The sequence below is a fragment of the Paenibacillus artemisiicola genome (assembly GCF_017652985.1).
GTDB lineage: Bacteria > Bacillota > Bacilli > Paenibacillales > Paenibacillaceae > Paenibacillus_Z > Paenibacillus_Z artemisiicola.
On the sequence record NZ_JAGGDJ010000008.1, the window covers coordinates 55490 to 113160 of the forward strand.

48 protein-coding genes and 1 riboswitch (2 of these 49 running past the window's edge) are annotated in these 57671 nt (G+C 60.7%); of the genes, 33 read left to right on the forward strand and 15 right to left on the reverse strand.

The window, feature by feature from the left end; all coding sequences use genetic code 11:
* Positions 1 to 865, forward strand: the 3' portion of a protein-coding gene (dnaI, locus tag I8J29_RS13450) for a primosomal protein DnaI (RefSeq protein ID WP_208848181.1). Its footprint begins 89 nt before the window's first position; 865 of the gene's 954 nt are visible here — the last part of the coding sequence; its start codon lies off the left edge, out of view; the stop codon is at positions 863 to 865.
* Positions 866 to 1016: 151 nt separating this feature from the next.
* Here the strand turns inward: dnaI and I8J29_RS13455 are convergent, their stop codons facing one another.
* The 3 genes from I8J29_RS13455 to I8J29_RS13465 all read right to left on the reverse strand — a co-directional run bounded on the left by I8J29_RS13455 (position 1017) and on the right by I8J29_RS13465 (position 7739).
* Entirely contained in the window at positions 1017 to 2534 is a 1518-nt protein-coding gene (locus I8J29_RS13455; protein ID WP_208848102.1) for an S-layer homology domain-containing protein, read from the reverse strand.
* Between the two features lie 74 nt (positions 2535 to 2608).
* On the reverse strand, positions 2609 to 6529 hold the full coding sequence (locus I8J29_RS13460) for a bifunctional 2',3'-cyclic-nucleotide 2'-phosphodiesterase/3'-nucleotidase (protein WP_240546160.1): 3921 nt from the start codon (positions 6527 to 6529) through the stop codon (positions 2609 to 2611).
* A gap of 190 nt (positions 6530 to 6719) precedes the next feature.
* Positions 6720 to 7739 (reverse strand): sulfate ABC transporter substrate-binding protein, encoded by a 1020-nt coding sequence (locus I8J29_RS13465; protein ID WP_208848103.1) that lies wholly within the window; start codon positions 7737 to 7739, stop codon positions 6720 to 6722.
* A gap of 506 nt (positions 7740 to 8245) precedes the next feature.
* Here I8J29_RS13465 and I8J29_RS13470 point away from each other — a divergent pair.
* The 5 genes from I8J29_RS13470 to I8J29_RS13490 all read left to right on the forward strand — a co-directional run bounded on the left by I8J29_RS13470 (position 8246) and on the right by I8J29_RS13490 (position 12524).
* Entirely contained in the window at positions 8246 to 9403 is a 1158-nt protein-coding gene (locus I8J29_RS13470; RefSeq protein ID WP_240546177.1) for a sulfate ABC transporter substrate-binding protein, read from the forward strand.
* A gap of 26 nt (positions 9404 to 9429) precedes the next feature.
* Positions 9430 to 10278, forward strand: a complete 849-nt coding sequence (gene cysT / locus I8J29_RS13475) for a sulfate ABC transporter permease subunit CysT (protein ID WP_208848104.1) — start codon at positions 9430 to 9432, stop codon at positions 10276 to 10278.
* Positions 10279 to 10290: 12 nt separating this feature from the next.
* Positions 10291 to 11169, forward strand: a complete 879-nt coding sequence (gene cysW / locus I8J29_RS13480) for a sulfate ABC transporter permease subunit CysW (RefSeq protein WP_208848105.1) — start codon at positions 10291 to 10293, stop codon at positions 11167 to 11169.
* A gap of 1 nt (position 11170) precedes the next feature.
* Positions 11171 to 12235, forward strand: a complete 1065-nt coding sequence (locus I8J29_RS13485) for an ABC transporter ATP-binding protein (protein WP_208848106.1) — start codon at positions 11171 to 11173, stop codon at positions 12233 to 12235.
* A gap of 70 nt (positions 12236 to 12305) precedes the next feature.
* Positions 12306 to 12524 carry a YezD family protein gene (locus I8J29_RS13490; protein WP_208848184.1) on the forward strand — a complete coding sequence of 73 codons (219 nt, stop codon included), beginning with the start codon at positions 12306 to 12308 and terminating at the stop codon, positions 12522 to 12524.
* A gap of 122 nt (positions 12525 to 12646) precedes the next feature.
* Here the strand turns inward: I8J29_RS13490 and I8J29_RS13495 are convergent, their stop codons facing one another.
* From I8J29_RS13495 to I8J29_RS13510, 4 genes are all read right to left on the reverse strand, one after another.
* Complete coding sequence (locus I8J29_RS13495) at positions 12647 to 14881, reverse strand: MMPL family transporter (protein WP_208848107.1); 2235 nt, start codon at positions 14879 to 14881, stop codon at positions 12647 to 12649.
* A gap of 85 nt (positions 14882 to 14966) precedes the next feature.
* Entirely contained in the window at positions 14967 to 15629 is a 663-nt protein-coding gene (locus I8J29_RS13500; protein WP_208848108.1) for a TetR/AcrR family transcriptional regulator, read from the reverse strand.
* Between the two features lie 59 nt (positions 15630 to 15688).
* A complete protein-coding gene (gene rsgA, locus I8J29_RS13505; RefSeq protein WP_240546161.1) occupies positions 15689 to 16939 on the reverse strand; it encodes a ribosome small subunit-dependent GTPase A in 1251 nt (416 codons plus the stop codon).
* A 461-nt stretch (positions 16940 to 17400) separates the two neighbouring features.
* Positions 17401 to 17547 (reverse strand): YqzM family protein, encoded by a 147-nt coding sequence (locus I8J29_RS13510; RefSeq protein WP_090640758.1) that lies wholly within the window; start codon positions 17545 to 17547, stop codon positions 17401 to 17403.
* A gap of 198 nt (positions 17548 to 17745) precedes the next feature.
* On the opposite strand from I8J29_RS13510, the gene uvrC reads away from it, so the two are divergent.
* Positions 17746 to 19830 (forward strand): excinuclease ABC subunit UvrC, encoded by a 2085-nt coding sequence (gene uvrC, locus I8J29_RS13515; RefSeq protein WP_208848109.1) that lies wholly within the window; start codon positions 17746 to 17748, stop codon positions 19828 to 19830.
* An 86-nt stretch (positions 19831 to 19916) separates the two neighbouring features.
* On the opposite strand, the gene I8J29_RS13520 is transcribed toward uvrC, so the two are convergent.
* Positions 19917 to 21551, reverse strand: coding sequence for a CPBP family glutamic-type intramembrane protease (locus I8J29_RS13520; protein ID WP_208848110.1), 1635 nt, complete (start codon positions 21549 to 21551; stop codon positions 19917 to 19919).
* Between the two features lie 286 nt (positions 21552 to 21837).
* A complete protein-coding gene (locus tag I8J29_RS13525; protein WP_208848111.1) occupies positions 21838 to 22731 on the reverse strand; it encodes a LysR family transcriptional regulator in 894 nt (297 codons plus the stop codon).
* 238 nt (positions 22732 to 22969) lie between these two features.
* Here I8J29_RS13525 and I8J29_RS13530 point away from each other — a divergent pair, with 238 nt between their 5' ends.
* From I8J29_RS13530 to sdhB, 3 genes are read left to right on the forward strand one after another with little or no spacing between them, the layout of a single operon-like run.
* Positions 22970 to 23641, forward strand: coding sequence for a succinate dehydrogenase cytochrome b558 subunit (locus I8J29_RS13530; protein ID WP_208848112.1), 672 nt, complete (start codon positions 22970 to 22972; stop codon positions 23639 to 23641).
* A 24-nt stretch (positions 23642 to 23665) separates the two neighbouring features.
* Complete coding sequence (gene sdhA, locus I8J29_RS13535) at positions 23666 to 25414, forward strand: succinate dehydrogenase flavoprotein subunit (protein ID WP_090640765.1); 1749 nt, start codon at positions 23666 to 23668, stop codon at positions 25412 to 25414.
* An 18-nt stretch (positions 25415 to 25432) separates the two neighbouring features.
* On the forward strand, positions 25433 to 26197 hold the full coding sequence (gene sdhB, locus I8J29_RS13540; protein ID WP_208848113.1) for a succinate dehydrogenase iron-sulfur subunit: 765 nt from the start codon (positions 25433 to 25435) through the stop codon (positions 26195 to 26197).
* 461 nt (positions 26198 to 26658) lie between these two features.
* Here the strand turns inward: sdhB and I8J29_RS13545 are convergent, their stop codons facing one another.
* Entirely contained in the window at positions 26659 to 26967 is a 309-nt protein-coding gene (locus I8J29_RS13545; protein ID WP_338113150.1) for a winged helix-turn-helix transcriptional regulator, read from the reverse strand.
* A 302-nt stretch (positions 26968 to 27269) separates the two neighbouring features.
* On the opposite strand from I8J29_RS13545, the gene I8J29_RS13550 reads away from it, so the two are divergent.
* On the forward strand, positions 27270 to 28136 hold the full coding sequence (locus I8J29_RS13550; RefSeq protein WP_208848114.1) for a DUF695 domain-containing protein: 867 nt from the start codon (positions 27270 to 27272) through the stop codon (positions 28134 to 28136).
* Here the strand turns inward: I8J29_RS13550 and I8J29_RS13555 are convergent.
* From I8J29_RS13555 to I8J29_RS13565, 3 genes are all read right to left on the reverse strand, one after another.
* Complete coding sequence (locus I8J29_RS13555; protein WP_208848115.1) at positions 28101 to 29003, reverse strand: EamA family transporter; 903 nt, start codon at positions 29001 to 29003, stop codon at positions 28101 to 28103. The genes I8J29_RS13550 and I8J29_RS13555 overlap by 36 nt on opposite strands.
* Before the next feature lie 167 nt (positions 29004 to 29170).
* The gene (locus I8J29_RS13560; protein WP_208848116.1) at positions 29171 to 29980 is read right to left on the reverse strand and encodes a histidinol-phosphatase; all 810 of its coding nucleotides are present in this window, start codon (positions 29978 to 29980) and stop codon (positions 29171 to 29173) included.
* A gap of 11 nt (positions 29981 to 29991) precedes the next feature.
* Positions 29992 to 30894, reverse strand: a complete 903-nt coding sequence (locus tag I8J29_RS13565) for a LysR family transcriptional regulator (RefSeq protein WP_090640774.1) — start codon at positions 30892 to 30894, stop codon at positions 29992 to 29994.
* Positions 30895 to 31087: 193 nt separating this feature from the next.
* Between I8J29_RS13565 and I8J29_RS13570 the strand changes: the two genes are divergently transcribed.
* Together I8J29_RS13570 and I8J29_RS13575 are read left to right on the forward strand one after the other, a co-directional pair.
* Positions 31088 to 32362: an MFS transporter gene (locus tag I8J29_RS13570; RefSeq protein ID WP_208848117.1), complete on the forward strand. Its 1275-nt coding sequence runs from the start codon at positions 31088 to 31090 to the stop codon at positions 32360 to 32362.
* Between the two features lie 51 nt (positions 32363 to 32413).
* Entirely contained in the window at positions 32414 to 33067 is a 654-nt protein-coding gene (locus I8J29_RS13575; protein WP_208848118.1) for a metal-dependent hydrolase, read from the forward strand.
* A 111-nt stretch (positions 33068 to 33178) separates the two neighbouring features.
* On the opposite strand, the gene corA is transcribed toward I8J29_RS13575, so the two are convergent.
* Positions 33179 to 34114 (reverse strand): magnesium/cobalt transporter CorA, encoded by a 936-nt coding sequence (gene corA / locus I8J29_RS13580; RefSeq protein WP_208848119.1) that lies wholly within the window; start codon positions 34112 to 34114, stop codon positions 33179 to 33181.
* Between the two features lie 505 nt (positions 34115 to 34619).
* Positions 34620 to 34727: riboswitch (SAM riboswitch) on the forward strand.
* A 93-nt stretch (positions 34728 to 34820) separates the two neighbouring features.
* Between corA and metA the strand changes: the two genes are divergently transcribed.
* From metA to I8J29_RS13630, 11 genes are all read left to right on the forward strand, one after another.
* Positions 34821 to 35738 (forward strand): homoserine O-acetyltransferase MetA, encoded by a 918-nt coding sequence (gene metA / locus I8J29_RS13585; protein WP_208848120.1) that lies wholly within the window; start codon positions 34821 to 34823, stop codon positions 35736 to 35738.
* Positions 35739 to 35778: 40 nt separating this feature from the next.
* The gene (locus I8J29_RS13590; RefSeq protein ID WP_208848121.1) at positions 35779 to 36939 is read left to right on the forward strand and encodes a PLP-dependent transferase; all 1161 of its coding nucleotides are present in this window, start codon (positions 35779 to 35781) and stop codon (positions 36937 to 36939) included.
* 3 nt (positions 36940 to 36942) lie between these two features.
* Entirely contained in the window at positions 36943 to 38121 is a 1179-nt protein-coding gene (locus I8J29_RS13595) for an aminotransferase class I/II-fold pyridoxal phosphate-dependent enzyme (RefSeq protein ID WP_208848122.1), read from the forward strand.
* A 169-nt stretch (positions 38122 to 38290) separates the two neighbouring features.
* Positions 38291 to 39424, forward strand: coding sequence for a cyclic dehypoxanthinyl futalosine synthase (gene mqnC / locus I8J29_RS13600; protein WP_208848123.1), 1134 nt, complete (start codon positions 38291 to 38293; stop codon positions 39422 to 39424).
* 633 nt (positions 39425 to 40057) lie between these two features.
* Positions 40058 to 41035 carry a putative sporulation protein YtxC gene (locus I8J29_RS13605; protein ID WP_208848124.1) on the forward strand — a complete coding sequence of 326 codons (978 nt, stop codon included), beginning with the start codon at positions 40058 to 40060 and terminating at the stop codon, positions 41033 to 41035.
* A 384-nt stretch (positions 41036 to 41419) separates the two neighbouring features.
* Positions 41420 to 43357, forward strand: coding sequence for a threonine--tRNA ligase (thrS, locus tag I8J29_RS13610; RefSeq protein WP_208848125.1), 1938 nt, complete (start codon positions 41420 to 41422; stop codon positions 43355 to 43357).
* An 89-nt stretch (positions 43358 to 43446) separates the two neighbouring features.
* The gene (locus I8J29_RS13615; RefSeq protein ID WP_208848126.1) at positions 43447 to 44031 is read left to right on the forward strand and encodes a 3D domain-containing protein; all 585 of its coding nucleotides are present in this window, start codon (positions 43447 to 43449) and stop codon (positions 44029 to 44031) included.
* 112 nt (positions 44032 to 44143) lie between these two features.
* The gene (locus tag I8J29_RS13620) at positions 44144 to 44668 is read left to right on the forward strand and encodes an RNA polymerase sigma factor (RefSeq protein WP_240546162.1); all 525 of its coding nucleotides are present in this window, start codon (positions 44144 to 44146) and stop codon (positions 44666 to 44668) included.
* A gap of 128 nt (positions 44669 to 44796) precedes the next feature.
* A complete protein-coding gene (locus tag I8J29_RS34195; RefSeq protein ID WP_256252717.1) occupies positions 44797 to 44925 on the forward strand; it encodes a hypothetical protein in 129 nt (42 codons plus the stop codon).
* A gap of 154 nt (positions 44926 to 45079) precedes the next feature.
* On the forward strand, positions 45080 to 46432 hold the full coding sequence (locus I8J29_RS13625; RefSeq protein ID WP_240546163.1) for a methyl-accepting chemotaxis protein: 1353 nt from the start codon (positions 45080 to 45082) through the stop codon (positions 46430 to 46432).
* 100 nt (positions 46433 to 46532) lie between these two features.
* Positions 46533 to 46910 (forward strand): hypothetical protein, encoded by a 378-nt coding sequence (locus I8J29_RS13630; RefSeq protein ID WP_240546164.1) that lies wholly within the window; start codon positions 46533 to 46535, stop codon positions 46908 to 46910.
* Between the two features lie 242 nt (positions 46911 to 47152).
* Here I8J29_RS13630 and I8J29_RS13635 read toward each other — a convergent pair whose 3' ends face one another.
* Positions 47153 to 48451 carry an ammonium transporter gene (locus I8J29_RS13635; RefSeq protein WP_208848128.1) on the reverse strand — a complete coding sequence of 433 codons (1299 nt, stop codon included), beginning with the start codon at positions 48449 to 48451 and terminating at the stop codon, positions 47153 to 47155.
* Positions 48452 to 48713: 262 nt separating this feature from the next.
* Here I8J29_RS13635 and liaF point away from each other — a divergent pair, with 262 nt between their 5' ends.
* From liaF to I8J29_RS13680, 9 genes are all read left to right on the forward strand, one after another.
* The gene (gene liaF, locus I8J29_RS13640; protein WP_240546165.1) at positions 48714 to 49940 is read left to right on the forward strand and encodes a cell wall-active antibiotics response protein LiaF; all 1227 of its coding nucleotides are present in this window, start codon (positions 48714 to 48716) and stop codon (positions 49938 to 49940) included.
* A 7-nt stretch (positions 49941 to 49947) separates the two neighbouring features.
* A complete protein-coding gene (locus I8J29_RS13645; RefSeq protein ID WP_090640794.1) occupies positions 49948 to 50994 on the forward strand; it encodes a sensor histidine kinase in 1047 nt (348 codons plus the stop codon).
* Positions 50981 to 51646 carry a response regulator transcription factor gene (locus I8J29_RS13650; protein WP_090640796.1) on the forward strand — a complete coding sequence of 222 codons (666 nt, stop codon included), beginning with the start codon at positions 50981 to 50983 and terminating at the stop codon, positions 51644 to 51646. The genes I8J29_RS13645 and I8J29_RS13650 overlap by 14 nt, the downstream gene beginning before the upstream one ends.
* Before the next feature lie 58 nt (positions 51647 to 51704).
* On the forward strand, positions 51705 to 52118 hold the full coding sequence (locus tag I8J29_RS13655; protein WP_208848129.1) for a YugN-like family protein: 414 nt from the start codon (positions 51705 to 51707) through the stop codon (positions 52116 to 52118).
* A gap of 184 nt (positions 52119 to 52302) precedes the next feature.
* Complete coding sequence (locus I8J29_RS13660) at positions 52303 to 53928, forward strand: S1C family serine protease (RefSeq protein ID WP_208848130.1); 1626 nt, start codon at positions 52303 to 52305, stop codon at positions 53926 to 53928.
* Positions 53929 to 54100: 172 nt separating this feature from the next.
* A complete protein-coding gene (locus I8J29_RS13665; RefSeq protein ID WP_090640800.1) occupies positions 54101 to 54793 on the forward strand; it encodes a response regulator transcription factor in 693 nt (230 codons plus the stop codon).
* 6 nt (positions 54794 to 54799) lie between these two features.
* Positions 54800 to 56266, forward strand: a complete 1467-nt coding sequence (locus I8J29_RS13670; protein WP_208848131.1) for a sensor histidine kinase — start codon at positions 54800 to 54802, stop codon at positions 56264 to 56266.
* A gap of 68 nt (positions 56267 to 56334) precedes the next feature.
* Positions 56335 to 57285 (forward strand): 4-hydroxy-3-methylbut-2-enyl diphosphate reductase, encoded by a 951-nt coding sequence (locus I8J29_RS13675; RefSeq protein ID WP_208848132.1) that lies wholly within the window; start codon positions 56335 to 56337, stop codon positions 57283 to 57285.
* Positions 57286 to 57304: 19 nt separating this feature from the next.
* Positions 57305 to 57671: the 5' portion of a DUF2062 domain-containing protein gene (locus I8J29_RS13680; protein WP_090640805.1), read on the forward strand. Its footprint extends 143 nt past the window's final position; only the first 367 of its 510 coding nucleotides appear in the window; it begins with the start codon at positions 57305 to 57307; the stop codon falls past the right edge of the window.

Here is a 57671-nt window from a genome sequence, read left to right on the forward strand (position 1 = left end):
GGACCCGCTGGTCGGAAGGCTTCGCGGCAAATATCCGGAGCTTGACGACGCGACGATCCGGCTGAATTTGAACCGCGTCTATCAGTGCGCGAAGGAATATCGGAACTGCTCGAATTGTCCGGGGCTCGATCAATGTCCCAATGATTTCGAAGGGCATTACACCGAGCTGACGGTCGAGACGCTCGGCGAGCTGGTGCAGCTGAACGACCGCAAGGTGCCTTGCAAGAAGCTGACGGCCAGACAGTCGGAAACCCGGATTCGCAGCCGCATTCGCAGCTTCTATATCGACGAACGGGCGCTGTCCCAGGGGTATTCCGCGGACGAGATCGTCAAGAAAGACCTGGAGCGCGTGAAGGCCGTCGGACAGATCGTCAATTACATCGACCGCACGAAGGAAAAGGGATTGCAGGCGGAAGGATTGTATTTGACCGGGTCGTTCGGGACAGGCAAGACGTTTCTGATGTGCTATATGCTGCATGAGCTCGCGAAGACGGGTCATACGGGCGCGATCGTGTACATGCCGGAATTCGTGGAAGACATGAAGGCGCTCATGTTCGAGCAGGGCAAGCTGAAGGAAACGATGGATATTCTGAAAGACACGGATCTGCTCGTGTTCGACGACATCGGCGCGGAGAATTTGAATCCGTGGGTGCGGGACCACGTGCTCGGCTCCATCCTGAATTACCGGATGAACCGCAAGCCGACCTTCTATACGTCCAATTATGGCCTCGACGAGATCGAGCAGCATTTCAGCTTCACGAACAAGGACGGGGACGACCTGCATAAAGGCCAGCGGCTGATGGACCGTATCCGGCCGTACGTGCAGCCGGTTCACGTGACGGGGCAGAATAAACGCGGCCGATAACGGGGGCTATAGGCCGTCCCGAAGCCGTGGGTACGCGATAATAATTGAAGCAACCTGCACGTATCAACTTCATTCGCGATACCAACAAAAAAGAGCCTGCCGTTCAGTCGAACGGCAGGCTCTTTCGTATCTTCTCCGGTTGATCGCGGAATCAAGCGAACAGCAGGTTGTACAGCACTTTCGCCGCTTCCGCGCGAATGGCGCTGCTGCGCGGCGTGAAGCGATTGTCGCTGCCGGTCATCAGGCCGGCGTGAACGGCGTCTTGGACGGCTTCCTTCGCCCAGCCGCTTACCGCAGCCGCGTCCTTGAAGCCCGCGAGGTCGGAGGCGGTACCGCCCGCGGCCGAGCCGCTGCGCTTCTCGTAGACGTTGACGATCATGATGGCCATTTCTTGGCGCGTGATCGCCTTCGACGGCTCGAACTTGCCGCCGCCCGTTCCGGTGACGATGCCGTTCTCGTACGCCGCGGCGACGGTGTCGGCATACCAGCTGCCGGCCGGCACGTCGCCGAACGGCGCGGCATTGGACGCCTGGAGGCCCAGCGCGCGGACGAGCATCGTCGCGAATTCGGCGCGGGTAACGTTCGTCTTCGGTTCGAAGGCATCGGACGAGACGCCTTCCACGACATGCTTCGCGGTCAGCTCTTGAATGACGTCCGCCGCCCAATAAGAGGCCGGCACGTCCTTAAATGTCTTCAGATAGGAGAAGACGCCGTATTTGCTGAAATGGCTGACGTCCGCCGTGATGACGCCGTCCTTCACGGTGCCGCCGACGTATTCGATGGCGCCCGCGTCGGTAAGGTAGTAGATGCCGGCAAGACGCGCATTGGCGTCGGCCGTCAGGCGCAGCTGCAGCTGGACCGGCTTGGCGAAGCTCTCCAGCTTCTTCGACGTGCCGTCCTTCAGGACGACGCTCAGCGACAGCTCGTACGCCTGGCCTTGCGGCGAGAGCCCCGCGCCGGCTGCGCCGGCGACGGCCGAAGCCGCTTCAGCGGCGCTCAGCGCGCGAACGTTCAGCGCGAAGCTGGCGTCGCTGTCCGTGCCGGTCAGCTCCGCAAGCGCGGCGAGCACTTCTTTGGGCAGCGTGACGCTGCCGCCGGCGAGCGCGATGCGCAGGCTGTTGTCGCCGACCGTCTGACGGACGGCGGGCGGGAACAGAAGCTGCAGGTTCGCGGCCGTCGATTTGCTCGCATCCAGCGTCGCGATGCCGTTGGCCGGCGCGGAGACGTCGGACGTCGTGAATCTCACCTGCTGGGCGGCAGGGTCGACGGGAGGCGTAACGGGCGGGATATAGACCGTACCGTTGTTGCTCGTGACGCTGAACGTCGCGGTGGAGACGTCGCTTCCTTGGCCCGCTACGACCTGATAATGACCGACTGCCGCGCTCGACGAGAGCGCGAACGAGTCCCGGTACTTGCCTTCGCTCGCCTTAACGGCGTCGAAGAACAGGATGGTCCCGTCGGGATTCAAGACCTTGATGATGACTTCTTGGGCGTTCGTCGTGCCGCTGATCGTAACGGTGCCGCCTTGCGCAAGGCTGGCGATGGCGTCGATGGTCGTGCCGGCCGTCGCGTTGATCGAAGCTTCGGCGGCGAAAGCGGCGGACGGAATCGCCGCGGGAACCGCAAGCGACAAGGCGAGTGCCGCCAGAAGGGCTGCTTTTCTCTTCAACGATGATTCTCCTTTCTGATGAGGCGGCCCGGAACGATCGCAGAGACCGGCTCCGGGCGCGCCTTCGGCATGGATTAAGGGGTTGTCGTGTTGGTGTTCGTAATGCGGCCCTTCAAGTCGGCCGTAATCGTGCCGTGATTGAACGTTTTCAGCACGTATTGGTAGAACGCTTCGATGTCCGTGCTGCCGGCCGTCGGGTTTTTACCCTGCGTCAGCACCGTATAATTGTCGCCGCCCGCGGCCATGAAGTTGTTGACGACCGCCGTGTACTCGGCAGCGTCATCGATCGGCGTGCCGTCTTCCTTGGTCAGGGACGTGACGCGCTCCGCGATCGGCTTGCTGAAATCGGCCGTGTATTTCAAACCGGAGATTTGCAGCGTCTTCGTGTCGGACGGCGAAGCGCCCCATTGCTGCTGGAGCAGCGTCTTGATTTGCGCGCCCGTCAGCGTCATCTTCACGAGCTGATTGCCGAACGGTTGAATACGGAACAGGTCGGAGTATACGATCGAGCCTTTCGGCAGATCCGCGCGAATGCCGCCCGGGTTCATGAACGAGAAGTCGGATTGCATGGCATCCTTCATCGCGTCGGCGATCAGGTTGCCGAGGGCGTTTTCCTGCGTATAGGCATTGGCTTTGGAAATGATGGCCGTCGTCGTGCCCACGGGCTCCAGCAGCTCGGGGTGCCGTTCCAAGGAATCCGACACGATCTTGGCTACTTCCGGATCCGGCGTGATGCCGGCCTGGTTCACGTCGACGATCGTCGCTTCCTTCTTCACGATATCGTGCGTCTCCGGATCGATCTCGAGATCGACGTCCGCGAACGCCGTGCCGTACGAGTAGGCTTGGAAGACCAGCTTGTTGTCGACCGTGCCGTTGACCTTGGCGTGATTGTCGCCGGCGAAGATCACGTCGACTTCATCGTCGACGGCGTTCGCCAGATCGGCGGCTTCGCCGGTAATCGTCGTGCCGCTTTGCGAAGCGGGATCATGCGCCAGGACGACGATCGCTTTCACGCCTTGATTCTTCAGCTCCGCGACGGCCTTATTGACTTCCGGCGCTTGATCCACGATGTTCACCGGTTCAAGGGCCGCCGGCGATACCTTGCTCGGCGTCAGCATCGTAACGAGGCCGATGAAGCCGATTTTCTCGCCGCCGATTTCTTCGACGACGTAAGGCGAGAAGATCGGCTTCTTCGTCGCTTTGTCGATGACGTTCGCATTCACGTAGTCCATCGTCGTTTTATTGAACGTGATGTTACCGTTGATCGGATCCTTGCCGCCGTTCAGCTGCGCCAAGAGCGCCGGCACGCCTTGGTCGAACTCGTGGTTGCCGAGCGTGGCGACGTCGAAGCCGAGCAGGTCGAGCATGTCGAGCGTCGGCTTGTCGCGGTCGAGCGCCGACACCGGCGAGCTGGCGCCGACGGCGTCGCCGTTATGCACGAGCAGCGTGTTCGGGTTCGTGGCTTCGTACTGCTTGAGATAGGTGGCCAAGTAAGCGGCGCCGCCCAGGACATTGCCGCCGGCCGTCGTGGAATAGTCCAATTGGCCGTGGAAGTCGTTGATGCCGAGCAGCTGCACCTTGACGTTTTCGGTCGGCTGCGTGCCGCCGCCGTTCAGGTTCAGCTTGAAGATGCCGAAGCCTTTGTCGTCCTGCTTGTCCAGCGACGTGATGTCCGGGTTGTCCGCCAAGTAGTCTTTCGCCGAAGGAGACGTCGTGAACGTGACGTTGACGTTCCCGTTGATCGGCGCGATCGACCAGTTGCCGTCGGCGGACGGGTTGATCGTCTTCTGCTCCGTAATGTAATCCATCAGGATTTGACGGTTCTCGTCGGCGGAATCGACGACGAGCGGAGAGCCCTTCACGCCCGGGAAGTTGCCGCCGCCGTTCGCGCGGTAGTTGTTGCTGACGACGACGAACTCTTGATCCGGGTCGATCGGCTGTCCGTCGTACCGCAGATTGACGATCCGGCTCGACGAAGCGTCGTTGACCGTGCCGTCCGCTTTGTACTTCGCGGGCTTCGTCACGTCGACTTGGTACGTCACGCCGTCGATGACGTCGAAGTTGAATACCGGGAAGGACGGGTTAAGCAGCGATTGCTCGCCGGTCTTGCTCGGATCGATCTGATTGAACATGCCCGCGGACATGTCCAGCCAGTCTTTCACGACCGAGCCCTTCACTTTGATCGCCTTCAGGGTGTTGTCGTATAGGTACAGGTCGCTCGCGCTCTTGATCGCGAGGTCGCCGGCTTTGATGTCGGTATACTCCGTCGGGCCGTTGCGTCCGGCCTTGAACGGCGCGCCGACGGACAGGATCGGAAGGTCTTTGTCAGGCGAATTGTCGGCTTCCAGCTTCTTCTGGACATACCATTTCTGCGCCTGCGTCACGATTTGGACGGAAGGATCGTCCTGGACGAGCGCGAAGTAGCTGTAGATCGGGGCCGTCGTTTGGCCGATCGCTTGATTGACGTAGGCGATGGTCGCTTCGTGCTCGTCCTTGATCGCGTTGACGATCGCCGGATCCGCGTCGACCAGCGGCTTCTTGTTGACCGAGTCGTAAATGTACTTATTCGAAGATTGCGAATCGACGACCTGCCATTCGCCGTTGACCTGCTTCAAATTCAGATCGATGATGCCGAGGTTCGCGCCGCCGAAGCCGGCTTGGACGGCCGCGACGCCGTTGATCGTGCCTTTGTCGTTGTCGACGCCCGGATACGGCTGGCCTTGCGCGTTCTTGAAGATCGGATCGAGCGCGCTCACGCTGGCGGCCGGGAACACCTTGTGCGTATGGGAGAACGTGATCGCGTCGATGCCCGCCACCTTGCTGAGCGGATAGACGGCGTCTTCGAAGCCTTGGCCGGCGACGGCCGAGCCGTTGAAGCCGGAGTGCGTCAGGGCGATGACGACGTCCGCGCCTTCGGCCTTCATTTCGGGGACGAATTTCTCGGCGGTCGCGACGATGTCCTTGGTGATGACTTTGCCGCTCAGATTGTCCTTGTCCCAATCCATGATTTGCGGCGGAACGAAACCGATGAAGCCGACCTTGACGGTCTGCGAGTTGCCGTTCTCGTCCTTGAACGTTTTGTCCATGATGACGTAAGGCTTATATTTATTGACGTCGTTGTCGGGATTGTCGTCGTGATCGTCCACGTAAACGTTTGCGTTCACGTACGGGAAAGAGGCGTCGTCGGTCGCTTCGTCCAAATAATCGAGACCGTAATTGAATTCATGATTGCCGTAAGTCGCGATATCGTAGTCCATCAGATTCATCGCTTTGTAGGCCGGGTGAACATCCCCGTCCTTGAGCGGGTTGATTTTCGCCATGTAAGTGCCGAGCGGCGTGCCCTGCAGCAGGTCGCCGTTGTCGACAAGCAGCGAGTTCGCGGCTTCCGCGCGCGCTTGCTTCACGAGGGAGGCGGTTTTCACGAGGCCGACCGTATCGGCTGGCGCGTCCTTGAAATAATCGTAGTTCATGAAGTTGGTGTGCACGTCCGTCGTCTCCATGATGCGGAGCTTCAGGCTCGTGCCCCCGATCGTGAGCGGGTCGGCCAGATTGGTGCCGACTTCGGTGAGCTTGCCGGAGTAGGTATCGACGACGAACACTTTGAGCGACAGGCTGCTTCCGGTCGCGTTAAAGTGAGCCGTCAGCTGTTCGCTGCCGGTAATGTCATGCGTAACCGCGGCGATGCCGACGGGCGTCGTGCCGTTGAACAATTCAAAAATGACGGTTTCATCGCCTGCATGTCCGACCGACGTAGGCGTGACGGTGACGGATGCTTTGACCCCGCCGTCGGTTGTCAACGACGGATCCGCGATGACGAACGGGCGATCGGCATTCGGTTCTGCCGTCGTCGCGGCGGACGACTGCGTCGTGACGCTGCCGACTTCCATTGCGGCTTGGGCATGTACCGGAATGGCGATGTATGACGAGGTCAGAAAACCGGCGAGAAGGGAAGCGGCGACTGCGGTCCGCATCATCTTCTTTTGAAGAGATACCATTTTTTAGCAATTCCACCTTTCATTTGGTATAGATGTATTATAACAACGAGAGTGTCATGGCAGATTTAAAAAGATGTTAAAATTTCGAAAAATTTGTCAATTTCAATCTTTAACGAAACGACGCCTTTATCCGAATAACGGCAAAAAACCGCACGCTTCTCGCGTGCGGTCTTTCGTGTGTTCCTGCGCGTTACGGCTTATAAATGTTGTCAAAAACGCCGCCGTCGTTAAAGAATTTCGCCTGCGCCTTGTCCCAGCCCCCGAAGTTGCGGATGTTCGTCAGCTCGAGGCTCTTGAACTGCTTCGAATACTGCGCCGCGACGGTCAGGTTCGTCGGACGGTAGAAGTTTTGGGCGATGATCTTCTGGCCTTCGGCCGTGTAGAGGTAGTCCAGGTACGCTTTGGCCACGTCGCGCGTGCCGTGCTTGTCGGCGTTCTTGTTGACGACGGCGACCGGCGGCTCGGCCAGGATGCTGTACGAAGGCGTCACGATTTCGAAGTCCTTCGGATGCTCCTTGAGCGCCAGGTACGCTTCGTTCTCCCAGGCGAGCAGCACGTCGCCGATGCCGCGCTCGACGAACGTCGTCGTGGAGCCGCGGGCGCCGGAATCGAGCACGGGCACGTTTTTGTACAGCTGCGTCACGAAGCCGGTCGCTTTGGCCTCGCTGTGGCCGTTGTGCTTCAAGGCGTAGGCCCAGGCGGCGAGGAAGTTCCAGCGGGCGCCGCCGCTCGTCTTCGGATTGGGCGTGATGACGGAGACCTTCGGCTTGACGAGATCGCTCCAATCCTTGATTTTCTTCGGATTGCCCTTGCGGACGAGGAAGACGATCGTCGACGTGTACGGCGAGCTGTTCTTCGCGAAGCGGCTCTGCCAGCCGTCGTTAAGGAGACCGGCCCGCTGGATTTCGTTGATGTCGTAGGCGAGCGCCAGCGTGACCACGTCCGCTTCCAAACCGTCGATGACGGAACGGGCTTGCGCGCCGGAACCGCCGTGGGACTGCTTGACCGTGACGTTTTGGCCGGTTTTCTTCTTCCAATAAGAAGAGAACGCCTGATTGAACTGCACGTACAGCTCGCGCGTCGGGTCGTAAGACACGTTCAGCAGCGTGACGTCTTTCTTGGCGGGCTTCGCCGATGCGGCAAATCCGGTCGTGGACAACGACAGGATCAGCGCGAAAGCGGCGAAGACGGAGAACAGCTTTTTCTTCATAACGAACAACTCCCCTGGCATAGATAAGTTCCCGCCGGCTTCAAGGCTGTCTATAACAGAAGAGGCCCCGAATCTCCGCCGGCAAAGCATGCCCGAAGCATGATTGACGGCGAGAGATTCGGGGCCTCCGGCTTACCGGTCGGCTCGATGGACTCATCGTAAACCAACAATTCCCACCTATAAACTATGAATTTAACGATTGCCGAGAGAGCGACTCGTTGCCGGACAGAGGCGGCATCAATACCGTATCAATGTTGAATCGATACCGGATTATCCCGAAGACCAAGCCGAAGCGCGTAGATATAGAAGCTTTATAAGTGATATTGATAACCCCTATCAGGTTTCTTAAAAAATGAATTGACAAGAAAGCTAGTCCATTGCTATTATGGCTCCATAAACCAACTAAACAGGTAGGATTAATTTTGTTTTTACTACCGGACAACGCGGCGTAGAAACACGTTAGTCATCCCTAAAACGAGTACGAGGGGTGCTTTGACATGTCCAACATGAAAAAGAGGAACGTTTTGCCGTTGAAAACCTTGATGATCGCGATTGCGTTCGCGTTCGCCCTGTCGGGCTGCGGATGGAATTCGGGCCCGAACAACGCGGCGAATTCCTCGAACGGCGCCGATCAGTCCGGCGGCAACGCCACGAACGATGCGGCAAGCGGCGCGAACGGCGGCGCGGCCGACGAACCGGCGTCATCCAACGACGGCGGATCGAAGAAGCCCGTTGAACTGCTCAACGTCTCTTACGATCCGACGCGCGAACTATACGAAGCGTACAATAAACTCTTCGCCGATTACTGGAAACAAGAGAAGGGGCAGGACGTGACGATCAAGCAGTCGCACGGCGGTTCCGGCGCGCAAGCCCGCTCCGTCATCGACGGGCTGAAGGCGGACGTCGTCACGCTGGCGCTCGGCTACGACATCGATTCGATCGCGCAGAAGGGCTTGATCAACGCGGATTGGCAGCAAAAGTTCGATAACAACAGCTCCCCGTACACGTCGACGATCGTCTTCCTCGTCCGTAAAGGCAATCCGAAGGGCATCAAGGACTGGAACGACCTGATCAAGCCGGGCGTCCAGGTCATTACGCCGAATCCGAAGACGAGCGGCGGCGCGCGCTGGAATTACCTGGCGGCCTGGGGCTACGCGCTGAAGCAGAACAACGGCGACGAAGCGAAGGCGCAAGAATTCGTCAAGGCGCTGTTCAAAAACGTGCCGGTCCTGGACACGGGAGCACGCGGATCGACGACGACGTTCGTCGAGAAGGGCATCGGCGACGTGCTGCTCGCCTGGGAGAACGAAGCGCTGCTGTCGGTGAAGCAGCTGGGCGCCGACAAGTTCGAGATCGTGTATCCGTCCCTCAGCATTTTGGCCGAACCGCCGGTCGCCGTCGTCGACAAGAACGTCGACAAGAACGGCACGCGGGAAGTCGCCGAGGCTTACCTCGATTATTTGTACACGGAACCGGCCCAGCAGGTCATCGCGAAAAACTTCTACCGCCCGCAGCTCGCTTCCGTGGCGGAGCAGTACAAGGACCAATTCCCGGACATCCCGATGCTGAACATCGACGACGATTTCGGCGGCTGGGCGGAAGCGCAGAAGAAGCATTTCAGTGACGGCGGCGTATTCGATCAAATCTATGCGCCGGGTTCATAAGCGATAACGAGGAGCTGACTCTACACATGACGAGTTCCGCAACGAAGAAGGCGAAGGCGCGCAGCGTGCTGCCGGGCTTCGGCCTCTCGCTCGGCTTCACCGTGTTTTACCTGAGCATCATCGTCCTCATTCCGCTTATCGGCGTCTTCGTCAAAACGTCCGGCCTGACGCCGGAACGGTTTTGGGAAACCGTCACGAACGCCCGCGTGCTGGCGTCCTACAAGATCAGCTTCCTGACGTCCTTCTACGCGGCGCTCGTCAATCTCGTGTTCGGCCTGATCATCGCGTGGGTGCTAGTCCGCTATAAGTTTCCGGGCAAGAAGCTGATCGACAGCCTGATCGACATGCCGTTCGCGCTGCCGACGGCCGTGGCGGGCATCTCGCTCACCGCGATCTACGCGCCGAACGGCTGGGTCGGCAAGCTGCTCGAGCCGCTCGGCGTCAAGGTCGCCTTCACGCCGCTCGGCATCACGCTCGCGCTGATTTTCATCGGCCTGCCGTTCGTCGTGCGGACGGTGCAGCCGGTGCTGCAGGATCTCGACCACGAGGTCGAGGAGGCCGCGGTCATGCTCGGCGCCTTCCGGTGGCGGACGTTCCGGCGAATCATTCTGCCCGAGCTGACCCCGGCGCTCCTGACCGGCTTCGCCCTCGCCTTCGCGCGGGGCATCGGCGAGTACGGCTCCGTCGTCTTCATCTCCGGCAACATGCCGATGAAGACGGAGATCGCGCCGCTGCTCATCATGACCAAGCTGGAGCAGTTCGATTACCGGGGCGCGACGGCCATCGCGCTCGTCATGCTCGGCGCGTCGTTCCTGCTGCTCTTGCTCATCAATTACCTGCAATGGCGGAGCAATCGCCGCGTTGCGGCGGCATAAGGAGGAAACGTCATGGCTGGTGCGGTTACCGTGCATTTGGCCGAGAAGGCGGCGCGACCGAAGCATATCAACGAATCGCTCGTCGTGCGCATCGTGCTCATCGGCATTTCACTGTTATTCTTGGGGTTCGTCGTGCTGCTTCCGCTGATTTCGGTCTTCGTCGAAGCGTTCAAGAAGGGCGCGGACGTCTACTTCGCGGCGCTGCGGGATCCGGACGCGCTGTCGGCGCTGAAGCTGACGCTGCTCACGGCGGTCATCGCGGTTCCGCTGAACACCGTGTTCGGCGTCGCGGCGGCTTGGGCGATCAGCAAGTTCCGGTTCCGGGGCAAAAACGTGCTCATCACGTTGATCGATCTGCCGTTCGCGGTATCGCCGGTCATTTCCGGCCTCGTGTTCATCCTGCTGTTTGGCGCGCAGGGCTTCCTGGGACCGTGGCTGTCGGATCATAACATCCAGATCATGTTCGCGCTGCCGGGCATCGTGCTCGCGACGACGTTCGTCACGTTCCCGTTCGTCGCCCGGGAGCTGATCCCGCTCATGCAGGCGCAGGGCGTCCAAGAGGAAGAAGCCGCCGCGAGCCTCGGGGCGAAGGGCTGGCAGATCTTCTGGCGCGTCACGCTGCCGAACATCAAGTGGGGGCTGCTCTACGGCGTGATCCTGTGCAACGCGCGGGCCATGGGAGAGTTCGGCGCCGTATCGGTCGTCTCCGGGCACATCCGCGGCGAGACGAACACGCTGCCGCTGCATATCGAAATTTTGTACAACGAATATCAATTTTCCGCTTCGTTCGCCGTCGCGTCGCTGCTCGTCATGCTGGCCGTCGTCACGCTCGTCGTCAAGAGCTTCATCGAATGGCGAACGGCCAAGCAAGCTCCGAGGGAGGAAGGCTGATATGCATATCGAGGTTCGCAACGTCAACAAAGCGTTCGGCGCCCATCAAGCCGTCCGGGACGTGAGCTTCACGATCGAACGCGGCAAGCTGATCGGCTTGCTCGGCCCGAGCGGAGGCGGCAAATCGACGCTGCTCCGCATCTTGGCCGGGCTCGAAACGCCGGATTCCGGCGACATCTTCATCGACGGCAAGCGCGTCAACGACGTCAAGCCGCAGCTGCGCGGCATCGGCTTCGTCTTCCAGAATTACGCGCTGTTCAAGCACATGACCGTCTTCGATAACATCGCGTTCGGGCTGACGATTCGCAAGGCAAGCAAAGCGGAGATCCGGAGCCGCGTGAACGAGCTGCTCGACCTGACCGGACTGCGCGGCTTCGAGCACCGCTATCCGCATCAGCTCTCCGGCGGACAGCGGCAGCGGGTCGCCTTCGCCCGGGCGCTGGCGCCCAAGCCGGAGCTGCTGCTGCTCGACGAGCCGTTCGCGGCGATCGACGCCAAGGTCCGCAAGGAGCTGCGCACGTGGCTGAAGAGCTTGATCGCGGAGCTCGGCATCACCTCGATCTTCGTGACCCATGACCAGGACGAAGCGGTCGAGGTCGCGGACGAGATGCTGATCGTGCAGCAGGGCCGTCTGGAGCAGCAGGACTCGCCGATCCGCATCTATACCGATCCGCAAACGGCGTTCGTGGCCGGGTTCATCGGCCATTCCAGCGTCGTCGAGGAGCCGGGCAGCCTGCGCGGCTTCGAGAAGGCCGTTCAGGCGGCGGGCGCGCGGGCGATCGTGCGGCCCGAATTCGTCGAAGTCGGGCGTACGTACGAAATCCCGTTCCCGTCCGCGGCGGTCACGGGCAAGATCCGCCACGTCTTTTTCCGCGGGGCGCATCTGGAGCTGGACGTGGAGGTCGGGCCCAACCGGCTGTCCGCCCACCGTTCGCTGGACCAGGAGCCGCTGCAGCCGGGCGACGAGGTGGCGGTGCTCATCCACCGCTTGTACGTCATCTCGGAAGAATCCGCGACCATGGTGGAAAATCCGTTGAAAGCCGATCCGCTTCCGGTTCATATTTGAACCGGAGAACGAAGGCGCAAGCCGTTATGCAGCCGCCTGCCACGCTCACCACTATTAGGAGGGATTTATGATGGCGAAGCCAATCGTATTGGATCAAGAATGGTTAGACCGCATTGCGACGCAGGTAAACGGATTGGAATACGGCTCGGTGCTTATTACCGTTCACGACGGCCGCGTCGTCCAAATCGACCGTACCGAGCGCAAGCGCTTCGACGCCAATGCCGCGAAGCAGGGACAGCAGGCGCCGGCGCAGATCGCCGCGGAGAAACTGAAGGCGGCGAATGGCTAACGCCCCGGATGGCTGTAGGCGCGCGAAAAACGCCCGATGACTCGTTGATCGTCAACGAGCATCGGGCGTTTTTTACGGAAGCGGCCGACGCCGGAGGACCGAGCCGCCGCTTCCGATCGAAGCTAGCTTCGGTCCGCCGACGCCGTTTGCGCCTGATTCGCGTTGGCCGGCCAGAAGGCGCGTCGGCCGCACAGTACGGTAAGCGCGGGCACGAGGAACGGCCGTACGAGGAACGTGTCGAGCAGGACGCCGATGGCGGTGATGGTGCCGAATTGGACCAGGACTTGAATCGGCAGCGTGGCGAGCACGGCGAAAGTACCGGCCAGGATCAGGCCGGCCGACGTAATGACGCCGCCGGTCCGGGACACGCCTTCCTTCACCGCTTGACCGAGCGGCATGCGCCGCGCGTTGGACCAAATGCTCGATACCATGAAGATGTTGTAGTCCTCGCCGAGCGCGACGATGAAGACGAACGCGTAAAGCGGGATGAGGCCTTGAATCGCGTCCGCTCCGAAACCGTAATGAAGCACGAGCCAGCCGAGACCGAGCGCGCTGAAGTAGGAGAGCAGCACCGTTGCCACGAGATAGAGCATCGCCACGACCGAGCGGAGATAGCCGACGAGCAGCAGGGCGATCAATGCGACGATGACGGGGATAATCCTGCCGGCGTCGCGATTCGTCGCGACCCGCGTATCGTACTGTTCGGCGGTCGGGCCGCCGATCCAGACCCGGTCCCGGGCATCCGGGATGCCGGCATCGGCGAGCGCTTGTTCCGCGGCTTGGCGAACGTCCGGGAGGAAGCTCACGGCTTCGCTGGCGTACGGACTCGCCGCGAGCTCGACGTCGTAGCTGCGAATGCCGGCGTCGCGCGCGCCCTGACGGGCGTCCGACACGGAGGCGACAAGCGGCAGGGCCGACAGGGCTTCTTTCACGCCGGCCGCTTTTTCTCCCGATCGCACGATGACCTGCACGGGTCCGAGTACGCCCGGTCCGAAATGCTCGCCGATCAAGGCGAAGCCTTCGCGCGAGCCCGTATCTTCCGGGAACGAAGAGAGGGTATCGAACGTGTATTTGATTCCCGCGGAACAGAGCACGAACACGAGCAGCAGGGCGGTCGTCAGCGCCGCGATCAGCTTCGGCTTCCGAACGACGAGCTCTCCGATCCGGTCGCCCCAGGTGACCCGCGCCGGTTTGGCGATTGCCGGATTGCCTTTCTTGCGCGCAAGGGCAAGGCGCTGCTCCATCTCGGGCGTTCGCGGGATGAACGGGAAAAACGAGCCTCTGCCAAGCAGGCCGAGGAACGCCGGCACGAGCGTCAGGCTCGCGATCATCATGACGAAGATCGCAAGGCTGAACGGAACGGCGAAGCGCCGGAAGCTGCCGAACTCCGCGAGCAGCAGGGCGAGGAGCGACAGAACGACGGTGAGGCCGCTCATCGCGATCGCGCCGGAGGCACCGCCGAACGCTCGCTTCAGCGCGGCGAGCGGACCGGCTTCTTCCTTCAGCTCGCTGCGGAAGCGCGCGATCAGGAACAAGCAGTAGTCCGTGCCGGCCCCGAACAGCAGCACCGTCATGATGGACAGCGACTGCGAGTCGTAAGCGATCCAGCCCGCTTTCGCCATCCACCCCAGCAGCGGCGTCACGGCGCCGTAGGCGAACCCGACGGCGATCAGCGGAATGAGCGCGAGCACCGGGGAACGGTAGATAAGCAGGAGCAGAACCAGAACGAGCGCGACCGTGGCGAGGAGCAGGGAGACGTCCGCGTCCTTGAACAAACCGGTCGCGTCGACGGAGATGCCGACCGGTCCCGTCGCGCGGACGGCGATGGCGCCCGCGTCGTCGAGCGCCGTCCGGAAGGGCTGCTGCCCGGCGAAGACGGCATCGGTCCGCTTCCGCAGCTCGTCGAGTCCCGCTTGATGCTCGTCGCTGCCGGCGTTTCGATCGAAGAAGACCGGCTGTACGAGCGTCGTGCCATCCGCGGATACCTGCCGCTTGAGCGATTCAAGCGGCAGGGCGTGCAGCGGCGCGGAGCCGTCTTGGTACGGCAGCGGGCGGGCGGCGATATCCTGCGACAACGACTGAATGCGCCGCAAGTCCGCGTCCGTCAGGCCGGATGCGCGATGCCACGTCAACAGGGCGGGGAGGCCTTCTTCCGCCGGGAATTCCTTCTCGATCACTTGCTGGGCTTGGACGGACGGCTGCTTCGTGCCGAAATTGCCCAGCGTGTCGTCTTTCAGATCGTTCGCGCTCGGCAGCCATACGTTTAACGCCGCCACCGCGGCGATCCAGACGGCGAGCGTGAACCAACGCCCTCTCCGGCCGCCGACGGCCTCCGCAATTCGAATCAGCATGTGCATGGCATGTTCTCCTTTGCTGTGATTTCTTCTTGCCGTTAACTTATCGACCGATAAGCTAACGGTTGAAAAAAAGGCTGCCGGGCAGCTAAACCGAAGGCGGTTCAACTGCCGACAAACCGTAAAGCAGCACGTTGACGAGAACGGCGGCCTGCTTCTCCCAATCCCTGACGCTGCCTGCTCCGATATCGGGGCGGGCCGCCGAACCCGTCGCCGGGCCGCTAACCGGCGCGGCGACGGACTGGTTGATGAGTCCCATCAGCAGCCTTGCGGCCGTCTCGGGTCCGACGCCGAATGCTTGGGCATCGCGCAGTCCGCCGTCCCGCTGGCCGTTCTCGAAGATCGATACGATCGGTTCGAAGTAGGCTTCCTTCCATAAGGCGTAAATCGTCATCTGCGATGCCGGAGAAAGCTCGTGCCGGATATCGTGGAACATTTGGCTCAGATCCTCCGGGTGATTCGCCATCATATAGTAGGTGACATGATAGAGACGGTCTCGAACCGCGGTATCGCGGCGAAGGATCCGTTCGAGCGCCGCTCGCGTACCTTCGCATACGTGGCGCATCACCTCCACGTACAGCGACTCCTTATCCGTGAAATGATGATACAGCGCCGGCTGCGTCAGGCCGCACCTCTTGGCGATCAGCCGGGTCGATACGGCACGGTAGCCGAGCTCCATGAACAGCTCTTTGGCGGTTCGGACAATCATGGCGCGGGTTTCGAGCGATGAATTCGATTTCGGTCTGGGCATGCCTGGAAGTCCTTTCGCTTATCGCTTGATCAAAATCATAGCTGAAACCGCATCCGCCGTCAATCGAAGTCGGTCGCCTGCCGGCGGGGCGGGTTGGCGCGGGCATTTTGCCGCTTGTCGGCGCTCTTCTTCGCGCGCATCGTCACGGATTGTTCCTTGCGGGTCTGGCGCGCGAGCTCCCGGCCGGTCTTCTTGTAGCTCAAGTAGCGCTTCTCGTCGAGCGAGCCGTCGCGGATCGCTTCCCTGACGGCGCAGCCGAGCTCCTTCTCGTGCCGGCAGTCGCGGAACCGGCAGGCGGCCGCGATCGCTTCGATGTCCGCGAACGCCTCCTGGCGGCCGGCATCGGACTCCCACAGCTGCAGCTCGCGCATGCCGGGGGTGTCCATCATCACGAAGCCGCCCGGCAGCGGGAACAGCTCGCGGTGCGTCGTCGTATGCCGGCCGCGCGCGTCGTCCTCGCGAACGCCCTGCACCAGCTGCCGGTCCTCGCCGGCCAGCCAGTTGAGCAGCGTCGATTTGCCGGCGCCGGACGAGCCGGTGACGGCGATGGTGCGGCCCGGCAGCAAATACGGCTGCAGCTGCGCGCGGCCCTGGTCTTCGAGCGCGCTGACGGCATGGACCGGCACGCCGGGCGCGGCGGCTTCGACCTCCGCGATGCGGCGCGCGGCGTCGTCGCACAGGTCGGCCTTCGTGAGCAGGACGACCGGCGAAGAGCCGCTCTCCCAAGCCGCGACGAGGAAACGCTCGATTTTGCGGACGTTGTAGTCGCCGTTCAGCGCGTTGACGATGAAGAGCGTATCGATGTTGGCGCCGATGACCTGCTCCTCCGGCACGGTGCCGGCGGCGCGGCGGATCATCGCCGTGCGGCGGGGCAGCACGGCGTGAATAACGGCGCGGCGTTCGCCGGGCAGCGGCTGCGCGGCGACCCAGTCGCCGACGGCCGGGAATTCGCCGCGGGACGCGGCTTGGAATTGGAACTTGCCGCTTACCTCCGCGGCAAGCTCGCCTTCCTCGGCCCAGACGCGGTACTGGCTCGCGAACTGCGCCGTGACGCGCGCGGGCACGAGGCCGGCGCCGCCGGCCGGCAGCGCGTCGAACGCGAGGCGCCAGCCGTCGTTCCAGCCAAGCAATTCAAGCGCGGAGCGGCTCGGCGCATCGGCATTGGCACCGGCACCGGCATCGGCATTGGCATCCGCGTCCGCAGAGACGGGCGCGTCCGGAGCGGTCGACGCCGCGCCGCCGTCTTGCCATTTCATTTCATCGCGTTCGTGAAGCTTGCGGATCGCTTGGCGATCGGTGTTTAGATTCAAATCGGAAAACCCCTTTTTCATAGAATAGTGGTTGGTGCGTAGACGGGACGTTCGCGGTCGCGCAGCGGCCGATAGGGCGGGCAGGCGAAGGCGCAAACAACGACAAAAAGACCGCAGGAAAGAAGCTCCTGCGGTCTGCGCGGCATCGCCGTCCGCCGATGATTTCCTTCGGCGGACGGACGGCCGGACAGCAAAAAGCCGCAGGGAACCGGAGCATCCGGTTCCCTGCGGCTACGACGGCGAAGAAGCGGGCGAAGCCGCGACTGCCGTGTTTGTTATCCGACCGAGACCGATGCGCATGCGATTTCCGTAACCGATACAATCGAAGTCATGTTCGCCATTTTACATCAGCCTCCTTATAGTAGATGTTGCCATTCTATGCGGAATCCGACCGTTTGTCAACCGTTCCCGCTTACGAAAAACGGCCCCGCTTCGGTCAACTGCCGAAACAAGGCCATGGATTACGAAATCGCGTATTTGATAATCACCGCAACGGCGAAAATAACGAACATTATCCCGAAGAACCCGCCAAAGCCCATCGCGACGTCGAAAAAGTCATCGCGCGGCTCCTCGTTCACGTGCTCGCGCGGATCTCTAACATTTTCCATGGTTTCATTATCCTCCTCTGGGGCGACGATTGCTCCCCATAGTATACCCAACTTTCAGAATAATTGTAAAGGCGCCGGACGTGACAAAATTGAGGACGTTTTCCAATCGGGCGATCGTCGCGGACAAGTTCTACCGCAGCAAAACAAGCGTTCGTGTGGTACAATGGAAGGCAGCGCAAGTCCGGGAGGAGGACGACAATGGGGGATCAACACGCCGCCGAGACGGCCGCCGACAGGCGTCTCGCGGAAGAACGGATTCGCAGCAAGCTGGCGCTGCTGCCGGATCAGCCGGGCTGTTATTTAATGAAGGATGCCGGCGGCACGATCATTTACGTCGGCAAAGCGAAGGTGCTCAAAAATCGCGTGCGTTCGTATTTCAACGGCAGCCACAACGGCAAGACGCTGCGGCTCGTCTCGCTCATCCGCGATTTCGAATATATCGTTACGTCCAGCAACATGGAGGCGCTCATTCTCGAGTGCAACCTGATCAAGCAGTATCATCCGCGGTACAACGTCCTGCTGAAGGACGACAAGACGTTTCCGTACATTAAGATCACGGGCGAGAAGCATCCGAAGCTCGAGGTGACGCGGCGCATCGTGAAGGACAAGGGCAAATATTTCGGTCCGTACCCGAACGCGTTCGCGGCCCAGCAGACGAAGAAGCTGCTTGACCGGCTGTACCCGCTCCGCAAGTGCGGCACGCTGCCGGACAAGGTATGCCTGTATTATCATTTGGGTCAATGCGTGGCGCCTTGCGAATTCGAGATCGAGCCGGGCACGTACGAGAACATGGTGCAAGAGATCACGCGCTTCCTCGGGGGCGGCCACGACGAAGTGCGGAAGGCGCTTCAGGCCAAGATGGAAGCGGCCGCGGAGGAGATGGAGTTCGAACGGGCGAAGGAATTCCGCGACCAGATCGTCGCGATCGACGCCGTCATGGAGAAGCAGAAGATCACGCTGAACGACGCGATGGACCGCGACGTGTTCGGCTTCTCGGTCGACAAGGGCTGGATGTGCGTGCAAATCATGTACATGCGGCAGGGCAAGCTGATCGAGCGGCGGGCGACGATGTTCCCGTATTACGGCAGCGCCTACGACGATTTCATGACGTTCGTGACGCAGTATTATTCCGAGAACCCGGCGCTGCCGAAGGAGATTTTCCTGCCGGCGCAGCCGCAGGCCGATGAGACGCAAACCGAAACGAAAGCGGGCGACGTGCAGGCGGTTGGGGCGTTGGCGTTGGATGCCGGAACGGAAACCGGCGACGGGGACGCGGCGGCAATGGCCGGCGCGACGGCCGATACCGAGGCAACCGGCCTTATGGCGGCGGAGTCTCAGGAGCCTTACGGCTTCGGAAGCGACGCGCCGGACGACGAGCGGGAGGAGCAAGCCGCGGATGGCGATCAGCCGGCGGCCGGCTCGCCGGAGGAGGAAGTGCGCAGCTCCCTCCAGAAGTGGTTGAAGGTGAAGGTGTTCATCCCGCAGCGCGGCAAGAAGAAGGACGTCGTGGCGATGGCCGTTCACAACGCCAAGATGACGCTGGAAGAGAAGTTCAAGCTGATCGAGCGCGACGAAGACCGCACGTTCAAGGCGGCGGAAGGATTGGCGGAAGCGATCGGGCTGCCGCAGATCGGCCGCATCGAGGCGTTCGACAACTCGAACATTCAAGGCACGGATCCCGTATCGGCGATGGTCGTCTTCACGGACGGCAAGCCGGACAAGAAGGAATACCGCAAGTACAAAATCAAGACCGTCCAGGGTCCCGACGATTACGAGACGATGCGCGAAGTCATCCGCCGGCGCTACGAGCGCGTGCTGAAGGAAGGGCTCGCGCTGCCGGACCTGATCATCGTGGACGGCGGGCGGGGACAGATCTCCGCGGCGCTCGACGTGCTGGAGAACGAGCTCGGCTTGCTCGTGCCGGTCTGCGGCCTCGTCAAGGACGCGAAGCATAAGACGGCGCAGCTCATGACCGGCGACCCGCCGGAGGTGGTGCCGCTGGCCCGCGACAGCCAGGCGTTCTACCTGCTGCAGCGGATCCAGGACGAAGTGCACCGCTTCGCCATCACCTTCCACCGCGAGCAGCGGGGCAAGTCGATGGTGGCGTCGCGCCTCGACGCCATCCCGGGCATCGGCGAGAAGCGCCGGAAGGCGCTGCTGAAGCATTTCGGCTCGATCAAAAAAATCAAAGAAGCGACCGTCGAAGATTTCCGACCGCTCGCGATCGGCGAGAAGCTCGCCGCGCAAATCATCGAAGCGTTGAACAACGAAGAGCCGTCCTGAGGACGGCTCTTCGTTGTTGTGTCCGGGTTCGGCGGCCAGCTGCTGCGCGGCCGCCTGTGCGCATGGCTTGCGCGCGAACCTCGCGTTTACGTATCGATCGCGTCGATCGCGCGCGGTCCGGACCGCTTGGCGCGGCGGTCCCAGGACCGGAACAGCCAGGCGATCGGAATCGGCAGCAGAATGTAGACGATGCCGGCCGCGATATTTTCGGCGCCGCCCATGAAGACGAGGGAGAGCGCCATCATGGTGCTGTCGAAGATGGCGTGGGCGAACAGCACGGTAATGAAGCCGAAGCGCAGGAACATGAAGCTGAAGACGAGGCCGATGACGGTCAGCTCCAGCAGCCGGGTGGTCGACGGGAAGATCGGATAGGTAACGTGCCCGAGCGCCCAGATGACCGTCGGAATAAGCGAGGCGACGAAGCTGTTCCGGAACCAGCGCTTCATGAGCCCGATGCCGAACAGCCGGAATACCGCTTCCTCGGAGATGGCGGCGCACCAGGCCAGCAGCGGGAACGCCCACGGCACCGCGAGATTGTAGGTCGATTGCGTCACGTCCGTCGTCGACCAGGAACCGTACGCGTGCGTGAGCACGATGAAGATGACCGTCTGCAGCCCGAGCAGCGCGAACGCGGTCAGGTAACCGAGCCACATGCTCCGCCATACATGATCGCCGTAGCCGGGTTGACCGTAACGCGGCCACGGGTTGCGGCCCATGGCCCGCCACAAGCCGTCTCCGCCGACAAGCGAGAAATAGACGGCGAGCGCCATGACGACCGTGACAAGGCAGCTGACGAGGACGGCCGCCGCGGCGAGCACGCTGCCGTCGGACGTTTCGCCGTAACCGGCGAGCAGGCCATCCTTCATGTTGACGTCGTTGACGATGTACATGGCGAGGAACAGCAGCGAGATGACGATGCCGCGCACGAAGGAGCTGTGCTTTCGATACAGGGAGGCGTAAATGATGGCCAAAATGAACAGGACGAACGATAAGAACAGGCTGCCCAGCGTCGATAAGTAATTGGCGAGCTTCTTCTGCTTCGCGACGTACTCGGCGTAGCTCTGCGGCACCGCGAACGCCGGTTTGAACGCCGTGATGCGGAAGCTGCCGTTCTCCAGCTTCTCGCCGCGGACCGTCAGGCGGAGCTTGGCATCTCCGGCGCCGGCCGCGCTTTTTTTCTCGAACACGACGGTTCCGGTATCCGGCTGTACGCGGAACGCCGTCAACTCCGCTTTCGGGTAGCCTTTGGAGGCGAGGAAGGCGAGCGCGGCATCGCTCAGCTCGGTCCCCCGAGCCGGAGCGCCCTGCTGCTTGCCCAGCCGGTTCCAGCCGACGACCGAGCCGTTCTGCATGTGCTGATAGACGAAGATTTCGCTGCCGTCGGGCATGTCGGCCGTCGTCTGGTAGGTCTCGGTCGGCAGCGTCCGGTCGTATTTGTCGTCGTATCCGCGGGTCAGCTTGTTCTTCTCCAAGTAGCCGTACAGCAGGCTGTCCGATTGATGCACGGCATGAACGGCGACCGGCCGGCTCGCGAACTGCTTCTCGACGAACGCCGCCGCTTTCGCCTCCGCGTCGCGTTTGTCCATGACCGGCTCGCTTCCGCTGTCGAAGAAGGAGTCGGCCGTCGCCGGAACGATTTGCACGAGCAAATACACGATCAGGCCGATGCCGGCCAGCAAGCCGTACCATTTCCAATTCGGGTTTAACCGCAATGGGTCCATTGAGCACCTCGTCTGCATAGAATCTTCGTTCGCCGGGGCGCGGGGCGCGGGCCGGCTTGTCATATTCATATTCGGGATCGCGGGGCATTAACACGTTCGGCCGAAGCAAACTTTGCGCCGCGCTATCGCCGCGATCTTATCGGTCCTGGAATCGGCATGAATCCCTTCCTCTTATCATCGGCAGCTTCGCGCCCGCCATCCATGGTATTGGATACGAAAAATGGCAAACAATAATGAGGGGATTGTTTCCGCCGGTTCCGCCCGGCGGTAATGGAACCCGAAGCCGCTAGACCGGCTTGTACTGGGCGGCGACCTCCTCGATCCAGCGGCGCACGGCGGGATTGAAGCCGTCCGACTGGTCGTAGATGAGCGACGTCGTCCGCTTCGATTCCTCCAGCTCGCGGATCGGGACGACCTGCAGGTCGTTGTCGGCCAGCATTTGCGGCCGCAGGTACGACTTGGGCAGCAGCGTTGCCGCGCGGCACGTATGGAGCAGGCGGAGAATCGCCTCGAATGAGTCGATCTCCATGCGGACATCGGGCAGCAGCCGGTATTTCTCGAACAGCTCGTCCGTCAGGATGCGGTACCAGGTTCCCTTGGAGAACAGAATCATCGGCAGGCCGTTCAGGTCCGTAATGACGGGCGCGTTCTTCTCCATTATAAAATGGTTGCGCGGCAGGACGAGGACGAGGTGGTCGTCGAACAGCGGCACGCACGTCAGCTGGGCGTCCTCGATCCGGGAGGCGACGATGCCGAGGTCGGCCTTCCGGTCCCGGATGAGCGTGACGATCTCGTGCGTCTTGCCCGTGATCGCTTTGATGTCGAGCTCCGGGCTCCGGGCCGTCAGCGCCTGGATGAGATCCGGCAGCGAGGTTTGCAGCGTCGTGAGGCTCGCGCCGATCGTGAAGGTCGCGCGTCCGGCATGCTTGTATTCCGCGAGCAGCTTCAGGAAGCGCAGATGCTGCTGCCGCGCCTCCACCGCGTAGTCGTACGTCAGCTGGCCGATGCGGGTCAGCTCCAGGCGTTTGCCGACGCGCCGGAAGAGCAGCGCGCCGAGCTCCTGCTCAAGCTTGGCGATTTTGCGGGAGAGGGCGGGCTGGGACAGATTGAGCGCCGCCGACGCTTTGTTCATGCTGGACTGTTCGACGACGACGGTAAACATGTTCAATTCTTCGAGCACGGCGTGCACAGCTCCTTTTCCGAAGTATCGTATATGCAAATAGGTTATAACTTTTAATGAATAATACGCAATTCCATTATAAGCGCAAAAGGAGTATCATGTGAAATGTGACCATTTTGTGTGAATCTATTATTTATTGACGCTCATCTGGGCTGAGGTTACAATGGAGAATGGTTTTGGCGAATGGCGAAAATTGGCGAATGGAACGCCACAGTTTGGAAAGGAGAACGTTTACGTTATGAAAGGAAATTCGTATTTATCGCGCAAGATTCACTCCTTGCTCGGAGTCATCCCGCTCGGCCTGTTCATCATCGAACACATGGTATCGAACTTCTCGGCCGTCGAGAAAGGGCCGCAGGGGTTCAAGGATACCGTCACGTTCCTGAATGACTTGCCGTTCGTCTTCGTCTTGGAGCTCGTCGGCATCTGGCTGCCGCTGCTGTTCCACGGCGTGTACGGCCTCTATGTGGCGTACCAATCCAACCTGAACACCGGCCGCTTCCAATACGGCCGCAACTGGGCGTTCACGCTGCAGCGGATCACCGGCGTGATCACCTTCATTTTTGTTTTCTGGCATATGTACCAAGCGAGGTTCCAAGTCATGATCGGCAACCTCACGCACGAAGAACTCGGCAATCAGATGCACTCGATCACGACGAACGGGTTCTACTTCGTGCTGTACGTCATCGGCATTCTGGCCGCGACCTTCCACTTCAGCAACGGCATGTGGGCGTTCCTCGTCAGCTGGGGCATCACGGTCGGACCTCGCGCGCAGCGCGTCTCCTCTTACATTTGGATGGGCGTGTTCGTAATCGTGGCGGTGTTGTTCTTGGCGTCGCTGATCGCCTTCCGCGGCGACGAATTCAAGGAGGCGGCTTCCGCTGCCCTGCAATTGACGAATCTCGTTTGAGTTTAAGACAAGGAGCGAAATGCAATGGCTAAAAACAGAATCATTGTCGTCGGCGGCGGACTCGCCGGCCTGATGGCTACCATAAAAGCCGCGGAAGCGGGCGTACACGTCGACCTGTTCTCGGTCGTGCCCGTCAAGCGGTCCCACTCGGTCTGCGCGCAAGGCGGCATCAACGGCGCGGTCAACACGAAGGGCGAAGGCGATTCCACGTGGGAACACTTCGACGATACGGTCTACGGCGGCGACTTCCTGGCGAACCAACCGCCGGTTAAAGCGATGTGCGACGCCGCCCCGGGCATCATCCACTTGATGGACCGGATGGGCGTCATGTTCAGCCGCACGCCGGAAGGTCTGCTCGACTTCCGCCGTTTCGGCGGCACGCAATACCACCGCACGGCGTTCGCCGGCGCGACGACCGGCCAGCAGCTGCTGTACGCGCTGGACGAACAAGTCCGCCGCTGGGAAACGGCCGGCCTCGTGACGAAGCGCGAGCACTGGGAATTCATGGGCGCGATCCTGGACGACGACGGCGTTTGCCGCGGCGTTTCCGCGCAGGACCTCCGCACGATGGAGATCCATACGTTCGCCGCGGACGCGACGATCCTGGCGACGGGCGGTCCCGGCATCATTTTCGGCAAAACGACGAACTCCGTCATCAACACGGGCACGGCCGCCAGCGCGGTCTACCAGCAAGGCGTGTACTACGCGAACGGCGAGTTCATCCAAATTCACCCGACGGCGATTCCGGGCGACGACAAGCTGCGCCTGATGTCGGAATCCGCGCGCGGCGAAGGCGGCCGGATCTGGACGTACAAGGATGGCAAGCCGTGGTACTTCCTCGAAGAGAAATACCCGGCCTACGGCAACCTGGTGCCGCGCGACATCGCGACGCGCGAGATCTTCGCGGTCTGCGTCGACGAGAAGCTCGGCATTAACGGCGAGAACATGGTGTACCTGGATCTGTCGCACAAGGATCCGAAGGAGCTGGACGTCAAGCTCGGCGGCATCATCGAGATCTACGAGAAATTCACGGGCGACGACCCGCGGAAAATTCCGATGAAGATTTTCCCGGCGGTTCACTATTCGATGGGCGGCATGTGGGTCGACTACAACCAGATGACCAACATTCCCGGCCTCTTCGCCTGCGGCGAATGCGAGTACCAATACCACGGCGCGAACCGTCTCGGCGCGAACTCCCTGCTGTCGGCCATCTACGGCGGCATGGTCACGGGACCGAAGGCCGTCGAATATATCAAAGGCTTGAAGAAATCGGCCGAAGACCTCCCGTCCTCCGTATACGACCGCGAGAAGAAGCGCCAAACGGACAAATACGAGGGCATCCTCAAGATGGACGGCACGGAAAACGCGTACGTGCTGCATAAAGAGCTCGGCGAGCTCATGACGAACAACATGACGGTCGTGCGCTTCAACAAGCGTCTGGAAGACACGATCTCGACGATCAAGGAACTGAAGCAGCGCTACCGCAACATCAACATCAACGATACGGCGCGCTGGAACAACGCGGGCGTGGCGTTCACCCGCCAGCTGTGGAACATGCTGGAGCTGTCCGAAGCGATGACGCTCGGCGCCCTGCTGCGGAACGAAAGCCGCGGCGCGCATTACAAGCCGGAATTCCCGGACCGCAACGACGAGGATTTCCTCAAGACGACGAAGGCCAAATGGACGGCGGAAGGGCCGCAAATCTCGTACGAGGACGTCGACGTGTCGCTGATCACGCCGCGTAAACGCGACTATTCCAAGAACAAGTCCTAGGAAGGAAGGAGAATCACGATGGCGGAAGCAGCAGTAGCAACGAAAACGGTCAAGCTGGTCATCACGCGCCAGGACGCGCCGGATTCCGCGCCGTATACGGAAGAATTCGAAGTGCCGTACCGCGCGAACATGAACGTAATCAGCGCGCTGATGGAAATTCAGCGCAACCCGAAGAAGAGCGACGGCCAGAAGACGGCTCCCGTTTGCTGGGAGTCCAATTGTCTGGAGGAGGTTTGCGGCGCTTGCTCCATGGTTATCAACGGCAAGCCGCGCCAAGCGTGCAGCTCGCTGATCGACAAATTGGAGCAGCCGGTCCGTCTCGCGCCGATGAAGACGTTCCCGGTCGTGCGCGACCTCGTCATCAATCGCGAGCGCATGTTCAACGCGCTGAAGCGCGTGAAGGCGTGGATCCCGATCGACGGTACGTACGATCTCGGCCCGGGCCCGCGGATGGCGGAAACGAAGCGCCAATGGGCGTACGAGCTGTCCAAGTGCATGACGTGCGGCGTCTGCCTGGAGTCGTGCCCGAACGTCAACGACCGGAACAGCTTCATCGGTCCGGCGGCGATTTCGCAGGTTCGCTTGTTCAACGCGCATCCGACGGGCGAAATGCACATGGAAGAGCGTCTCGACGCGCTTATGACCGACGGCGGGATCGAGGGCTGCGGCAACTCGCAGAACTGCGTGCGCTCGTGCCCGAAAGGCATTCCGCTGACGACGTCGATCGCGGCGATCAACAAAGATACGACGAAGCATCTGTTCAAGAAATGGCTGGGCATGTAGCTTCGGTTTGAGGAAAAAGCCGCCGCTTAGTTGGCGGGCGGAAGAGGCATTGCGGCAGGATGACCTTGCTGCGGTCCCCCCGGATGGGGCCGGCACGCCGTACGTCCTTTACGAATTCGCGCTCCGCGGTGCTTCGCACCAAAGTCGCTCGACTTCGTAAACGCCGTGCTCCGTGCCGGCCCGGGGGGCGCCGCTGCGGATTCCTGCGCGGTGCCTCTTTTTTGTCCGCCGCGCCAAGGGAGCGGCGGCTTTTGAAACCTGCGCTGGCGCGGGGGGAGGGCTGCGGCTCCCCCCGGATGGGGCCGGCATGCCGTACGATCTTTACGATTCGCGCTCCCGCGGTGCTTCGCACCAAAGTCGCTCCCATGCGCAAACCTGCGCACCGCCAAACGCAAAAGAGGCAGTCCCCGTCGGGAACTGCCTCTTTTGCTATAAGAGCATAAGCCGCGCGCTACGGCCGCTTAGCACCAATGTTCGCCCCAATCTTGAATGGAGCGGATAACGGGCTCTAATCCTTGCCCTTTGGCGGTTAATTCGTATTCGATCCGGACGGGCATCTCCGGATAAACGTTCCGTTTAATGATGTCGCACTGCTCGAGCTCCTTCATCCGGTCCGTGAGCATTTTGTCGCTCATTTCGGGAATCTGCTCTTTAATCTCCTTGAACCGTTTCGGTCCGCCCAGGAGCACGCGTATGATCAATCCGGTCCATTTTTTGCCGAGCAGCTCGGTAGCGCATTCGTACTTCGGGCACATTTTGGAATAATCCACGTTATCACCCCGCTTTCTGTTCTTTCTATTGTAACACAGGACGATTTGTAAAGGGAATGGATATTCGGCTTTCGCCCAAAAATACTTTTGAATTTGTATCAACTATACTTAAGTAAGTGCAAAATTCGCCGCGAAACGGTCTCACGCTTGTCTCAAAATCGGCTTCCCCGGAAATTTCGCTTATATTTGCCGGGACCGAAACCGAAATATTTTCTAGTACGCTGTCGAAATCGGCCTGCTATAATAGGGGAGCATGGAACGAAGCGAAAGAAAGCCGTACAAGGCGGCATCGAGGTGCTAGCATGGCAGACAATTGGGGATTTTACGAACGGCGCGACGGAGGCGAACAGCTGCGCGTGCTTGTCAATACGGGGTATAAAGACGATGAACCGGCGGCGGATTATCCGGACCTGCTGTCGATTACGGTCAATTTGTATCCGGTCCGCGATCAAGTGAAGACGAGACGGCAGTTCGTCGCGCAGCTCGAGGAATTGGAATCGAAGCTGGAAGCGTGGCTCGAGAGCGGTCGCGGGGCGATCTATGCCGGACGCATCAACGCGGCGACCCGCTTGGAGTTCTACTATTATTTGCCCGCGGACCGGCCGGGGGAGGACGCGCTGCGCGCTTGGGTGGACGAGCATTGGCCGCACCGGGCGCAGTGCTACGTGAAGCCGGATCCCCAGTGGGAATTTTACCGTTACCTGCTGCCGGACACGCTCGAGGAGCTGTTCGTTCATAACGCGCAGATGATCTACGCCCTCATTCATAAAGGCGATAAAATCGCGCAGCCGCGAAACGTCTATCATTGGCTGCTGTTCCGGGAGGACGAGGACCGGCTCGCGATGGAGCGGCTGCTGGAGAAGGAGGGGTATGTGATCGAGAAAGAGAAGGAGAGCAAGCCGGAGCAGGATTATCCGTATCCGCTCGTCATCAGCAAGTTCGAAGACGTCAAGCTCGATACGGTCAACGCCCGCGTCCGCGAGCTGCACCGGCTGCTAGCCGAACGGGACGGGCGGTACGACGGCTGGGGCGCGGTGATGCGCCTATCGCCGTCGAAGCGGTTCCGCCGCTATGTCCGCCGCCGGAAGGAGTCGGCGCAGCTGGCGCTGCGGCGCGTGCTGTCGTGGCGCTGCTCACAATCGAATCAGAACGAGGCCGGCAAACATTAAGACGAAGGCCGACCACTGCGGCGCGTTCAGCCGTTCGCGGTACAGCAGGATGGAGCCTGCGGCGACGACGAGGCTGTTCGCGGCGAAGATCGGCCCGGCGATGCTGGCTTGTCCCGTGCCGAGCGCGACCGCATAGAGCTGCAAGCCGGCGTACGAAAAGAGGCCGGCGATCAGCCCCCATTTCAAACCGGTACCCATGCCGGAGACGGCAAGCCGGCGCGTGCCGACGAAGTCCTCGATCCGGCCGACGGATCGGATGCGCGTGCGATCGCGGACGGCGTATATGACGAAGCCGGCGAACGACAGCGCATAGGCGACGAAGAGAACGGGGGAGCTGGCGAGACCCATCTCTTCGGTCACCTTCATGCCGCCGTTGCGCAGCGCGAACAACGCGATGCTGAGCCCGACGTACAGATGCCACGGCGGCCGGATGCCTTGCCGCCGGACGCCGGACTTCATGGAGATCAGCGCCACCGCGGCGAGCAGAAGAATCACGCCGGCAAGCTCGAACGCCGACAGCGCTTCGCCGTAGGCCGCGAGGCCGAGCGCGACCACGAGCAGCATGTTCATGTTCGTGAGGGGCGAGGTCAGACTGGCGGGACCGTATTCGAGCGCCTTCATGAACAAAGCGTTGCCAAGCGCGGAGCCGGCGCCGATGATCGTGCCGGCGAGCCAGACGCGGACGTCGGCCAAGCCCGCGAGGAGGCTGTGCTCCGCGGCGCCGTTCGCGGCGAAGCCCGCCGCGCCGGCAAAATAAAGTCCCAGAAACAGATAGGCGGGAGAACCGCCCTGCATCTGGGACACTTTCATCCACCAGCCCGCAAGCCCGAAGAGCAATGCGCTGCCGACGGCTGCCGCAAACCACATGTCGTTCACCTTTCTGCCGGGACGCGCGAAAAATTGTCACACAACTGAAATGTTCCTGTTATGGTCCCATTACATTCGTGGGGTAAGATACTGACCAAGACCCCCTTTTGATTATATATGCGTTGTTGGACCTGCCGCGTGCAGGTCCCCTTTTTTTGTCCGGAGGGTCAGAGCGGCACGACGACCGGCTGGCGGTTTTTGTAGTATTGCCACTGCGTGAAGCCGATTTCCTTCAGCCGCTTCGCGACCCGGTCCCAATCCTCGCCGACGCGGCTCGGCTTGTGGGCGTCGGAGCCGAACGTGACGGCCACGCCGAAATGGCGGGCCCGTTCCAGAATCGCATCCGACGGGTACCAGCCGCCGACGTCCTTGGTGCCGCCCGACGTATTGATTTCAATGGCGACCCGGCTGTCCGCGATCAGCTTCAGCGCTTCGTCGACGGCGTCCTCCGCCGGGATGTCCGCGAACGCCGGGTAGTAGCCTTTCATCGCGTCGATATGGCCGAGGATCTGGAACATGCCGCTCTGCGCGGACTGGCCGATCAGCTTGTAATAGAGCCGCTTCTGGTCCAGCTGCTTCTCCGCCGACAAGCCTTTCCACCGATTGCGGTTGAATATGCTGACGCCGCCCGACTGGTGCACGGAGCCGATGACGTAATCGAACGGAATCGGCTCGTAGACGGCGCGGTAGACGTCGGCGTGCTCCGGGAAGAAGTCCGACTCCACCCCGAGCAGCACGTCGATTTTGCCTTCGTATTTCGCTTTCAGGCGCTGGACTTCCTCGATATAATGCGCGAATTCGCTTCGGGCCATCGCGATGCCCGGGTTCGGGTGATCGTGCTCGCTCGCGAAATAAGGCGAGTGGTCCGAGATTCCGATGACGCCGAGCCCTTCCTTGATCGCCGCTTGAATATAATCCTCGATCGTATCGTCCGCGTGTCCGCACCGGAAATGATGCGTATGTAAGTCGAATTTCATGATGGCTCCTCCTATTCGCTGCTGATGAATTGATCTTCCGGCATGCCCTTCAGGTCGCTCAAAAACTGCTGCATCGCGGAATTGATGTATCGTCCCGACTTGTAGACGAGTCCGACGGGGTGGCTCATGTCCAGTTCGTTCACCTTGATGCGCTTCAGCGTGCCGAGGCGCACTTCGTTGGCGATGGCGAGCTTGGAGACGACGGCCGCGCCGAGGTTGATTTCCACCATGCGCTTGACTTCCTCGCTGCTCGACAGCTCCATGACGATGTTCGGCTGCAGGTCGTATCTGCGGAAAATTTGGTCCAGGAACCGCCGTCCTAACGTATCGGGCGACAGCATAATCATGGGTATGTCCTTCAGCGATTCAACGGTAGTATGCTTCAATTCGCTCATCGGATGCTCCGGCGCGACGACCAGCTCGTACGTGTCGTAGTACAGAATCGCCGTCTCCACGTTCGGATTGCGTTCGGTCAGGTACGTAATGCCGATATCGACGCTGCCGTTCTCGACGCTGGCCATGACGCCGGTCGACGGCATGGAATGGATGGTCGTCTTGATGAGCGGGAATTGGTTTTGAAAATAAGACAGCACGCGCGGCAAAATCTGAATGGCGATGGAGGAGGTGGTGCCGAGCACGATGTGGCCTTGCGGCGTCTGGTTGAGGTCGGACAGCTTCTGTTTGAGCTCCTCCACGATGGCGAGAATCCGCTCCGCGTGGTCCAGGAACACCTGGCCGCGGTCGGTGAGCGTAACGGGCTGGTTCCGATCGATTAGCACCGTCTTAAACTCGTCCTCGAGACTTTTGATTTGCGCGGATACGGCCGGCTGCGTCAGATTGAGCAGCTCGCCCGCTTTGCGGAAGCTCATGGTGCGGGAAATCGTCAACAACGTTTCAAGCTGGTTAATGTTCACGGAAGCCCTCCCTGTCTATTAAAGTTTTTTATCACCCTGCCTTATTATTATAAATGATAATCCGGCGAACAGCAAAGAACGGGAGGCCGATTCCGCCCGGCTTCACAATACCTTTAGAAGGATTCATGGGACAATTGTCGAAAGGTCTGATAAAGTGTAAGCCAAAAGCGCTATAAAGGAGCGAAACGACCGCATGGATCCGAAGGCAGTCAGAAGCTGGATCATGTACGACTGGGCGAATTCCGCGTTCGCCACGACGATTATGGCCGCGGTGATGCCGGTCTTCTACAAGGAAGTCGCGGGCGCCGGGCTTGCGGGCAATACCGCGGAAAACTATTGGGGGTTCACGCAGACGGCAGCGATGATTCTGGTCGCGATCCTGTGCCCGATCCTGGGCGCCGTCGCCGATTATACCGGTTCGAAGGTCAGGTTCTTGTCGGTCTTCATGTTCATCGGGGCCGCGTCCTGCGTCGGCATGGCCTTCATCGGCGAGGACGGATGGCTGCTCGCGTCGATTCTTGTCGTGATCGGCACGATCGGCTTCGCCGCTTCGAATACGTTTTACGACGCGCTGCTGCCGAGCGTCTCGACGCCCGGGACGATGAACGCCGTCAGCAACAAAGGATATGCGATGGGTTATTTGGGCGGCGGATTGCTGCTGTCGGCGAATCTTGTTATGATATTATTTTACGATAAACTGGGCTTTCCGTCGAAGACGGCGGCGACGCAGACGGTCTTCGCGACGGTCGGCGTCTGGTGGATCCTGTTCTCGCTTCCCGTCATGCGCAACGTCAAGGAGAAGGCGGGCGCGCATGTCTCCGGCATCGATGCGGCGATCGGCGGCGGCCTTGCCCGGATCCGGGCAACGGCGGGCACGTTGAAGCGCTATCCCGAGCTGCTCAAGTACATGGCGGCGTTCTGGTTCTTCAACGACGGCATCAACACCGTCATCGTCATGGCGACGATTTACGGCAGCGGCATCGGCATCGAATCGAACGATCTGATCGCCGCGCTGCTGATCACGCAGTTCGTGGGGTATCCCAGCACGCTGCTGTTCATCAAGTTCGCGAGGCGGATCGGCATCAAACCGTCCATTTACAGCTCGCTGCTCGTCTACGTGCTCATCGTCATTTTGGGCTTCTTCATGACGAGCGCCCTTCATTTCTATTTGCTGGCCGCGCTGGTCGGCCTCGTGCAGGGCGGCAGCCAGGCGACGGCCAGATCGCTGTACGCCGAGCTCGTGCCGCCTTCGCGGACGGCGGAGTTTTTCGGCTTCCTCAGCCTGTCCAGCAAGTTCGCGTCCGTCGCGGGCCCGTTCGTCTTCTCGGTCGTGGGCACGCTGACGGGCTCGAGCCGTTACGGCATTTTGGCGCTGTTGGCCTTTTTTATCATCGGCATCGCGATTCTGGTCGCCGTGAACGTGGAGAAGGGACGGCAGGAAGCGCTGGCGGGGGAAGCGGCGTCGTAGAACGGATCGGGAAAGCACCGGAGTCAGTCGCAAGGGGAGAGGACGCGCAATATGAAAGGAACGACGCATCTGGCGATCGGGGTCGCCATCGGCGTCGCGGCCGCGGCAAGCCATCCGTTCGCGGCGAAGCATGCCGCGCTCTATGTCGCGGTGGCGGCGTTCTCGGCGCTCGGCGCGGATCTGGACGGCACGAGCCTGCTGAGCGGCAAGCTGAACCGCACGGCCAAGACGATCCATTGGCTGCTGATCTGGGGCGGCCTCGCGCTCGCGGCCGCCGCGGCCGGCGTATTCGCGGCGAAAGGCGAGCTGCGTCCGGAGTGGGCGGTACCGGCGGTGATCGTGCTGCTGCTCGGGCTGGTACTCGGGAACGGCACCATCCGCAACGCGCTCGTCTGCGCGATCGGGCTCGGGCTGCTGTACGGCGGCTTCGCCGGGGAGATGAGCTGGCTGATCGGCCTCGGCGTCTTCATCGCCTGGGTGCCTTGGCTGAATCATCGCGGTCTAAGCCATACGGCCTGGGCGGTCGCGGCTTGGTGGGGAATCGGCCTGGGGCTGGAGCGGCAGCTGGCGCTGGACGGCATCGCGCAGACGGCGATGTGGGGCTATCTGTCCCATCTGATCGCCGACACGCTTACGCCGAGCGGCGTCAAATGGCTGTATCCGCTGACGAAGAAGACGTTCAAGCTGCCGATCGGCAAGCTGTAACGCCGCCTAGGCGGACGCGGCGTGGGGACACGGTTCCCGCGCGCAAACGAAAAAGCTCTCCAAGGACCGCGGTCCTTGGAGAGCTTTTGTTCGTTTCCGATGAATCGGCATTCAGAGCCATTCCTTCTTGCGGAAGATGAAGAACATGCCGAAGCCGAGCATCAGCATGAACGTCAGCAGAACGTAAGAGCCGCCGTGCAGATGAAGCAGCGGGATATAATCGAAGTTCATGCCGTAGATGCCGGTCAGGAACGTCAGCGGCATGAAGATCGTCGTCAGCGCCGTGAACACGCGCATGATTTCGTTGGCGCGGTTGGCCAGGCTGGACTGATACGCTTCTCGCAAGTTGCCCATGAGATCGCGGTACGTCTCGAACGTTTCGGCGATCTTCACCGCGTTCTCGTAGATGTCGCTGAAATATTTTTGGAGCTGGTCGTCGATCAGCTTCAGGTCCTTCTTGTTGAGCGTCGCGATTAATTCCTTCTGCGGGCCGAGCACCTTCTTCAGCCACAGAATTTCGGACCGGAGGCCGATGATTTCGTTCAGATGCGACTTCTTGGTGTGAACGAGGATGTCTTCCTCGAGACTCTCGATGCGCGCCTCGATCCGATCGCCGACGAGGAAGTAATTATCGACGACGATGTCGACGAGATGATACAGGAAGTAGTCCGGCCGGCTGACCTGCTCCTCGAGCAGAATCGGCTTCAACGTGCGGAGCTCGTTGATTTTTTGCTTCGTAACGGTAATGATATAATGGCGGCCCAGAAAAATGTTCAGCGCCCGCAGGAAAATTTCTTCGTCGTCGAACCGGATGCTGTTGATGACCAGGAAATAATGGCCTTCGTGGATTTCGATTTTCGGCCGCTGCTCTTCTTCGCTCAAGCAGTCCTCGACCGCCAGATCGTGCAGCGAGAACAGCGGCTGCAGGACTTCCAGATCGTCCACGCCCGCGTCGATCCAATAGAATCCTTCGGCAGGCGGAATCGTCGCCGTCGCAATATCTTCGATCGGCGCGAACACGCCTTGCGTTACATGACGGATTTTCATCCGCGCTCCTCCTCTCTTGCCCTAATGCTGATTGTTTCCCGGATGCCGGCATGAGGAAGGAAGCGCGTGCGAATACGCCTATCGGCCCATTCGCTTCACCGCATCGTATGTAAAGCGCGGAGGTACGAATAGGACCGAACGGGCGCAAGCGGACGCGCTGCTGTTCCTGCTAGCCGGTAATCGATGCGGACGCGCGCAGGAACCGCGGCGAAATGCGCGGGTTCGATGCGGTTGTCCGCAGGCCTCGGGTCGCCTTCCATATTCGTAAACACCCCTTTGTAAATTCCGATTTTTGATTGCGCTCGCGCAATCCTTGTCTAGTATACTCCGACAATGTCTTTCCATACAAGAAGAAAAGCGGCGGGTGTCCCCACGTCATACCATATGCGGGGAAAAGCCCGCCGTGACACGTTTTTTGCCCGGTCCGGCGGCGATGCCTTGACGGAAACGGCGGAATGAATTAAAGTATTTCCATAACGTGTTCGCACAATTAAATAAGCAAGCTTTCTTATCAAGAGCAGGCGGAGGGACTAGCCCGATGAAGCCCGGCAACCGGCGTGAGAACGCACGGTGCTAATTCTTGCGGAAACGTCAGGTTTCTGAGAGATGAGAGGCGCATGTACGATAAAGTGATGCCCCTCTCTGCGGAGAGGGGCTGTTTTCGTTCACGCTCCTCAGTAAAAATTCACGACTGGAGTGAGTAGACATGCCGATTAAAGTACCGGACCAATTGCCCGCGAAAGACATTCTCGCGGAGGAGAATATCTTCGTGATGGACGAAAGCGTCGCCTATCACCAGGACATCCGCCCGCTGCGGATCGCTATTTTGAACCTGATGCCGAACAAGGAAATCACCGAGACCCAGCTGCTGCGGCTCATCGGCAACACGCCGCTTCAGGTCGAGGTCGTGCTGATCCATCCGAAGACGCATACGTCCAAGAATACGTCCGCGAAGCATCTGGACTCGTTCTATAAGACGTTCGACGACATCAAGCATCTGTATTTTGACGGCATGGTCATCACGGGCGCGCCGGTCGAGACGATGGATTTTGAAGACGTCAACTATTGGGAAGAACTGAAGGATATCATGGATTGGTCCGCGCGCAAGGTCACGTCGACGTTCCATATCTGTTGGGCCGCGCAGGCGGGCCTGTACCACCATTACGGCGTGCCGAAGCACGATCTGTCCGAGAAAATGTTCGGCGTCTTCCCGCATCAGATCGAGAAGCGCAACGTGCCGCTGATGAGAGGCTTCGACGAGCAGTTCTTCGTTCCGCAGTCGCGCCATACGGAAGTGCGCCGCGAGGACATCGAGAAAGTCGCCGACCTGGACATTTTGTCGCATTCGCCGGAAGCCGGCGTCTACCTCGTCGCGTCCCGCAGCGGACGGCAGATCTTCGTGACGGGCCACTCCGAATACGATCCCGCGTCGCTGAAGGCCGAATACGACCGCGACCGGGCGAAGGGCATGGACATCGCCATTCCGAAGAATTACTACCCGAACGACGATCCGTCGAAGCAGCCGCTGTCCACCTGGCGCTCGCACGCGAACCTGCTGTTCTCGAACTGGCTCAACTACTACGTGTACCAGCAAACCCCGTACGACTTGGGGGCAGGCATTTAGCTTCATCTAATATGCAACGGAGAGGGAGAGAACGCAGTCCATGAAAATCGAAAGCCGCCTCGCGCAAATTGGATCCATTAAAGAGCCCGTCACCGGAGCCGTCAGCTTCCCGGTATACCAATCGACCGCCTTCCGCCACCCGCGCCTCGGAGAGAGCACCGGCTTCGACTACGCCCGCACGAAGAGCCCGACCCGCACCGTCCTGGAAGAAGCCGCGGCGGAGCTGGAGTCCGGCGACGCCGGCTTCGCCTGCAGCAGCGGCATGGCCGCGTTGACGACGATTTTCTCGCTGTTCGGGCAAGGCGACCACCTGCTCGTGTCGCTCGACCTGTACGGCGGCACGTACCGGCTGCTCGAGCGGATCATGTCCCGCTTCGGCGTAACGGCTTCCTACGTGGATACGAACGATCTCGACGCGCTGAACACGCTCGTTACGCCTTCGACGAAGGCGATTCTCATCGAGACGCCGACCAATCCGCTTATGATGATCACGGACCTCGAACGCGTCTGCGCCTGGGCGAAGTCGAAGCACCTGCTCAGCATCGTCGACAACACGCTGCTGACGCCGTTCTTCCAGCGCCCGATCGAGCTCGGCGCCGACATCGTCGTGCACAGCGCGACGAAATACCTCGGCGGCCACAACGACGTGCTGGCCGGGCTGATCGTGACGAAGGGCAAGGAGCTGTCTGAACAAATGGCGTTCCTGCACAACTCGCTCGGCGCCGTGCTCGGGCCGCAGGATTCCTGGCTGCTCATGCGGGGCATGAAGACGCTGGCCCTGCGCATGGAGCGCCATCAAGCCAACGCGACGGCGATCGCGAACTGGCTGCTGACGCACGAAGCGGTCGACGTGGTGTATTATCCGGCGCTTCCGCATCACCCCGGACACGAGGAGCAGAGCCGCCAATCGTCCGGCAACACCGGCATTTTCTCGTTCCGCCTGAAGAACGCGGCCTACGTCGAGCCGATCCTGCGCCACGTGAAGCTGATCGCGTTCGCCGAGAGCCTGGGCGGCGTCGAGTCGCTCATGACGTATCCGGCGGTGCAGACGCACGCGGACATTCCGCTCGAGATTCGCGAGCGGATCGGCGTCGACGACCGGCTGCTGCGCTTCTCCGTCGGCATCGAGCACCAGGATGACTTGATCGCGGATCTGGCGCAGGCGTTCGAAGCGGCCAAACGCGAAATCGGGGAGGCTTAGAAGATGTCCAACCAACAAGAGCGCGACCCGAACAAGAAGCCCGAGACGCGATTCGCCACGAAGCTGATCCATTTCGGTTCGGAAATCGACGAGCATACCGGCGCGTCCAGCGTGCCGATCTATCAAGCGTCGACGTTCCACCATCACGATATTTTCAACCCGCCGGTCCATGATTACAGCCGTTCCGGCAATCCGACGCGCCAAGCGCTGGAAGACTACATCGCGGTGCTGGAGGGCGGCGTCCGCGGTTTCGCCTTCGCCTCCGGCATGGCCGCGATCTCGACGGCGTTCCTGCTGTTCTCGACCGGCGACCACGTCATCGTGACGGAGGACGTATACGGCGGCACCTACCGGCTGCTGACCACGGTGCTGAACCGGCTCGGCATCGACTCCACGTTCGTGGACATGACCGATTTCGCGGCGGTCCGGGCGGCGCTGAAGCCGAACACGAAGGCCGTTTTCATGGAGACGCCGTCGAACCCGACGCTCAAGATCACCGACATCGGCGAAATCGCGGCATGGGCGAAGCGGCATGACCTCATCACGCTGCTGGACAATACCTTCATGACGCCGTATCACCAGCGGCCGATCGAGCTCGGCGTCGACATCGTGCTGCACAGCGCGACGAAGTTTCTCGGCGGCCACAGCGACGTGCTGGCGGGACTGGCCGTCGCGGCGGACGACGGCCTCGCGCGCCGCTTGAAGCAGCTGCAGAACGGCCTCGGCACGGTGCTCGGCTCGCAAGAGTCGTGGCTGCTGATGCGCGGCATGAAGACGCTGCAGGCGCGCATGGAGCACAGCGAGCGGAGCGCCCGCAAGCTGGCGGAATGGCTGAACGCGCACCCGGCGGTGACGCACGTCTACTTCCCGGGCTTGGCGGATCACCCGCGCCGGGACGTGCACGAGAAGCAGTCCAAGGGCTACGGCGCGGTCGTCTCGTTCGACGTCGGCGACGGAGAACGCGCGAAAGCCGTGCTGTCCCGCGTGAAGATTCCGCTCGTCGCGGTCAGCCTCGGCGCCGTCGAAAGCATTCTGTCGTATCCGGCGATGATGTCCCACGCCGCGATGCCGCCCGAAGTGCGCCAAGAGCGCGGGATCACGGACGGCCTGCTGCGGTATTCCGTCGGCCTGGAAGACATCGACGATCTCATCGCGGATCTGGATCAAGCGCTGAACGGGTAAATGGCGCAAATTAAGCAATGCGCGGCAGTCCGGACGGACTAGCCGCGTTTTTCGTCATGTTGGCGGAGATTTGCTGGCCCGGACGTCAAATGACGGCCGTTATCGTTTGTGGTAGACTGAAGTGAACCTACAAGGTACGGAATCGGATAGAGAGAAGGAGGTCTCCGCATTGCAAAACGTGGACCGCATACTGGATCAAGCATTGCAGGGGAATCGGATCGGATTGGAAGAGATCGTGACGCTGTTTGAATCCGACGAAATCGAAAAAATGGGGCATGTCGCCAATCAGCTGATGCTGCGGCGCCACCCGGAGCCGATCACGACGTTCGTCATCGGCCGCAATATTAACTATACGAACATTTGCGACGTCTACTGCCGCTTCTGCGCGTTCTATCGTCCGCCGGGCTCGAAAGAGGGCTACGTGCTGCCGGACGAGACGATTTTGCAGAAGATCAAGGAAACGACGGACGTGAACGGAACCGAAATCCTGATGCAGGGCGGCGTCAACCCGGACCTGCCGTTTACGTATTATTTGGAGCTCCTGCGCAAAATCAAACAACAATTTCCGGCGATCACCATGCATTCGTTCTCGCCGGCGGAGATTCAGAAGATGGTGACGCTGTCCGGCTTGTCGCTGGAGCAGGTGTTGATCGAGCTGAACCAGGCCGGCCTCGATTCGCTGCCGGGCGGAGGCGGCGAGATTCTCGACGACCGCACCCGGCGGAAGATCAGCCGCCTGAAAGGCTCCTGGACGGACTGGATGGACGTCATGCGCACCGCGCATAAGGTCGGCATGAACACGACGGCGACGATGGTCATCGGGTTCGGCGAGGAGATGGAGGAGCGCGCGCTCCATCTGCTGCGCGTCCGCGACGCGCAGGACGACTGCCTCGCGAACGGTTACAACTCCAAAGGCTTCCTGGCGTTCATTCCGTGGACGTTCCAGCCGGAGAACACGAACATGAAGCGGGAAAAGGCGACGCCGGAGGAATACTTGAAGACGCTGGCGATCAGCCGCATCGCGCTCGACAACATCGACAATTTCCAGTCGTCTTGGGTGACGATGGGACCGGAGATCGGCAAGTTGACGCTGTCTTACGGCTGCAACGACTTCGGCAGCACGATGATCGAGGAGAACGTAGTCTCCGCGGCCGGCACGACGCACAAGGTCAACATCGGCTCGACGCTGCGGATCATCCGCGAAGCGGGCAAAATTCCGGCCCAGCGGAACACGAAATACGAGATCTTGAAAGTGTTCGAGGGATCCGAGCAAGCGACGAACGATTTCATCATGCAAAATTAATCCGGATGCGAAAGCTTCCTTTCGGCGAACCGACGGTTTGCCGAAAGGGAGCTTTTTTTATGCGCCGCTAGCACGCTTCGCGGCCGCGAGAATACCGCCATTCCGTTTTCCTTGCCACATCCCCCCTTTCATCCCAAGTCCTCGCCAGCGCAGCCAGCGCATTCATCGTATATCTGGTTTCGCTGAACCATATACTGTTAAGGAACCTCGGAATCGCGGATTCAGCTCGAAAACGCAGGACATTCCGGCTCGCGGAGAGCCTTGCGCGGCTTCGATAACCGCAGCCGTACAGCGGAGATATACGGCTTGGGTCGCCGGCCGGAGCCGACTGTCAAACCCAGGGCGACCCATGCGCTTCGACGCTAATCGCCTCGAACGGGCCTTTGCCATCGCTATAGCTGTCTTTGCTCATGCTTTCGAAGTCGGTTTTTGCTCTAAATGGTCGGTCTTCCGACCACTCAAATACGCAAAAACTAAGCCTATGCTTTCGAAGTCAGTTTTTGCTCTAAATGGTCGGTCTTCCGACCACTCAAATACGCAAAAACTCAAGCTAATGCTTTCGAAGTCAGTTTTTGCTCTAAATGGTCGGTCTTCCGACCACTCAAATACGCAAAAACTTTTAGGAGTGAGCCTATGGAACTTTTCACCGTTTCTTTGCACTCGGCTTCTACCGAAGCGATCGACCGGCTTCACCGGTATTTATGCGTAGAAATCGCCGACTTACATAGTGCCGATCACGCCGTTTTCGCCGGATTCGCCCGACCTTCCCATACGAACATGGAGATCGCCTGCATCGCCGACCTCCCGCGGTTCCGGCTGCAGGACGACGGCCCGGCGATTTACCGGACGGCGGCGGTCGCGTTCGCGCGTTATATCATGAACGAGCTCGAGCCCATGCTGCTGCGCGCGATCATCCGCAAGCAATACCGCTACGAGGAAGCGGGGGAGATCGAGTCGCTCTCGCGCTACTGCCACAACATTCTGTACGGCTCCGGAACCGCCTCGCCGCAGGAGGAAGACAACGCCGCGGACATGCGGCACTCGGACCTCGAACGCAGACTGGGCAAAATCGCCGACGAGCTGGAACAGTTCCTGTCGAGCAACACGCGGCTTCACCTGGACGGCTTCGTGTCGTTCCGGCTGGCGTCCTATTGGCAGGAGCTGCGGGACGTCGTCGCCTACGCCGTGGACGAATACGTGATGGATAAACAGTACCAAGAGTTCATCTCCCTGCTCAAATATTTCGTGCGCATGCAGGAAGTGAAGCTGCCGATCGTGCACGTGCTCCATAAGGGCGGCAGCGAGTTCGTGCTTTACGACCAGGAATTCCAGCTGCTCGACACGGTTCCGGCCGACCGCATCGTAGCCGAGATGCTGGAGTCCGAAATGAACATGGAGGACATGATCGTCAGCACGCTGATCACGGTGTCCCCGCAGCAGATCGTCATCCACACCAGGCAGCCGGAGCTTCCGGTCATGCGGACGCTGGAGACGATTTTCGAGCAGCGCGTCCGGCTGTGCTGCTCCTGCGGCCAATGCGGCCATCATTTCGACGAATCCGGACGCCCGAGTCCCGAGTCCGGGAAGCGGGTCCGCAACGTCAGCCCGTAAGCCGCAAGCAGGTTCGGGCTTGACCTCGCCGTGCGCGCGTCATATAATTAAGGTATCTAAAAGCATTGACAAAGACATGTATCTCCGTCCCCGCACGGTCCAGAGAGAGGAGCCCCGGCTGAAAGTTCCTCGCGCTGCAGCGGCGATATACCCCTTTGTAGCTGTGAGGTTGAAACCAAGCGTCTCGTTTGGCGGTAAGCCGCACCGGTTCGTTCCCGTTACGGAACCTCGACAAGGATCGGCTCTCGCTTCGGTACGGAGACCGCCGATTGAATTAGGGTGGAACCACGGGTCAATGACAAGCACTCGTCCCTTCGCGGGATGCGTGCTTTTTTTATTGCGCGCATGTCCGCAGCCAATACCGATCTGGGAGGAACGAAGGACATGGCAATTCAAATCAAGCTGCCGGACGGCGCCGTCCGGGAATACGCGCAAGGCACGACGATCGAAGACGTGGCGGGCTCGATCAGCAACGGGCTGAAGAAAAACGCCGTCGCCGGCAAAGTGGACGGCAAAGTCGTTGACCTGTACACGCCGCTCGAAGGAGACGCCGCGCTGGAAATCGTGACGCTGGACTCCGCCGACGGGCTCGAGGTGTACCGGCACAGCACGGCGCATCTGATGGCGCAGGCGATCAAACGGCTGTTCAAGGACCGCAGCGTGAAGCTCGGCATCGGTCCGGTCATCGAGGACGGCTTCTACTACGATATCGATATGGAAGAGCCGCTCACGGCCGACGACTTGGCCAAGATCGAGAAGGAAATGGAGCGCATCGCGCAGGAGGACCTACCGATCCGCCGCCGTGCCGTCAGCCGCGAAGAAGCGGTGGCGATTTTCACGGAAATCAACGACCCGCTGAAGCTGGAGCTTATCCGCGACCTGCCGGAGAGCGCGCAGATCACGATTTACGACCAGGGCGAATTCTTCGACCTGTGCCGCGGCCCGCATCTGCCGTCCACCGGCCGGATCAAGGCGTTCAAGCTGCTCAGCGTGGCGGGCGCGTACTGGCGCGGCGATGCCAAGAACAAAATGCTGCAGCGCATCTACGGCACGGCGTTTCCGAAGAAAGCGCAGCTTGACGAGCACCTGCATTTCCTCGAAGAAGCGAAGAAGCGCGATCACCGCAAGCTCGGCCGCGAGCTGAAGATGTTCACGTTCTCGCGCGAGGTCGGCCAAGGCCTGCCGCTCTGGCTGCCGAACGGCGCCCGCGTGCGCAGAACGATGGAGCGCTACATCGTCGACCTCGAGGAGCGTCTCGGCTATCAGCATGTCTACACGCCGGTATTGGCGAACGTCGAGCTGTACAAGACGAGCGGCCACTGGGAGCACTATCACGAAGACATGTTCCCGAAGATGGTCATGGACAACGAGGAGCTCGTGCTCCGTCCGATGAACTGCCCGCATCATATGATGGTATACAAGAGCGAAATGCGGTCGTACCGCGACCTGCCGGTCCGCGTCGCCGAGCTCGGCACGATGCACCGCTACGAAATGTCCGGGGCGCTGACGGGCCTGCACCGCGTGCGGGCGATGACGCTGAACGACGCGCATATTTTCGCCCGTCCGGACCAGATCAAGGATGAGTTCGCCCGCGTCATCAATCTGATTCGCCAGGTTTACGAGGACTTCGGCATCAAGGAATACCGGTTCCGTCTGTCCTACCGCGACCCGCAGGACACGGAGAAGTATTTCCAGAACGACGAGATGTGGGAAATGTCGCAGCGCATGCTGCGCGAGGTCGTCGAGGAGCTCGGCCTGCCGTTCTTCGAGGCCGAAGGCGAAGCGGCCTTCTACGGTCCGAAGCTGGACGTGCAGATCAAGACGGCGCTTGGCAAGGAAGAGACGCTGTCCACGGCGCAGCTCGACTTCCTGCTGCCGGAACGGTTCGAGCTCGAGTATGTCGGCGACGACGGCAAGAAGCACCGTCCTGTCGTCATTCACCGCGGCATCATCAGCACGATGGAGCGCATGACCGCGTTCCTGCTCGAGAATTTCGCGGGCGCGCTGCCACTCTGGCTGTCCCCGGTGCAGGCGAAGATCATTCCGGTCTCGACGGCTTACGAAGCGTACGCGCGCGAAGTCGAAGAGAAGCTTCAGCTGGCCGGCATCCGCGTGGAGAGCGACCTGCGCAACGAGAAGCTCGGGTACAAAATCCGCGAGGCGCAGCTCGAGAAGGCGCCGTACATGCTCGTCGTCGGCGAGAACGAGGCGAATTCGGAGTCCGTATCCGTGCGCAAGCGCGGCGAGGGCGATCTCGGCTCGAAGCCGGTGGCGGAATTGATCGCGCTGCTCCAGGCCGAAATCGCGTCGAAACAGGTGTAACGCCGGACACGCCGCGGCGGTATGCCGCGTAGCCGTATAAAGCTTGTCGTCGTGGGGAATCCTTCGTGGTAAGGAGGCTATTAATCCACATGACGACAAGCTTTTTACCGCTTTACCGGATCTTGACGGCTTGCGCGGCGGCGATCCTGCTGCTGAGTCAAGTATTCGAGCCCGAATGTACGGCAGAAGGCACCGCAGGCGCGAATATGCCGAAGGAGAAGCGGGAAGTCCGCGAATCGGTCATGGCATCCGTATCGGCGAAGAACGTACGTCCGATGCAAGTCGTGGCGACCGGCTACACGGCCGGCGTGGAATCGACCGGCAAGCGGCCGGGACATCCCCAATACGGCATCACGTATTCCGGCGTCAAGGTGCGCCGCGGTTTCGTCTCCACGATCGCCGCCGATCCGAAAGTATTCCCCATCGGAACCGTGCTGTACGTGCCGGGCTACGGCTACGGCATCGTCGCGGATACGGGCTCCAAAATCAAAGGGAAGAAGATCGATTTGTATTTCGAAACCAGGAAGCAGGTCTACAAGCAATGGGGCAAGCGCCAAGTCACGGTATACGTGCTGAAGCGCGGCAACGGCAAGCTGACCGAAGCCAGAATGACCGAGCTGAACGAAGCGGTGACCGCCGAGAAGACGCTGCCACGGGCATTACTGGAGTCCTAACGATAAAACCGGGAATGTTCGACGCCAGCCGTTGAACATTCTCTTTTTTTTACAGATTTGCTGTGCTACAATTAATGTAAACGGTATCATGGACTACTGGGGGCGGTTATGGATGAACGGCGATCGGGGTCCTTCCGAAGAGCGGAACCGGGCGGAATCGCGGCAATTCGACATGTTCGAGGACAAGCTGCTGCAGTTGTACCAGGAGATGATCGCGGTCGCGCTCGCCAAGGTGTACAACAAATCGGACGCCCAGGACGTCGTTCAGGAAGCGTGGGTGCGCATCCTGACGAAGCATCACTCGCTTCGCGAGCGGGACAAGCTGCAGGCATGGGCGAAGGCGATCACGGCCAATACCGCCTCCAACGCGAACCGGCAGTCGCGCCGCGTGCTGCCGTCCGGGGATCGGGACTGGAGCGCCGGCCTGGCGGGCGCCCGCGACGAATCCGACATCATGCTGGAGATCCGGGAGCTGCTGGACCAGCTGGATCCCAAGACGAGAGCGCTGCTGCTGTACAAATTCTATTACGGCTACAAGGACCAGGAAATCGCGGCGGCTTGGCAAGTGCCCGTGGGCACGATCAAGGCGCGGATTCACCGCACGAAGCTCCGGCTGAAGCAATGGATGACCCGATGAAGAGACCGCGGACGGCTCCGTTCGGAAGCGTCCGCTACGCCCGGATAGCCGGACCGAAATCGAACGGCCCGTTACATAAACGCTTTGCGCGCCTGCCATACTAAGTGACGTACGGGAGGTGAGCAGCAATGGCGAAAAACAAAAACAACAAAATGAACGCGTCCACGCAATCGAAATTCCAAACGGAATTCGCGGCCGAAAACGCATCGATCAACAACGCAACAACGAAAGGCGCTTCGCAAAAAGCGGAGAAATAACATAAACTCGCCTTGCGGCGCGAAGAGGGACCCCGAAGCGGTCCCTCTTTTCTTTTGTCGAAACCTGTCCTATAGTATTAGTTAATTCTGACAACTTGTCGAAAAGGTAGGCGATTCGATGCAGGCGCTGCGGCGATTCAGGGAAAAAGGGGCTATGGACCGACGGTCCAAGGCGGAAAAAAGCGGAGCGTACGGCCGGCTCATCAACGAGTCGCAGGTCATTTCGGCGCAATTGACCGCGGCGGTGGAGGAAGTCAACGGCACGATCGGACAGCTGACCGGCATCGCGGACCGGTCCGCCGAGACGGAGAACGGCCTGCGCGCGAGCAGCGGGCGCGCGATGGCGCGGATCGGGGAAACCTTCGCGACGCTGCAGGAAGTCGCGGCTTCCGCCGAGCAGATTCATGCTTCGGCCCGGCAGCTGGACGCCGAGAGCAAGGAGACGAAGGAGATCGTGCTCGACGTCTGCCGCTCGCTGACGAACACGGACCGGGTCATGAACGACCTGCACCGGCATAACGGCACGATGGAAGCGCGCATCCGCGAGCTGATCGAACAGACATCCCGGATCAACGAGATCAACGGCTTCATCCGGGAGATCGTTTCGCAAACCTCGCTGCTGGCGCTGAACGCGTCCATCGAGGCCGCCCATGCGGGCGAGTACGGGCGGGGCTTCGCCATCGTCGCCCAGCAAATCAAGAAGCTCGCGGAGCAAAGCCACGAGGCCGTCCGGCGATCCTCCGGGCTGGTCGAGGAGATCGAGGAAGGCGTCCGCCGGGTCGTGGCGTCGGTCGACGACGAGAAGGCGGCCGTGGAGCAGGGCATCGCGGACATGGCGCGGACGAAGGACCGCATGGACGTGATCTTTGCGCGCATCCAAGAAGTCGACGTGCTGGCCGGCCGCAGCAGCGAAGCGAGCAGCCGGCAGACCGCGAACATGGCCGCCACGACGGACATGCTGAAGGACGTCGTAGCCGCGGTGGCGCAAACGCTCGGCAGCGTGGACGAGACGCTGGTCCAGAACGGCCGGCAGCGCGAGCAGATCCGGAAGCTGGACCGGGTGAGCGCGAACCTGCGCCGGTCATCGGGCGAGCTGACGGAAGCCGTCGCGCAGGCGGGCGGCGGTTCTTTCGCCAAGGATGCGAACGTTAACGCCGGCGAGCTGGTAGCGAAGCTCGCGCGCCTCGCGGCCGACGGAGCGGTCGCCACGTTGGAGGAAGCGGCTCACCGGAAGGCGCTGACGGGCTTCCTGGAGGCGGTGCCCGACATCGAAGCCATCTGGTCCAACCGGGACGACGGGTCGTTCATCTTCTCGCAGCCGGAAGCGGGGCTGCTCAACGCCAAGGGGCGCGATTGGTGGCAAGGAGCGATGGAGGGCCGCGCGTTCACGTCGGCCGTCTACGTCTCCGCGATCACCAAGAAGCCGTGCATGACGATCGCGGTGCCGATCCGTTCAGCCTCCGGCCAATTGATCGGTGTGATGGGAGCTGACATCAGCGTCAATTAATTGCCATTTTTTCAGCCGATAAAATGGTTTTCAAACGGCGGCGGATCATGTAAGATAGAACTTGTAACGATTTATGACATGTAAGGATAGAGGGGTTGTCATGACGGATCCAATTTCCTACATTCCGCCTTCGCGCATGCGGCATCGCAAGGCCGCCGAAGTCATCCCGTTCTTAAGCACGTATATCGCCAAGCGCGAACAGGAAATCGCGGAGATCGAACAGATGATCGAGCGCTACGAGAAGCGCCGGCTGCAGGAGGAACGCAGCTACCAGTCCATGTCGACGCTTCGCCGGCTGCTTTCCGGGAAGAAGCCCGCGCATCATCTGGCCGTCGAGTACATCCATTACGTGAAGCGCCCCATGGAGAAGGTCCGGACCCTGCGTCTCGAGATCGAGCAGGCGCGCGCCATCCTGAATACGCCCGATCCTTCCGCGATCGTAGCCGTTTCGAGCGACATGGCGGACGAAATGAATTGATTGAACGCTCACGACCATGAATGGAATCAAACCATGAATCAAATCATGAACCGAATCAAACCACGAACCGAAAACCATAAACCGAATGACGATCATAACCGAATCGATACCGCCCTTTGCCGGGGCGGTTTTTTGTTAGCTCCTTTCGGTTCGAAGCGTATGCGAAGCACGCAAAAAAGCCGGCTTCCCGCCGGACCTCTCGGTCTCGCTTCGGTAAGCCGGCGCGTTCGGCCGATCGCCGCTCAGTCGTTTCTTGGCGTCAAGCGTTCCACGTCGAGGAAATCGTGATCTTGGTTGTAGGCGGGCACGCCGTGGATGCCGACGTCGAGTCCGATCAGCTCCTCGTCCTTCGAGACGCGGACTGGCATGATGCGCTTGATGAGCAGGAACGACAGCCAGGTCAGTCCGAAGCCCCAGACGCAGACGACGGCGAGCCCGAGCGCCTGCACGCCGAGCAGCTGCCAGCCGCCGCCGTAGAACAAGCCGGCGTATTCCTGGCCGACGCCCTTGGTGAGCGACGGCATGGCGAACAGTCCGACCGCCAGCGTGCCCAGCGACCCGCTGACGCCGTGGACGGCGAACGCCCCGACGGGATCGTCGACGCCCTTGCCTTCGAGCAGCTCGGTCACGAGCACCATCGCGACGCCGCAGACGACGCCGATCAGCATGGCGGCCCCGTCGGAGACGAACGAGCAGCCGGCGGTGATGCCGACGAGCCCGGCCAGCGAGCCGTTGATGACCATCGGCGGATCGGCTTTCTGGTAGCGGAACATCGTGAACAGGATGCAGCCCGCGCCGCCGGCCGCCGCGGACAGCATCGTCGTGACGGCGATATGGCCGATGGAGCCGTTCGTCGCGCTCAGCGTGCTGCCCGAGTTGAAGCCGAACCAGCCGAACCAGAGGATGAAGGCGCCGACGGACGCAAGCGGAAGGTTGGAAGGGGGAACGATGTTGCTTTTGCCGTCCGGCGTGAATTTGCCGATCCGTGGGCCGATGAAGATGGCGGCCGCGAGCGCGGCGAAGCCGCCGAGCGCGTGGATGACCGCGGAGCCGGCGAAGTCGATCATGCCGAGCTTCCCGAGCCAGCCGCCGACGCCCCAGACCCAGTGGCCGGCGATGGGGTAGATGAGGCCGGTCATCGCGACGGCGTACAGGATGTACGCCTTGAAATGAATGCGCTCCGCGACCGCGCCGGAGACGATGGAGATGACCGCGATGACGAACGCGCACTGGAACAGCCAATAGGTTTCGTGCGAGATGTCGAGCTGGATATGCGACAAGTCCCCGCGCAGCAGGAACCCGGACCAGCCGATCAAGCCGCCGGCGTCCTTGCCGTACATCAAGCCGAAGCCGAGAAAATAAAAGACGAGCGCCCCGAACGTGATGTCGACGAATACCTTCATGATGATGCTGACGGCGTTCTTCTGCCGGACGAAGCCGGCTTCGAGCAGAGCGAACCCGCCCTCCATGAGCAGGATCATCGCGGCGGTCAGCACGACCCAGATCGTATTCAGCCCCGTGGAGAGCACTGCTGTATCCATGATTACCAACCCCTTCCAAGTTTGATGTCAGGTATTAGATGTAGATCGTAGTCCGACACTCATTATATAAGCGCCGCGTAAGCGATGTCAACGCACGAAGTGACAAGATGTGACATCGCCATGTAAGCGCTATCCGGAAGGAGTCGGCCTCCGTCTCGAGACGTAGCCGGCGTTCAATCGTCAGACCCTTTTATGCCGCTTGCGGCTTCCGTTATACTGGGAGTACAAACCTTGCACTACGATTTGGGAGCTGGTGGCGTCAATGAACGGTAATTTTATCAATCGATTAATGTGGGGCCTCTTGATCATCGTCGTCGGCGTCGGGCTCCTGCTCCGGCAGGGCGGCTACGTCAACTTCGATATCGGGGCGATCTTCTCCGTCTTCTGGCCCGTCATCCTGATGTTCCTGGGGGTTCAGGGCTTGCTCCAGCGGATGGCGTACGGCCGCGGAAGCGCCTTCGGGTCCGGCGTGCTGATCGTGCTCGGGTTTCTCTTCCTCGGCCGCAACCTCGACCTGTTCGTCTGGTCGGTCGGCGACATGATCAAATTCGCCGGTCCGCTCGTTCTTATCATCTTCGGTCTCTCCATGATTTTTAAACCGAAGGCCAAGAAGCGCGGCGACGACGCGAAGGACAAATGGAAGGACGAGTGGCAGGCGTATAATTACGGGCCGACCGAGGAACCTGCCGTGCCTCCGGCGCCGCCGCTGCATCCGGATCCGACGTTGGCGTCGTTCGATTTCGGCGACGGCGGGGCGGGAGCGAAGGAAGCGCCGTCCGGTCAAAGCGGCGAACAGGCGCAGGGACCGCGCCAATCGGGACAGGAGCGCCCGCAAGGTCCGCGCCAAGGCCCGCATCAAGGCCAAGGGCCTTCTCAAGGTCCGCGGCGGGAGCGTCCGGAGGGCGAGGCGGGAGGCGGCATGCCCCCGTACGGCCAAGGGTTCCCGAACCATTCGCTTCATCATAAGCGGATGAGCCATGCCGAGCGCCACGCGCTCCATGCGGCGAAAGTCCGCGAACGGATCGAGCGCCGGCATTTCCGGCACTACCAGCGCCATCAACGGCACCTGGACCGCAAGGACCGCGTGGAATGGTGGAATCACGATCCGAACGTCCAGACCCGCTCCGGCTTCATCGGCGACATTTATTTGGGGCACGATTATTGGGAGCTCAAGCCGATGAACATTTCCCACTTTATCGGCGACACGGTGCTGGACCTGACGAAGGCGCAGATCGTGCCCGGCGAGACGGTGATCAACATCTCGTCCTTTATCGGCGACGTGAAGGTGTACCTTCCCAACGATTACGAATTCGGCGTGCACGTGGTATCGAGCGCGTTCGTCGGCGACGTGGCGGTGCTGGAGCAGAAGGAAGGCGGCATTTTCAAAAACATCGACGCCGAAACGCCGTATTTCCAGGAGATGGATAAAAAAATCATTCTGCACGTCAGCACGTTCATCGGCGATGTGCGGGTCACGAAAGTAGGCTGATCCGCGGATGATGGTGCGTTTGTTTCGCAACAGCAAGTGGGACATGATTTTGCTCTTCGTCTGCTCCTCCGTCGTGTCCGTGCTGATCTGGGAGCTGGGCTGCGGCCTGCTGCCGGACCGGGGGCCGCAGAACGACTGGTGGATCGGGATCGCCGCCTTGTTCCTGCTGGTCAGCGCCGGCTTCGGCTACTGGGCGGCGAAGCGGATCCAGCGCCAGATCGACATGATGGTCATCGGCCTCAAGCAGGCCGCCCACGGCAATTACGGCACGCGGCTGCCGGAGGAAGGGGCGTTCACGCCGGCGTTCCGCGAGTTCAACGACATGCTGGAATCGCTGGACGAACGCATGCAGTGGATCCAGCGTTCCGGCGAGGAGCAGGTGATGCGCGAGGCGGCCTCCAACGAGGCGGCCGTGCTGGAAGAACGCCGCAGGCTGGCGCGGGATTTGCACGATACGGTCAGCCAGCAGCTGTTCGCCATTCATATGTCCGCCTCCTCGCTGCCCAAGCTGCTGGAGCTGAATCCCGACCGCGCGAGCGGCGTCATGGATCAGCTCATCTCCATGTCTTCGATGGCGCAGAAGCAGATGCGCGGCTTCATCGCGCAGCTCCGTCCGATGGAGCTCGAGGGCCGGTCGCTGCAGGAGGCGCTGGACAAATGGTTTCCCGATTACTGCCGGCAAAACGGGCTTCAAGGCGTGCTGGAATGGCGGGTCAAGGAGAAGCTGTCGGATGCGAAGGAGCATCAGCTGTTTCTCATCGTCCAGGAGGCGATGGCTAATATCGTCAAGCACGCGGGCGCGCAGACGGCGCTGCTCACGGTGGCCGAGACGGAACGGCAAATCGTCATGACCCTGCAGGACGACGGCGCGGGCTTCCGGGCCGATCAAGTGAAGCGCGGGTCGTACGGCCTCTCGACGATGCGCGAGCGGGCGAGCAAGCTGGGCGGCGACGCCTCGATTATCAGCAAGCCGGGAAGCGGCACGAGAGTCCGCGTCACGCTGCCGAACTACGTGAACCATAAAGGAGCCGATCGAAACGATGAGCGCGAATGACGGATGGAAAATCATGATTGTCGACGACCATGACATGGTGCGGGCGGGCTTGCGCACGTATTTGATGCTGGACCCGAAATTCGAGGTCATCGCCGAAGCCGCGAACGGCCAGGACGCGATCGACCAGCTGCGCGCCGGCATTCCGGGCGGCCCGCCGCAGCTCATGCTGATGGACCTCATGATGCCGGTCATGGACGGCGTGGAAGCGACCAAGATCATCATGCAGGAGCACCCGCAGCTCAAGATCGTCATGCTGACGAGCTTTCTCGAGGACGAGAAGGTCGTCGCGGCCGTCGAGGCCGGCGCCGTCAGCTACGTGCTCAAGACCGTGTCCGCGGAGGAGCTGATCTATGCGCTGAACGGCGCGGTGAAAGGCATGCCGGTCATGACGCACGACGTCTCCCAGGCGCTCACGCGCGGCCTCCGGCAGCGGAGCACGCAAGGGGCGGACGAAGGCTTGACCGATCGGGAGAAGGAAGTGCTGCTGCTGATCGCCGAGGGCATGTCGAACAAGGAAATCGCCGACGAGCTTCACATCAGCATCAAGACGGTCAAGACGCACGTCAGCAACCTGTTGATGAAGTGCGAGCTGGAGGACCGGACGCAGCTGGCCGTCTACGCGCATCGAAAAGGGTGGGTAAAGACGGGATAATTGTCAGCGGGGAGGGGCATCTTATCGGTATACCAAGGCCAAGAGGAGAATGCCCGCAATGATCCCCCTGGAATCGAAGCTGGAGTCGAGCGAGAAGGAATTTACCGAAGTGAGAGGCATGCTGGAAGAGCATGCGTTTGCGTTGGGCGGCAACTGGGATTACGATCACGGTTATTTCGACCGCTCCTTGGACGAGGAACGGATGGTGTGGCTGCGCGTGCCGTTCGACGTGATCAACGGCAGCATCGACGAGGATACGCAGGATCTGGACGCCAAGATCAAGATGGGCCGTCCGTTCGTGCTCAAGCACGTGTACAACGAAGGGCTCGACGCGGAAGCGCACGTCAGTCCGATCGGCAGCCTGATGGATCAGTTCCAGGAGCCGGTCGACGCCGACGCCGAAGTGGAATCCAAGTGGGTCGCCCAAGCGAAAAAAGTACTGGCGGAAGTAGAAGAACGCCTGCTTCACTAGCGCGTTTGATAGAAAACGATTCGAGCCGGGTAATGCTGTGTAGACAGCTTCCCGGTTTTTTATGTGCCATTATAACAATTTTAAGTTTGATTTAAGGTAGATTGTGCAAGATAGAACTATAGAACGAACCAAGCAAACGCAAGGCAACGTCAACACTCATGGGAACTTTAAGGAGGAATACAGGATGGACGACCAGAACAAAAAGAACGACTACGACGATTTCTTCAAACCGGCAAGCGACGGCGACGATGCCGGGTCGACCAATAGAGCGCAAGACGACAAGCACGAGGAAGAGAGTGCCGGCAAATCTTCCTACTATTACTCGTACGGGCCGTTCAAGCCCGGTCCGGAAGCGGAGCGCGGCGAGGACGGCGCGATCGAAGACCGGCAAGCGAGCGCCCCGCCGAGCCCGCATAACGTGGAAGTGACGCCGCCGACCCAACTCCGGCCGTTCGCGCCGTCCCAATCGGCGCGCGGCTGGCAGCCGAAGGAATCGCGCCGGTCGCCGTTCAAGGCGATGTTCGCCTCGTTCCTCGTCGGCGTCGTCGCCGTCGGCTCGCTCATGTACGTGTCCGATAAGCAAAACTGGTTCACGTCGGAGCAGGCGCTGTCCCAGCAGTCGGCGAGCTCGGCCTCTTCGGCGGTCGGCAAAGCGGGCGACAGCGGCAGCGTATCTTCCGCGGCGGACGTCGTCCGGCCGAACAACATCGCGCAGCTGTTCGAGAAGTCGAGCCCGGCCGTCGTCAAGATCGAGACGTTCACGCGGCAGCAGTCGAGAGGCCAGCAGGGCGGCGCCGGCAGCTTCGATGATTTCTTCAGCCAATTCTTCGGCGACGAGAACGGCGGCCAAGGCCAAGACAACGGTCAAGGCCAAGGCGGCGGCCAGGATAACGGCAGCCAAGGCACCGGCGATCTGACGCCGGAAGGGATCGGGACCGGATTCTTCTTCGATTCCAGCGGCTATATTCTGACCAACGAGCACGTCGTCGACGGGGCGGACGAAATCCGCGTCACCGTGCAGGGCACGAGCGAGCCGTACGTGGCCAAGAAGCTCGGCTCCGATTACAACCTCGATCTTGCCGTGCTGAAGGTCGAAGGCAAGAATCCGTTCCCGACGCTGCCGATCGGCGATTCCAACAAAATCAACATCGGCGACTGGGTCGTCGCGATCGGCAACCCGTACGGCTTCGACCATACGGTAACGGTCGGCGTGCTGAGCGCCAAGGAACGCCCGATCAGCATCCCGGACAGCCAAGGCACCCGCGAGTACCAGCACTTGCTGCAAACGGACGCGTCGATCAACCCCGGCAACTCCGGCGGCCCGCTGCTTAACCTGAACGGCGAAGTCGTCGGCATCAACACGGCGGTCAGCTCCCAGGCGCAGGGCATCGGCTTCGCGATTCCGACGAGCACGATCACCGAGGTGCTCGACAACCTGAAGTCGAACACGGCGATTCCGAAGAAGCCGATTCCGTTCATCGGGGCGACGCTGGCGCCGATCAACGACGCGCTGCAGAAGGAGCTTGAGCTCTCCAACGCCAAGGGCTCCGTCGTGTCGGACATCATCTACAAATCGCCGGCCTACATGGCCGACCTGAGACAATACGACGTCATCACGGGCCTGGACGGCAAGAGCTACGACACGCCGGACGATCTGATCGCCGCGATCAAGACGAAAGCGGTCGGCGACAAAGCGAAGCTGAACATCGTGCGCAACGGCCAGAAGATGGACCTGACCGTCACGATCGGCAACAAGAACGATTTCGAGGCGCAAACGCAGCAGCAGCAGCAAGAACAGCAGAATCAATAACATAGCCAGCCGTACGCGAGCAACGACCGAACCAAGGGCGCAAGCAGTCTTCATGGCTGTTGCGCCTCTTTATTTGCGCCCGGGCGGAGCGGATGCGTTTCACCGCGGAGCGGAAGTGCGATATAATGTAGAAAGTTTTGGACGAAGCGATATTTGACCCTGGAGGATTGCCATGAGACCGCATATTTTAGTAGTGGACGACGACGAAAAGATCACCTCTTTGCTCCGGCGCAGCCTGGCGTTCGAAGGTTACGAGGTGGCGACGGCCAACAACGGCCTGGAAGGCTTGAAGCAGATGCTGTCCAGCGATCCGAACCTGTTGATTTTGGACGTGATGATGCCGCAGGTGGACGGCTGGGAAGTGTGCCGCCGGGTCCGCGAGGGCGGGAGCTCCGTGCCGATTCTGATGCTGACCGCGAAGGACGACATCCAGGACCGGGTACGCGGGCTCGATCTCGGCGCCGACGATTATCTCGTCAAGCCGTTCGCGCTGGAAGAGCTCCTCGCTCGCGTCCGGGCGCTGCTCCGCCGCAAGCCGGATAAGCTCGAGGAGAGCGCGAGCCGGCTGCAGTTCGAGGACCTGACGCTGGATCTCGACTCGCGCGAAGCGATTCGCAGCGGCCGCCGGATCGATCTGACCGCCAAGGAATTCGACCTGCTGCAGCTGCTGATGCAAAATCCGCGCCGGGTCCTGACCCGGGACGCGATCATGGATAAAATTTGGGGCTTCGATTACAGCGGGGAATCCAACGTGCTCGAGGTTTATATCGCCATGCTGCGCCAGAAAACGGAGGACGGCAGAGGCTCGCGCCTCATCCAGACCGTGCGCGGGACGGGTTACGTGCTTCGGGGAGAAGGAGGCTGAGGCGCGATGTCCATTCGGCTGCGACTGACGCTGTGGTATTCGGCGCTGCTTGCCGTGACGTTGTTTATTTTCAGCGTCTCGATCTATCTGTTCGTCAATTATAATTCCTATCGCGACGCGAAGAACGAAATCCAGGAGCAGCTCCGGACTATGAACATCGTCGGCTCGCTGGATTATTTCAATGGGCTTAATTTGGATTTTAACAATCCGTTTGCGAGCAACGTGTACATTCAAGTGTCGAACTACACGAACGGAAAGTTCGTGCAATCGGACAATTTGACGCGGGCGAACAAGAAGTTTCCGGTACCGGACGCCAAGACGGTGCGCGAAGGCTACGTGACGCTCAAGGTCGACCAATACAAATTTCTCGCCTATCAGTATCCGCTGCATCTGAAGGAGAACAAGCAATTGGTCGGCCTGCTGCAGATCGGGGTCTACACGGGGCCGATCGACAATTACATGCGCAACCTGCGCACGATCCTGATCTTCGCGTCGTTCGCCGTGATCGCGATCGCCTTCACGATCGGCCTGTTCCTGGCGAGGCAGGCGTTCCGCCCGGTCGAGAACGTCATCCGCGCCGCGAAGAGCATTCAGAACGAGTCGGACCTCAGCATGCGCATTCCGCGGATCGGGCCGAACGACGAGCTCGGCCGATTGACCGACACGCTGAACGGCATGCTCGGCCGGATCGAAACGACGTACAACGAGCTCGACGACGCTTACAAGGCGCAGCGCCGGTTCGTGTCGGACGCGTCGCACGAGCTGCGGACCCCGCTCACGACCATTCGCGGCAACATCGAGCTGCTGGAGCGGATGTGGCCGCCCGCGCTGGAATCGGGCTTGCCGGAGGAAGACGCGCAGACCGAGGACGACCGCCGCCGGATGACGATGACCCGCGAGGCGATGCACGATATCGCGGGCGAGGCCAAGCGGATGTCGAACCTCGTCAACGACCTGTTGGCGCTGGCCCGCGCGGATGCCGGCTACCAGATGGAGAAGACGGCGCAGCCGCTGCTTCCGCTTGTCGAAGACGTCGCGCGCCGCGCGCAGCTGCTTCCAAGAAACGCCGATTGGAAAATCGGGAACCTAACCGCCATTCAAAACGTACAAGTAATTGCGCACGCTGATTTTTTGCGTCAGCTGCTGTTCATTTTCGTGGAAAATGCATTCAAATACACGCCGAGCGGGCATGTCGAAATGCGCGCGATCCGTTCGCAGGATCAGGCCGGCATCATCATCAAGGATACGGGCATCGGCATGGACGCCGACGAAGTGCCGCACATTTTCGAACGGTTTTATCGGGCGGACGAATCCCGCGGCCAGACGAGCGGAACGGGGCTCGGCTTGTCCATCGCGAAATGGATCATCGACGAGCACGGCGGCTCCGTCGAGGTGTCGACGCGAGAAGGGCAGGGCACGACGTTCACCGTCTGGCTTCCGATTGCTTTCCACGACGATGCGAATGAAGTATAATTTATTGAGGCGATAGGCATTCGATTCGTCAATTGGATGGTTGAGCAGGGAAAGCAGGTGCTGGTTTCATGGAAATTGTGAAAATATCGCCGCGCGGCTATTGCTACGGCGTCGTGGATGCGATGGTGCTGGCGTTGCAGACGGCGCGGAACTTGGATTTGCCGCGGCCGATCTATATTTTGGGCATGATTGTTCATAATAGTCATGTGACGGAAGCGTTCAAGCAAGAGGGCGTCATTACGCTCGACGGCGAGAACCGGCTGGAAATCCTGGAGCAAATCGACCGCGGAACGGTCATCTTCACGGCCCACGGCGTGTCGCCCGAAGTGCGCGACCGCGCCAAGGAGAAGGGGCTGACCGTCGTCGACGCGACCTGCCCGGACGTGACCAAGACGCATGACCTCATTCGCGAGAAAGTCGCCCAAGGCTACGAGGTCGTCTATATCGGCAAGAAGGGCCATCCGGAGCCGGAGGGGGCGATCGGCATCGCGCCCGGCCGCGTGCACTTGGTGGAGCGCGAATCGGACATCGATGCGCTCTCGCTGAATGCGGAGCGGATCATCATTACGAATCAGACGACGATGTCCCAATGGGATATCCGCCATCTGATCGGCAGGCTGGTCGAGACGTTCCCGGCCGCCGAGGTGCACAACGAGATTTGCCTGGCGACGCAGGTCCGGCAGGAAGCGGTGGCCGGCCAGGCCAAGGAAGCCGAGCTGTGCATCGTCGTCGGCGATCCGCGGAGCAACAATTCCAATCGGCTTGCGCAAGTGTCGGAAGAGATCGCGGGCGTGCCCGCCTACCGCGTTTCGGACGTGTCCGAGATCGACCGGTCGTGGCTGGCCGGCAAGAAGCGGGTGGCCGTTACGTCCGGCGCTTCCACGCCGACGCCGCTTACGAAGGAAGTCATTGCCTATTTGGAGCAATACGAGGATGAGAACCCCGAGACCTGGGAGATTCGGCGCACGGTGAACATGGATAAGTTGCTACCCGCGATTCGCTCGAAATCGGCCAGGTAAGCGAAAGGAGCGCACGCGCATGTCTTCACCGAGAAAACCGCGCTCGATCAAACGTTGGATCAAATATAAATACACCCAATTGATGCGGGCCCCCGGCGGCCCGTCCATCGTGGCCCTTGGCTTCTCGATCGGCATTTTCGTCGAAATGTTTACGCTCCCGACTTACGGGCTGGCGTTTTTTCTAATATTTCCGCTGATTTATTGGTTCGGGGCCAGTTTTGCCGGAGCCTTGGTCGGATTCGTGTTCGGCAAAATCATTTTCATTCCGGTCGCGTTCGTCAACAGCATGGTCGGCGGTCTCGTGCTGCCGAACCATCTCAGGTTTCATATTCCGGTCATCCCGAATTGGCTGAACCATATCCTGCTGGTGAACTTGAAGCTGATTG

What these genes read in the sequence shown, in the direction of transcription:
- I8J29_RS13620 (WP_240546162.1), top strand. Translation starts at nt 44,144, where the DNA reads ATGAACGGCGATCGGGGTCCTTCCGAAGAGCGGAACCGGGCGGAATCG.
- I8J29_RS13465 (WP_208848103.1), bottom strand. Translation starts at nt 7,739, where the DNA reads ATGAAGAAAAAGCTGTTCTCCGTCTTCGCCGCTTTCGCGCTGATCCTG.
- I8J29_RS13675 (WP_208848132.1), top strand. Translation starts at nt 56,335, where the DNA reads ATGGAAATTGTGAAAATATCGCCGCGCGGCTATTGCTACGGCGTCGTG.
- corA (WP_208848119.1), bottom strand. Translation starts at nt 34,114, where the DNA reads ATGAAAATCCGTCATGTAACGCAAGGCGTGTTCGCGCCGATCGAAGAT.
- I8J29_RS13495 (WP_208848107.1), bottom strand. Translation starts at nt 14,881, where the DNA reads ATGCACATGCTGATTCGAATTGCGGAGGCCGTCGGCGGCCGGAGAGGG.
- I8J29_RS13595 (WP_208848122.1), top strand. Translation starts at nt 36,943, where the DNA reads ATGTCCAACCAACAAGAGCGCGACCCGAACAAGAAGCCCGAGACGCGA.
- I8J29_RS13575 (WP_208848118.1), top strand. Translation starts at nt 32,414, where the DNA reads ATGAAAGGAACGACGCATCTGGCGATCGGGGTCGCCATCGGCGTCGCG.
- thrS (WP_208848125.1), top strand. Translation starts at nt 41,420, where the DNA reads ATGGCAATTCAAATCAAGCTGCCGGACGGCGCCGTCCGGGAATACGCG.
- I8J29_RS13485 (WP_208848106.1), top strand. Translation starts at nt 11,171, where the DNA reads ATGCATATCGAGGTTCGCAACGTCAACAAAGCGTTCGGCGCCCATCAA.
- I8J29_RS13605 (WP_208848124.1), top strand. Translation starts at nt 40,058, where the DNA reads ATGGAACTTTTCACCGTTTCTTTGCACTCGGCTTCTACCGAAGCGATC.
- I8J29_RS13510 (WP_090640758.1), bottom strand. Translation starts at nt 17,547, where the DNA reads ATGGAAAATGTTAGAGATCCGCGCGAGCACGTGAACGAGGAGCCGCGC.
- I8J29_RS13615 (WP_208848126.1), top strand. Translation starts at nt 43,447, where the DNA reads ATGACGACAAGCTTTTTACCGCTTTACCGGATCTTGACGGCTTGCGCG.
- I8J29_RS13645 (WP_090640794.1), top strand. Translation starts at nt 49,948, where the DNA reads ATGATGGTGCGTTTGTTTCGCAACAGCAAGTGGGACATGATTTTGCTC.
- I8J29_RS13560 (WP_208848116.1), bottom strand. Translation starts at nt 29,980, where the DNA reads ATGAAATTCGACTTACATACGCATCATTTCCGGTGCGGACACGCGGAC.
- cysT (WP_208848104.1), top strand. Translation starts at nt 9,430, where the DNA reads ATGACGAGTTCCGCAACGAAGAAGGCGAAGGCGCGCAGCGTGCTGCCG.
- I8J29_RS13570 (WP_208848117.1), top strand. Translation starts at nt 31,088, where the DNA reads ATGGATCCGAAGGCAGTCAGAAGCTGGATCATGTACGACTGGGCGAAT.
- I8J29_RS13520 (WP_208848110.1), bottom strand. Translation starts at nt 21,551, where the DNA reads ATGGACCCATTGCGGTTAAACCCGAATTGGAAATGGTACGGCTTGCTG.
- I8J29_RS13635 (WP_208848128.1), bottom strand. Translation starts at nt 48,451, where the DNA reads ATGGATACAGCAGTGCTCTCCACGGGGCTGAATACGATCTGGGTCGTG.
- I8J29_RS13460 (WP_240546160.1), bottom strand. Translation starts at nt 6,529, where the DNA reads ATGGTATCTCTTCAAAAGAAGATGATGCGGACCGCAGTCGCCGCTTCC.
- cysW (WP_208848105.1), top strand. Translation starts at nt 10,291, where the DNA reads ATGGCTGGTGCGGTTACCGTGCATTTGGCCGAGAAGGCGGCGCGACCG.
- sdhA (WP_090640765.1), top strand. Translation starts at nt 23,666, where the DNA reads ATGGCTAAAAACAGAATCATTGTCGTCGGCGGCGGACTCGCCGGCCTG.
- I8J29_RS13500 (WP_208848108.1), bottom strand. Translation starts at nt 15,629, where the DNA reads ATGCCCAGACCGAAATCGAATTCATCGCTCGAAACCCGCGCCATGATT.
- I8J29_RS13550 (WP_208848114.1), top strand. Translation starts at nt 27,270, where the DNA reads ATGGCAGACAATTGGGGATTTTACGAACGGCGCGACGGAGGCGAACAG.
- I8J29_RS13530 (WP_208848112.1), top strand. Translation starts at nt 22,970, where the DNA reads ATGAAAGGAAATTCGTATTTATCGCGCAAGATTCACTCCTTGCTCGGA.
- I8J29_RS13655 (WP_208848129.1), top strand. Translation starts at nt 51,705, where the DNA reads ATGATCCCCCTGGAATCGAAGCTGGAGTCGAGCGAGAAGGAATTTACC.
- I8J29_RS13590 (WP_208848121.1), top strand. Translation starts at nt 35,779, where the DNA reads ATGAAAATCGAAAGCCGCCTCGCGCAAATTGGATCCATTAAAGAGCCC.
- I8J29_RS13490 (WP_208848184.1), top strand. Translation starts at nt 12,306, where the DNA reads ATGGCGAAGCCAATCGTATTGGATCAAGAATGGTTAGACCGCATTGCG.
- sdhB (WP_208848113.1), top strand. Translation starts at nt 25,433, where the DNA reads ATGGCGGAAGCAGCAGTAGCAACGAAAACGGTCAAGCTGGTCATCACG.
- uvrC (WP_208848109.1), top strand. Translation starts at nt 17,746, where the DNA reads ATGGGGGATCAACACGCCGCCGAGACGGCCGCCGACAGGCGTCTCGCG.
- liaF (WP_240546165.1), top strand. Translation starts at nt 48,714, where the DNA reads ATGAACGGTAATTTTATCAATCGATTAATGTGGGGCCTCTTGATCATC.
- I8J29_RS13670 (WP_208848131.1), top strand. Translation starts at nt 54,800, where the DNA reads ATGTCCATTCGGCTGCGACTGACGCTGTGGTATTCGGCGCTGCTTGCC.
- I8J29_RS13470 (WP_240546177.1), top strand. Translation starts at nt 8,246, where the DNA reads ATGAAAAAGAGGAACGTTTTGCCGTTGAAAACCTTGATGATCGCGATT.
- I8J29_RS13650 (WP_090640796.1), top strand. Translation starts at nt 50,981, where the DNA reads ATGAGCGCGAATGACGGATGGAAAATCATGATTGTCGACGACCATGAC.
- I8J29_RS13665 (WP_090640800.1), top strand. Translation starts at nt 54,101, where the DNA reads ATGAGACCGCATATTTTAGTAGTGGACGACGACGAAAAGATCACCTCT.
- I8J29_RS13630 (WP_240546164.1), top strand. Translation starts at nt 46,533, where the DNA reads ATGACGGATCCAATTTCCTACATTCCGCCTTCGCGCATGCGGCATCGC.
- I8J29_RS13555 (WP_208848115.1), bottom strand. Translation starts at nt 29,003, where the DNA reads ATGTGGTTTGCGGCAGCCGTCGGCAGCGCATTGCTCTTCGGGCTTGCG.
- I8J29_RS34195 (WP_256252717.1), top strand. Translation starts at nt 44,797, where the DNA reads ATGGCGAAAAACAAAAACAACAAAATGAACGCGTCCACGCAATCGAAA.
- metA (WP_208848120.1), top strand. Translation starts at nt 34,821, where the DNA reads ATGCCGATTAAAGTACCGGACCAATTGCCCGCGAAAGACATTCTCGCG.
- I8J29_RS13660 (WP_208848130.1), top strand. Translation starts at nt 52,303, where the DNA reads ATGGACGACCAGAACAAAAAGAACGACTACGACGATTTCTTCAAACCG.
- I8J29_RS13625 (WP_240546163.1), top strand. Translation starts at nt 45,080, where the DNA reads ATGGACCGACGGTCCAAGGCGGAAAAAAGCGGAGCGTACGGCCGGCTC.